We start from the raw sequence: 57,671 nt of genomic DNA on the forward strand, positions 1-57,671 counted from the left end.
CCCAGCGGCCCGGCGGCAGCCCAGCGGCCCGGCGGCAGCCCAGCGGCCCGGCGGCAGCCCAGCGGCCCGGCGGCAGCCCAGCGGCCCAGCGGCCCGGCGGCGGCCCGGCGGCGGGTGGGCTCGGTGGCGGCTAGAGGGTGCCGCGTACCTGGTTGACCGCCTCCACGGCCTCGGCCAGCTGCCGCTCGGACGGGCCGGCGGCCAGCAAGTCGTCGGCCAGGACGCGTAGTTGGTCGGGGAGGACCACGTCCAGTTCGCGCGGGAGTGTGCGGTGCGGGCGGCCCTCGGCGTCGGCGGTCAGGTTGGCCAAGTGCTGGGCTAACGCGTGGACGCGGTCGCCTCGGCCGTCTTGCCAGCGGGGGATTTCCCAGTGGCGCACCTGGGTCAGCAGGCGGTCGGCGGCGGTGGCGAAGTCGGTCACGGGGGCGAGCGTACGCGAAAAGGCAGCGGCGCCCGGCCAGTGGGAGGACAGGCCGGGCGCCGCTTGGATGAAACGACTAATCTCTGCTGCCGCCCTGTAGGTAGCTCAGCAGCTGGAGGATTTCCAGGTAGAGCCAGATCAGGCCGACCAGGATGCCGAACGCGCAGGTCCACGAGTACCGCTGGGGCAGGCCCATCCGCACGCCCTGCTCGATCTGGTCGAAGTCCAGGATGAAGCTCAGGGCCGCGACCGTGATGCAGACGATGCTGAAGATGTAACCCAGCGGGCCGTTGTCACGCAGGCCGGTGTTCACGCCGAACAGCGAGAGCACGAGGTTGATCAGCATGACGGCGAACAGGCCGCCCATGACGGCGATCAGGCCCTTGGTGAACCTGGGCGTGGCCCGGATGACCCGGGACTTGTAGAGGATCGCCATCAGGAAGAAGACGCCGAACGTCGCCACCACGGCCTGCAGGATGATCCCCTGGAAACCCATGATTTCCTGGAAGAACTTGCTGACCATGCCGACGAAGACGCCCTCGATCACGGCGTACGTGATAACCAGGGCCGGGTTTGCCATCCGCGAGAACGAGATGATCAGACCCATCACCAGACCGATCAGCGCGGCACCGATCCAGGCCGGACCGATGAGCGAGTCGGGGATGACGTTCCACGCCACGATGGCCGAGATGCCGGTGATGCCGAGCAGAGTGACGGTCTTGACGACGACATCGTCGATCGTCATGGGCCGCACGGCGGGCGGGGCGGCGTATTGTCCCGGGGCGGTGGGGTACGGCTGATCGTATCCGGAAACGGGCGCCCCGTACCCGGTTGTCCGCTCCCGCTCAGCCGCCTGACCGAGGCGCGAGAGTACCGGGTTCGAAGATTTCACTGTGTCCAGCCTCCCTTGAGGTTGAAGCACGTCATGTGCTGCCTTTCCAGGGTAAAGCAACGTCCACCTAATGTGGTTGCCAGAAGCTGTGAGCAGGCTGAAAGGTGCCCACAGGGGCACATTCATCGTTAGTCTTCGATCGAGGCAAGCGCTTTCCTCGATCGAAGGAGACCCGCCATCGTCACCCGCCGGCAATTCCACGCCCTCGCGGCCGGTTCGATCGCCGCCCTGACACCCACCGCCGCGCACGCCGCAGACGCCGCCCCGGCGGCGATCGGCGTCACCGAGACCGAAACCGACATCCTGGTCGACAACGGCCCGATACAGCTCACGATCAACAAAACCACGCCGGCCCGGCTCACCAAGCTGATCTTCGACGGCCAGGACATGCTGGCCGGCGGCCGCGGCAACTACGACATGAACAACGCGCGCGAGGGCGACCCGCTCCCCCTGCCACCCGCGCAGAACACGTACGAGATCCGCACCGGCGACGACTTCGTGGACGTCGCGTTCCGGTACAGCCCGTCCAACGGCGGCCCGTTCTGGCTGGAGCGGCACTACATCGTCCGGGCCGGCGAGGCGGGCCTGCACCTGGCCACCGTCTTCCAGCACCCGCCCGAGTTGCACGGTTTCCGCTCCGACCAGCACCGGTACGTCTTCTATCTGGACCCGGCCCGGTTCACCGACGCCTCGGTCGAGGACGACCCGATCGGGCTGGCCTGGCGGGCCGGCGCCGCGGTCATGCCGACCCCGGCCGAGCTCGCCGCCGGCCCGATGGTGATGGACGCGACGCACGACCTGGACGGGGTCGGTTCGGCCTACCCGCGCCGGTACTACACCAAGTACGACTGGGCGACCTGGGTGAAGGACCACGTGGTGCACGGCCTCTACGGCAACGGGTACGGCATCTGGGTGGTGCAGCCGAACCGGGAGGCGTTCAGCGGCGGCCCGGTGCGCCAGGACCTCAACCTGCACCAGACCACCAGTCGCCCGGTGCTGCTGGTGGAGCCGCACGGCACGCACTACGGTTCGCCGCCGGTGCGGGTCGCTGCCGGGCAGGACTGGTCCAAGACTTACGGGCCCTACTTCGTGCAGCTGACCAAGGGCGACGATCCGGCCGTCATGCGCGCCGAGGCGATGCGCAGCGCGAATCCGGCGGCACACCAGGCGTTCTACGACCGGGTGGCGCTTCCCGGGTGGGTTCCCAGGACCGACCGATCGGTGGTACGCGGCCGGATCGATCGACCACGCGGCGCGGTCGCCGTGCTGTCCGACAACCGGCTGGACCATCAGCGCACCGCGCTCGGCTACGCGTACTGGGCCGACGTCCGCCCGGACGGCCGGTTCGAGATCGGCGGCGTACGACCGGGCACCTACCGGCTCACCGTCTATCGCCCCGGCGTCTGGGACGACCTGGTCCGCGACGACGTGGTGGTGCCGGCCGGCGGCACGGTCCGGCTCGACGACCTGCCCGGCTGCGTGGCTCCGGCCGGCCGGCTGCTGTGGCAGATCGGCACGCCGAACCGCACCTCGGCCGAGTTCCGGCGCGGCACCGAGTTCCGGCAGTGGGGCACCTCGCGGTTCTTCGCCGCGGACTTCCCGGACGGCGTCGTCTACCGGGTCGGCAGCAGCGGCCCGCAGGACTGGAACTACCTGCAGTTCCAGCGGATCGACGGGGTGGAGCAGGCGCCCTGGCGGATTCTGTTCGACCTGGACCGGCCGGCCCGCGCCGGGGCCACCGCGACCCTCACCGTCGCGCTGGCCGCGTGGGGTATGGACACCGCCCGGGACATCCCGCCGACCCCGGGCAACCTCACCGTCACGATCAACGGAACGCCACACGTCTGGACGTTCGAGCCGGACGAGACCCGCGGCGCCACCTACCGCTCCGGCTGCGGCGGCCGCACGTTCCGCCGGGCCTTCCCGTTCGACGCCGCGCTGTTGCGTCCCACCGGCAACGAGATCGTGTTGCGCATCAACGAGGGTTCGCCGCCGGAGCTGGGCAACGAACTCGCGTACGACGCCATCAAGCTGGAGCTGAACCGGTGAGAGCAACGCCCGGTTGGTACCGGGACGCGAAGTTCGGCATCATCATCCACTGGGGACTGTATTCGATCCCCGCCTGGGCGCCGCTCGACGACGAGGTGGTGCGGATCCTCGAGGCCGAGTTGGAGGGCCCGGACGGCGACGCGGCGAGCGACCCCTTGGCCCGGCATTCGTATGCCGAGTGGTACCAGAACAGTGCCCTGCTCGACGGGCCGACAAGGCAACATCATGAGGCCACGTACGGCGGGCAGGACTACGGCGATTTTCGCGGTGCCTTCGCCGAGGCGGTCCGGGGCTGGTCGGCCGAACCGTGGGCCGACCTGTTCGCGGCGTCCGGCGCCCGGTACGTCATCCCGGTCACCAAGCACCACGACGGCTTCACGCTCTGGCCGTCCGCGACGCCTAACCCGAACCGCGCCGGCTGGTCGGTCGAGCGGGACGTGATCGGCGAACTGGCCACCGCGGTCCGCGGCCGCGGCCTGCACCTGGGTCTCTACTACTCCGGCGGCCCGGACTGGACCTTCGACCACCTGCCGATCCGGCGGCTGGCCGACATCCCGCACAGCATCCCGGACAGCCCCGAGTTCGCCCGCTACGTGGACGCGCACTGGCGCGAACTGATCGAACGCTACCGGCCGGCCATCCTGTGGAACGACATCAAGTACCCGCCGGCCGCCGAGCCGGACCGGCTGATCGAGGACTACTACGCCGCGGTGCCGGACGGCGTGGTCAACGACCGCTTCGGCACCGCACGCCCGGACGTCCGCACGCCCGAGTACGCCCGCCGCGCCGACATCGACACCGAGGTGTGGGAGACGGTCCGCGCCGTCGGCATCTCGTTCGGCTGGAATCGCCAGGAGACCGAGCTGATCTCCGTACCGGATCTGGTTCTTCTGCTTGCCGATGTGATCAGCAAGAACGGGAACCTGCTGCTCGGCGTCACCCCGGACGACCGCGGTCAGATCCCGCGGGCGCAACAGGAACTGCTGTACGGCATCGGCCGCTGGCTCGAGGTGCACGGCGAGGCGGTGTACGGCACCCGGCCGTGGACCAGGGCCGAGGGCACCACCGCGGACGGCCGCCCGGTGCGGTTCACCAGCCGCGGGAACGTCGTCTACGGCATCGTGGCGGGCGGCGCGGCGGCCGGCACCGCGCCCGGCCTGGACCTCCCGCCCGGCGCCAAGGTCCGGCCGATCGGCACCGACGCCTTCGCGGTGGAAGGCGCCGGCGCCAGCTAAGTCGGCCTGGCTAGGTCGGCCTGGCCAGGTCGGACCAGCTACGTCAGCGCGGTCCCGGCGGTAACGGCAACCCGGGGATGCCCGGGGTGCCCGGCGGCTGGGCGCCCCGGCCGTTGCTCACCTCGATGATCACCACGCCGCCCTTGATGGTGCGGCCGCTCGGGTTGGTGCCGGCCGCGGTGCCCGCCGGGCAGGTCGAGTCGACCTCGCCGTTGGCCAACGACACCGAGAATCCGGCGCCGGACAGGCGATTGCGGGCACTGTCGAGCGAATCGCAGGTGACGTCGGGGATCGAGCGCTGGTCGCCGTACGCGATCTTCCGGCTCTCCGGCCGCTCGAACTGCTCGCGCGGCTTGCCCTCCATGTAGTCAGCAAGCGTCTTGTAGACCGCCGGGTTGACCTGGGCGTGCCGGAGCCGGTCCGGGTGGTTCTGGTAGTCCGGGTTGACCAGGTAACCCGCCACCACCAGCTGGGTGGTGCCGGCGATCAGCGAAGCGGTCTTGTCGTGGTCGGTGGTGCCGGTCTTGCCGAACACCGGATGCTTGACCGTGGACCGGGTCTGCGGCGCCGTGGCACCGCCGCACCGGCCCAGCTGGGCCGAGTCGCCGACCGGGCAACGCGTCGCGTCGAGGGCCGCGCGGGCCACGTCCTTGCTGGTCGCGCGGATGCAGTGCGGCTTGCCGATGTCGAGTTTCGCGTTGTCCTGGGTGACGATCTGTTCGATCGGCGTCGGCGCGCAGTACATGCCGTCGCCGGCCAGGGTCGCGTACGCGTTCGCCATGTCCAGCGGGGTCGTGTTCGAGACGCCAAGCGTGAACGCGCCCCACTGGCGCGCGTTGCGTGGCTCGGCCAGCTCGGCGTCGTTCGGTGCCCGGAACTGGATGCCGAACCGTTTGGCGACCGCCACCACATTCTCGGCGCCGACGCGTTCCTCGAGCGGGACGAAGAACGTGTTGATCGACTTGCCGAAGCCGGTCCACATGTTGAAGACGCCCTCGCCGCCACCGCCGGAGTTGCTCGGGCACCAGAAATGCGTGCCCGGACATGCCGAGGGGGTGCTGCGTTCGACGATATAGCCCGATCTATACCGTTTCTCGGCCTTGATGGTGTACGCGAGCGGATAGCCCTTTTCCAGCGCGGCCACCATGGTGAACATCTTCATCACCGAGCCGGCCTGGTAACCGGTGATGTCGCCGCCGCCGGTCAGCAGCGGGTTGGTGGTGTTCGGGAAGGAACCCCGAATACCCTTCCGCGCCTTCTTCGGGTCGGGCGACATGTAGTTCTGCGGGTTCTGCGGGTTGTCCAGTTTGTACTTCCGGTTCGCGGCCAGCAGCCGCACCTTGCCGGTGCCCGGCTGGATCGCGGCCAGCAGCAGCGCGTTCTTGTTCTTCTCCTTGATGAGCTCGGCGATCCGCTCCCGAGCCGAGTTCTGCGCCTTGATGTCGAGCGTCGTGGTGATCCGGTAGCCACCGCTCTTCAGGCGGCGCTCCCGGTCGTACTCGGTTTCGCCGAACTGCTCCTGGCTCATCCACCAGCGGTAGAAGTAGTCGCAGAAGAAGCCCCAGTTGTTCTTGGCGACCGAGACGCAGCCGTTGGCGATCGGCCGGACCTTGTTGGGGATCGGCTCCTTCTTGGCGGCCGCGGCCTGCTCCGGCGTGATGGCGCCGATCTCGACCATGCCCGGGATGACGTAGTTGTCGCGGCGTTTCTGGATCTCCTCGCGCCCGTCCGGGGTGGTCGGGTTGTAGAACGACGGCGCCCGGATGATGCCGGCCAGCATCGCGGCCTCGCCGACGCTCAGGTCCTTGGGCTTCTTGTTGAAGTAGACCTGGCTGGCCGCGAAGATCCCGAACGCCCGGCTGCCGAACGGCGCGATGTTGAGGTAGCGCTCCAGGATCTGGTCCTTGGTGAGCTGCTTCTCCACCTCGAGCGCGTACTTCATCTCGGTGACCTTGCGCTTCGGGGTGTCCTTGGTCGCGTCCACCACCTCCTGCGCGTTCGTCGCCGAGTAGGCCAGCGACATGCGCACCCACTGCATGGTGATGGTCGAGGCGCCCTGCTTCTGCTTGCCGTTGTTGTTGCTCACGAACGCGCGGGCGACACCCTTGAGGTCGACGCCGTTGTGCTTGTAGAACTCCCGGTCCTCGGCCGCGACCATGGCGTCGCGCATCGGCTTGGAGATCTCCTTGAGCGGCACGTCGCTGCGGAACTCGTCGTAGAACTGCGAGATCTGTGTCTTGTTGTCGGACGCGTAGATCCGGCTGATCTGCGGCGAGCTGAAGTCCTTGATCTCGCTGGGCAGGCTCGCGAACGTCTTGTTGCCCGCCTTGGCCGCCAGCCCGGACATCGCCGCGGCTGGGAACACGGCCGCCGCCACCACGACGCCGGCCACTAAACCGCAGACCAGCAACGAGAAAGCATTGAAGAATATGTTGTGGTCGCGGCGGCGCATCCAGGAACTCACCGCATTACCATCCGCGACTCGGCGCCGATCCACCAGACCACAACGTCACTCGCTTCCACATCGTTGCCGATTTACCGGGGCAGATCCACGCAAATCGCACCGATGTGGGGAGCCGAGGCGCGCCCGTGGGTCGGGGCAATCACACCTCACGATGTCAAGAGGTGCCCGGGGCGGGTCACACAAAGCACCTCAAGCACCGACAGCGCCGAGATCAGCCGGACAACTCGTCATTCAAGAACGAATCGCAGTTCCATCACGGACATAGAGACGCCTCCAGGAGAGCTCTGCGTCCCCGCTGGCCGATTTGAACCTTTACGGATGGATCAATCTGCGCCATATCGACGTCAATGGTGTTTAACTAAGGATTGTGATAATACGTCGGGACTCGAACCCGGGTGGGCCGAGCGTTGCACCATGCGAACCGGACTTCGGTCGTTCCAGGTATCCCGATGCCAGGACGTTTTTCCAGGTCACAGACGCGTCGGGGTGCGCGCTGAGCGCCGCCGTAGCCGCATTGACGGTTCGCCGCAGCTCAAGCGGCCTCGAATCCCACTCTGAGTCGTACGTCCAGGGCCGTCGCCAGCCGTTCCAGCACTGCCAAGGTAGGAACTGTTCCGCCGGCCTCGAACCGGGCGACCGCGGACTGCGTCATCCCCGATGCTTTTGCCAGCTGCGTTTGGTTCCAACCTCGGCGCTCACGAAGTTCTCGAACAGAACGACCGAGCTCGAAGGCCAAGCGCGCAGCGTCGTACGCCTCCGTAGCGCCCGGGCCCGATTGGTCGAGCTTCCGGGCGAGTCAGACCTCTAGATGAGACGGGCCGGCCGTGAGGGCGTTGGGAGGGGCTGTCGGTCAGACGGGCACACCGTTGTGCAGATATCGCAAGCCGCCGCCATCGGCTGCGACCGAGGCTTCCCGGACCCGACTTTCGACGTACGGCCGCAGCAGCCCGGCAACATCGTCGAGCGGAACGAACCGGGCCCAACCCCACCTGGAAGATCTGTACGAGGCCACCCACGGCAGTCTCCACCTGGCCGTACTCCACGGCACGTACGCTCTCTACGTCACGAACATCTCGGGTCACCACCCGGTGGACCCGGGCGTGCGGGTCGGTACACGGATCCCGCTGACCTCCCTGGGCGCCGGCGAGGTCCTGCTCGCCTACGCCGACCCGGATCTCATCGAGTGCGTCCTCGTCGACTACCCGCGTACGAACGGCCATCCGATCGCGTCGACGCATCCGATCCGTCAGCGGCTGGCCGGCATCCGCCGCTCCGGCGTCGCGGTCACCCGCCGCGGACTCCGGTCGGTCGTGGTGGCCGCGCCCGTCTTCGGTCCCTCCGGTGGCGTGGTCGCCGCGCTGTCGGCGGCCGTCCGTGCCACCGACTCGCAGCACGTCCGGTCGGGCTGGTCCGGCTGGCTGCGAACCGGATCGCTCAGGAACTCGTCGGTGCCATCGGTGGCGGGGCGCCGGGCCACGAAACCGACACGAACAGATCTTCCGCCCAGTGAGGTCCGGGGTGGAGCTGGCCGGGATACAGCGACGACACTCTAGACGGGATCGCGGCCGAGCCCGGGGGCATCCCGCACCCGAAAAGGGGGATGCCAGGCATGCGACTCGGATACCACTCGATCACCTGGGGCGGCGTCGTCGGCGACGCGACGGGCGTGACCAGCATCAAGGACCTGTACTACCGCGCCAACGGCTCGATGGAGCAGGCGGTACGCGACATCGCCGCCGCGGGGTACGAGGGCACCGAGATGTTCGACGGGAACGTCGCCGCATACGCCGATCGGCCCGACGACCTGCGCGAGCTGCTCGACTCGGCCGCTGTCGAGCTGGTCAGCGTCTACACCGGAGCGAACTTCGTCTACGCCGATGCGTTGCCGGACGAGCTGTACCGGGTCGAGCGTGCGGCGGAGTTGGCGGCGACGTTCGGCGCGCGCAGCCTGGTGGTGGGCGGGGGCGCCCGGCGCGCGGCCGGCACGCCGTCGGAGGACTACGACCGGCTGGCGGCGGCGCTGGACCGGATCACCGACATCGCCGAACGCCAGGGGCTGAGCGCCAGCTACCACCCGCACCTGTCCACGATCGTGGAGAGCCCGGACGAGCTCGAGCGGTTGATGTCGCGTACCCGGATCGGGTTCTGCCCGGACACCGCGCATCTGGCCGCCGGCGGCGGCGATCCGGCGGCGCTGATCCGCCGGTACCCCGACCGGATCCGACACGTACACCTCAAAGACCTGCGCCCGGAACCGCTCGCCTTCCTGCCGTTGGGTGCCGGCGTCCTCGATTTCCCGGACATCCTGCGGGCGCTACGGGAGGCGGGGTACGACAGCTGGCTGATCGTCGAACTGGACGCCTACGAGGGCGATCCCCGCGAGGCCGCCGAGAGCAGCCGGGCGTACCTGGACAAGCTGCTCGACGCGTAGGAGGGAGGAAACATGACCGGGATGATGACCGCGGTCCGGTTGCACTCCACGGAGAACCTGCGGCTGGACGAGGTGCCAATCCCGGACGCGGGGCCCGGCGAGGTGCTCATTCGCGCTGTCCCGGCTCAGCGGGGCCAGCAAGGTAATCGTCTCCGAGCCGGACGAGCGCCGGCGGGAGCTCTCCGGGCGCCTCGGCGCCGACGAGCTGCTGAACCCGTTCGACACACCGGTGGTCGAGGCAGTCGCCGACCTCACCGACGGCATCGGGCCCGACGTCATGATCGAAGCTGTGGGCAGTATCCCCACCTACGAGGACTCCATGGCGGCCGTCCGCCGCGGCGGGAAGGTGCTCGCGTACGGGGCGGCGCCGATGGACCGGAGCATATCGCTGCGCCCGTTCGACGTGTACGCCAAGGAACTGACCATCGTCGCGTCGTACGCCGGTACCTACGACACCTGGGCCGCGGGCGATCGAACTGCTCTCGGGTGGCACGTTCGACCCGAGCCTCATCGTCGACTCGGTGCGGCCGCTCGACGAAGCGGTGGACGCGATCCGCGGCCTCGAGCGCGACAAGAGCACGGTCAAGGTCCACATTCAGGCATGAAGGAACGGCATCAAGGCTTGGTAGGTGAAAGACATGACGGCTGAGGGCGGATTCCGTTATTCCTACAACTCACTCGTCTACGCCGGTGAAGACCTCGCGGTCTCGGTGGATCGGGTGGCGCGTTTCGGCTACGACGCGATCGAGGTCGTGGGCGAGCCGGAGCAGATCGACGCCAAGCGCGTCGCGAAGCTGACCCAGGATGCCGGCATCGGCGTCAGTAGCATCTGCTCGATCTACACTCCGGAGCGCGACCTGATCCACCCGGATCCGGATGCTCGTAACACCGCGATCCAGTACGTCAAGGACCTGGTCGACTTCGCCGCGACGATGGAGTGCCCGACCGTGGTCGTCCATCCGACGGCCAACATGAAAATCAAGGCGCTCGCCGATCCCGCCCAGGAGTGGCAGTGGGCCGTCGAGTCCATCCGGAACGCCGGGGAGTACGCCGCGCCGCGCGGTGTCAGCTTCTCCCTCGAGTGCTGGAACCGGTTCGAGTCGTACTTCCTCAACCGGCTGGAGCAGGCGCGGCGCCTGTGGGCCGAGACCGGGCTGACCAACGGTGGCGTGCAGGGTGACACCTTCCACATGAACATCGAGGAGGCCTCGCTCGCTGACGCGTACCGCGACAGCGCGGGCGTCCTGCAGCATGTGCACTTCGCCGACTCGGACCGGACCGCGCCCGGCGGGGCGCACATCGACTTCGTCCCGATCGTCGATGCGCTCGTCGAGATCGGTTATGACAAGTACATCAGCTTCGAGCTGCTGCCGGCGCTGGCGGACCCGTTCTCCGGCGGGCGTCACGAGGAGTTCTTCGACCGCTACACCGAGCGCGCCATCCGGGTGATCCGCGCGATGGAGGACCTGGTACGCACCCGTCGCACCCTGGGCGGAAAGGGTTGACATGGTTACCACCCGGCCCATCCCGTTGGGCCTGAGCACCTTCGTGCTGGCCTCGCCGTTCTCCGACGCCGACCTGGGGCTGTTCGGCAAGGTCAAGTCGTTCGGGTACGAGCAGGTCGAGGTGTGCATCGAGGATCCGGGCAGGCTGACGGCGTCCGCCGTCGCGAAGGCGGCGGCCGAAGAGGGATTGTCGGTGCTGGTGTGCGGCGCCTTCGGCCCGGACCGCGACATTTCCCACGAGGACGAGCATCGCCGCCGCGGCGGTACCGGCTACCTGCGTCACTGCGTGGACTTTGCCGCGGCGGTGGGCGGCAGTCTGGTCAGCGGCCCGATGTACGCGCCGACAGGGCAGGCGCGGTTGCTGGACGGCGGTGCGCGCGCGGCGCAGTGGGCGCGGGCGACCGAAAGCCTGGCGCAGGTCGCCGAACACGCCCGCACGGCGAACGTCAGGCTCGCCGTCGAGCCGCTGAACCGGTTCGAGACGGATCTCGTCAACACCGTCGAGCAGGGCGTCCGGCTCTGCGCGGACGTGGGCGCCGACAACGTCGGCCTGCTGCTGGACACGTTCCACATGAACATCGAGGAGAAGAGTCTCCCCGCCGCGATCACCACCGCCGGACCCCGCGTCTTCCACTTCCAGGCATCCGAGAACGACCGTGGTACGCCGGGGAGTGGGCACATTGCCTGGGAGGAGGTCGTAGCGGCCCTCCGCGGGATCGACTACGCGGGCAGCGTCGTGGTCGAGTCGTTCCTGCCCACCGTCCAGGAGATCGCCCGTGCGGTATCCCTGTGGCGGCCGGTCGCCGAATCGATGGACGCCCTCGCGGCCGACTCCGTGCGGTTCCTGCGTCCGCTGCTACAGAGTGGGGGTAAGCCATGAGGAAGGTATTCCGTCCGCTCGTGGTCGTGACGGTCGTGCTCCTGGCGGCAAGCGGGTGCGCGTATCCGTCCGCCACGTCCGTGCAGCAGGATCCCGGCGTCTCCCAGCAGGCCGATCAGGCGCTGGCGGAGCTGAAGACCGCACCGGGGAATCCGGGTCCGAACGGCGAAGAGCCGGCGCCGGCGTCCGCGGTGGAGTTGACACCGCAGGACGTGGAGAAGATCAAAGCGTTGAAGGCCAAGGCCGGAATCGCTCTGCATTTCGGCGGTAACGACTGGTCGAACGCGCAGACCGCCGGGCTCAAGTCCGAGTTCGCCCGGCTGGGCATCGAGGTGGTCGCCGTCACCGACGCCGGTTTCAGCCCCGACAAGCAGACCAGCGACATCGAGACCATGCTGGCGAAAGAGCCGGACATCATCGTCTCCATCCCGACGGACACGACGGCCACGGCGCCGGCATACCAGAAGGCCGCGGCGGCGGGAGTCAAGATCGTCTTCATGGATTTGGCAGCCAAGGGGATGGTGCCCGGCAAGGACTACGTCGCGATCGTCTCCGCGGACAACTACCGCCTCGGCGAGGTGACCGCCAACCTGATGGCGAAGGCGATCGGCGGCAAGGGCAAGATCGGGATGATCTATCACGGTATCGACTTCCCGGTGAACAACGAGCGCCGCGCCGGAGCCGAGGCCACCTTCAAGAACTACCCGGACATCCAGATCGTCGAGAAGAAAGGCATCGTGGGCCCCGACTTCGCGGGGGACGCGCAGAACGTGGCGAGCGCCATGCTGAGCAAGTACGCGGATCTGAAAGGCATCTGGGCGATCTGGGACGTGCCCGCCGAGGGTGTGATGGCCGCTGCCCGTGCCACTGGCCGGCTCGACCTCGCGGTGACCGCCCAGGACCTCGGCAAGATCGTCGCTCTCGGCCTGGCGAGAAACCAGCTGATGGTGGGGGTCGGTGCACAGGTGCCGTTCGACCAGGGCGTCACGGAGGCGCGGGTGGCGGCGGGCGCGCTGATCGGCAAGAAGGAGCCGACCTTCGTGTCGCTGGGCGCGCTGGCGGTGACGCACGACAACGTGCTGGAGGCCTGGACGCAGGTCTACCACCAGCCGCCCCCGGACTTCCTCAAGAACGCGTACCTCCCGTAACTAACGCGACCCCGGCCACCAATCCGCCGGGAAGGGACGAACGTCATGGCCGAGACGATGAAAGACATCACGAGCCCCCGCCGCCCGGACGGGCCGGGGAGCGGGGCCGACAGGCCGGCCGTCGAAATGTCCGGGATCTACAAGTCATTCTCCGGGGTGCCGGTTCTGCAAGGCGTCGACTTCGAGGTCCGCGCCGGCGAGGTACACGCCCTGGCCGGCGGGAACGGAGCCGGCAAGTCGACCCTGATGAAGATTCTCCAGGGCGTGTACTCGATGGACGCCGGCGAGATCAGAATCGACGGCGAGCCGGCGCGACTGTCGAGCATCCACGACGCCCGCGCCGCGGGCGTGGGGATGGTGTTCCAGGAGTTCAGTCTCGTCCCCACGCTGACCGTAGCGCAGAACGTCTTCCTGGCGGCCGAGCCGATGGGGCGGCTCGGCATGATCAACGACCGGGAGGCGGTCCGGCGGACGCGGGAGGTGTTCGCCGGCATGCACGTCGAGGTCGACGTGACCGCTCGCGTGCAGGACCTCAGCACCGCGTACTGGCAGCTGACGGAGATCGCCAAGGCGCTAGCGCAGGATGCCCGGATCCTCATCATGGACGAGCCCACCGCGAGCCTCGCCAAGCACGAGACCGAGGCGCTGTTCGAACTGGTCGAGCGCCTCAAGGCGCGGGGCATAGCGATCATCTACATCTCGCACCGGATGGAGGAGGTGTACCGGATCGCCGACCGGATCACCATCCTGCGCGACGGCGGGCGGCTGTTCACCAAGTCGCTCAAGGAGGTCACCCGCGAGGAGATCGTGGAGGGCATCGTCGGGCAGAAGATCGAGGGCGAGCTCGAGTACAAGGAGCGTGCGCCGCGGGGCACCCGGGAAGTGCTGCTGGAGGCTCAAGGACTCAACGCCGGTCGGCGGGTCCGCGACGTCTCGTTCCAGCTTCACAAGGGCGAGATCCTCGGCCTGGCCGGTCTGATGGGCAGCGGTCGTACGGAGCTGGCGCGCATCCTGTTCGGGATCGACAAGCTCGACAGCGGGGAGGTACGGCTGCACGGCCGGCGCGTGGACCTCGGCAACCCACGCGACGCCGCCGCCGTCGGTATCGCACTGATCCCGGAGGACCGGCGGGAGCAGGGCCTCGTCCTGGACCACTCCGTACGCGACAACCTGCTGCTGCCGCTGCTGAGCCGGTTGAAGGCCGGGCCGCTGATCAGCGACCGCAGGGGCAACGAACTCGCCCGCTCCCTGATCCAGCGGTTCTCGGTGAAGGTGGCGAACATGGCCAAACCGGTGCGCGTGCTCTCCGGCGGTAACCAGCAGAAGGTCGTCATCGCCAAGTGGCTCGGCACGGAGCCGGAAGTGCTCGTCATGGACGAGCCGACGGCGGGGGTCGACATCGGTACCAAGTCCGAGATCCTCGACATGATCCGCAACCTTGCCGACGAAGGCAAAGGCGTGATCGTCATCTCGTCGGAGTATCCAGAACTGCTCGCGGTCAGCGACCGCGTCGTCGTAATCAAGGACGGCGCTGTGCTGACCGTGCTCGACCGCGGCGACATCCCGGACGAGGAAAGCCTCCAGCTCGCCGTTCAAGGAGTCTGATCATGGCAACCTCCACCGTCACCCCCTCCGAGACCACGGCCGGCCGTCGCGGCAGGCTCGCCGGGGTCGACTGGCACCGCTACGTCATCTACATCGGCTTCGTCGTGGTATTCCTGTTCTTCGCCGTGTTGCTGCGCGACCAGGGCTTCCTGTCGGCCAACAACCTCCTGAACATCCTCCGGCAGACAGCGACGATCACCGTGATCGCCGTCGCCATGACGTTCGTGATCGCATGCGCGGAGATCGACCTGAGCGTCGGCTCGGTCGCGGGCCTGTCCAGCGTCGTCGCGGCCATCGCGCTGTCCCACTGGGGCCTGGTGGCGGGCATCATCGGGGGGCTGGCGGTCGGCCTCGTGGTCGGCGCCATCAACGGCGGGCTGGTCGCCACCCTGGGTATCCCGTCGTTCCTGGTCACCCTGGGCATGCTCGGGATAGCCTCCGGCGTCGCCCAGTGGGTCACCGCCTCCGCCCCCCAGCCCATCCTCAACGACGCGTTCAACCTGGTCTTCGGATCGGGCAACATCGGGCCGATCCCGGGCCTGATTGTGTGGAGCGCGATATTCGTCGTGGTCGGCCATGTCGTGCTGACCAAGACCCGGTACGGCCGCGAGGTGCTGGCGACCGGCGGCAACCGGACAGCGGCCAACTTCACCGGCATCAACACCAAGCGCATCAAGTTCCAGGTGCTGCTGATCTCCGCCGTGGTGGCGAGCATCGTCGGCCTGCTGTACGCCGGCCGACTCCAGTCGGGCCGGTTCCAGTGGGGTACCGGTGATGAACTGTCCGCGATCGCCGCGGTCATCCTCGGCGGCACCAGCCTGTTCGGCGGCTCCGCCTCGGTCATCGGTACCCTGTTCGGCGCCCTGCTGATCGGACTGATCAACAACGGGCTGATCCTGGCCGGCCTGGAGTCCAGCCAGCAGCAGGTGGTCCGCGGTGCGATCATCATCCTCGCCGTCGCGCTGGCGCGGAAGAAGTGATGGACATGCGCTCCGGCATCATCGGCACCGGATTCATCGGCGGCGTGCACGCGTACGCCGTACGGGCGGCCGGCGGGGCGCTCGCCCACGTCGCGGCCGAGAGCCTGGAACACGCCGCGGAGGCGGCGCGTCGACTGGGGGCCGAGCACGCCTGCGCCTCCGCGGAGGAGCTGATCAACGCCGACGACGTCGACGTCGTGCACGTCTGCACCCCCAACGCTCTGCACGTGCCGCAGGCGGAGGCCGCGATCCGTGCCGGCAAGCACGTGATCTGCGAGAAGCCCCTCGCCACCGACCCGGCCGACGCCCGCCGGCTGGTGGAGGCGGCGGCCGACGCCGGGTTGGTCGCGGCGGTGCCGTTCGTGTACCGGTTCTATCCGTCCGTGCGGGAGGCCCGGGCCCGCATCGGCGCCGGGGACGCGGGTCCGTTGTGGCTGCTGCACGGCTCGTACCTGCAGGACTGGCTGGCCGGCAGCGACGCGACCAACTGGCGGGTCGACCCGAAACTGGGCGGCGCCTCCCGCGCGTTCGGTGACATCGGCGTGCACTGGTGTGACCTGATGGAGTTCACCACCGGGCACCGGATCACCCGGCTCATCGCCCGGATGGCAACGGCCCATCCGGATCGGATCACCGAGGACGGCGCCGCCGTGCTGTTCGGCACCGACCGCGGCGCTTCCGGATCGGTCGTGGTCAGCCAGGTTTCACCGGGCCGCAAGAACCGGCTGTGGTTCGAGTTCGACGGCCCGTCGGCTTCCTACGCATTCGACCAGGAACTGCCGGACTCCCTCTGGGTCGGCGGGAAACGCGGCAACCAGGTGGTACCCCGCGGCCCGGACACCTTCTCGGGGCCGGCGGCGGGCTACGCCCGGCTACCCGCCGGGCACCCCCAGGGCTACCAGGACAGCTTCACGGCATTCGTGGCCGACGTGTACGCCGCGATCGGCGGCCACAAACCCGACGGTCTGCCGATGTTCGCCGACGGGCTGCGAGCGGCCGTCCTCACCGCAGCGGTCGTCGAGTCCGCCGCCGACGAGACATGGGTGGAGGTACCCCAATGAAACTCGGTCTCCTGACCGCCTGCCTGCCCAACCGCAGTCTGGAGCAGATCGCGGCGTGGGCCTCGGAGAACGCGTTCGAGGCGCTCGAGGTGGCCACCCGCGTCGTCGACGCCCTCTACGAAGGCGGGTTCGACGGGGTCCTCTCGGTCGAACACGAGGATCCGCTGTGGGGCGGCACCGAGGACAAGATCGAAACTGGACTGCGCGTTGCGCATCGGACCCTGCGACCCCTCCTGGTGGCCTGAGATGTTCTTCGATCCACACCAGCGCGCCACCGTCGAGGCGGCGATGGCCCGAATCATCCCGACCGACGATGCCCCCGGCGCCCGCGAGGCGGGCACCATCGACTTCCTGGACCGGTACCTGTCCGGTCTGGACCACGTCTACGCCAAGCCGGACGGCAGCGGCTTCGAGAAGCTCGAGGGCAAGCGGGCCGACGCCTGGCGGCAGCGGCTGGACATCATCCGGGACAAGTACGCTCATGGCATCGCCGACCTGGACCGGCGCAGTCGGGACCGGTTCGGCAGCGACTTCGCCACGTTGGAGCCGGCACAACAGGACACCGTGCTGAGCGAACTCGACCGCCCGACGACATTACCCGAGGCCGAGACGGTCGCTGGATTCGCGCCGGTGGAGACGCCGCTGCAACAAGCCAGCGTGGAGATCGATCTCGACTTCTTTCCGCTGTTGGCCCTGCACACCCGGCAGGGTTTCTACGCCGATCCGATCTACGGCGGCAATCGCGACCGGGTCGGTTGGGACGTCATCGGGTTCCCGGGGCCCACGTCGCTCGCCGAGGTGCACTCCGGGCGCTACACCGCACTCCCGTACTTCGCAGAGCAGGAGGTTGGTCATGGCGCCCAAGCGGAAGCCTGACCGGGTCGACGCGTGCATCATCGGCGCGGGCGCGTCAGGGGCGGCGGCGGCCAAGGTGCTCACCGAGGCCGGCGTGCAGGTGGTGGTGCTGGAACGCGGTCCGTGGCGGACCAGGGAGACGTTCGGCGGGGACGAGTTGGCCAACGTCAACCGGTACAACTTGTGGCCGGATCCGCTGCTGAACCCGCGTACGGTGCGCAGCTCGGCGGACGAGGAACCGCGGGTGGAGCTGTTCTGCCCGGTGCCGCAGATGGTGGGCGGCGGCACGGTGCACTGGCAGGGCTGGCTGCCCCGGTTCACCGAGAACGACTTCCGGCCACGGACCGTCATCGGCGACCTGCCGGGCGCGACACTCGCCGACTGGCCGATCGGCTACACCGACCTGGAGCCCTACTACGACAAGGTCGAGTGGGCATTCGGGGTCTCCGGGGCGGCCGGCGCGAACGCGTTCGAGTCCCCGCGCAGCCGGGGGTACCCGTGCCCGCCGATGCCCATGTCACGGTACGCGCAGAAGTTCCACGCCGGCTGTGCCGCGCTCGGGTACAACTCGTTCCCCACGCCGCAGGCGGCGCTGTCGCAGCCGTACAACGGCCGGCCGCCGACAGTGATCAGCGCGTTTGCCCAACAGCACGGCGACCCGACCGGCACCCGCTCGAGCGCGCTCAACGTGTTCGTGCCGGACGCGGTGGCCACCGGCCGCTGCGACCTGCGGCCCGACTCGTACGTCCGGGAGATCACCGTCGACGAGCGCGGCCGGGCCCGCAGCGCGGTGTACGCCGACGGCGACGGAGACCTGATCGAGCAGGAGGCGGACGTCTTCATCCTCGCCTGCGGGGCGGTCGAGACCGCCCGGCTCATGCTGCTGTCCCGCTCGGCCCGCTTCCCGAACGGTCTGGCCAACGGCAACGACCTCGTGGGCCGCAACGTCACGTGGCACGAGTACAGCGCCGCCGTCGGGCTGTTCAACGACTCCATCTACGCCTGGGCGGGCGGCGGGTACGTCAGCGCCAGCAGCTTCCAGTTCTACGAGCACGACGACAACCGCGGTTTCGCCAGCGGCGGTCACGTCGCCTGTGCCGGGGTGGGTATCCCGTTGCCGATCAACTGGGGACTGCCGGACCGCCCGTTGTGGGGCGCCGAGGCCAAGCGCATGGACCGGGAGTACTTCAACCACAGCATGGCGGTGGCCATGGTCGTGCACGACATGCCGCAACACGACAACCGGGTCGACCTCGACGAGAAGGTGACCGACGCATGGGGCCTGCCCGCCGCCCGCATCACGGTGCAGCCGCACCCCAACGACATCGCGATGGGCCGGTGGCTGATTGACCGTAACGCCGAGATCCTGGAGGCGGCCGGGGCGCACAAGGTGTACCGCGTCTACATCGACCGGATCACCGGCAACTGCTCGCACCAGCACGGCACCACGCGGATGGGAAACGACCCCGAGACGTCGGTCGTGGACCGCAGCTGCCGGGCCCACGAGGTTGACAACCTGTTCGTCGTCGACGGCGCACCATTCCCCACCGCGACCGGCGCCAATCCCACCCTGACCATCATGGCCAACGCGTGGCGGGTCGCCGACCACATCGCGAAGGGCCGGCCGGGGTAGCGCCGGGGCGGCCGTGCCCGGCGGCGCGCGCTCCCGGCTGCGGTCGGCCCACCGCCGGCCGGCCCGTGCGGGAGACGCGTGACATCCCCGGCCGTACGTCCGCCCATCCTCCGTTCGGGTGGCCGGGCGCGGCTCAACGCCGACACGAAGGCGGAAATGCCGTTCTCGCGCAGCGGTGCGGCCCGGGCAGGCAGACGGGTGGCCGCCGGCCCATACCTCACTGAATGGAAGATCGACCCTCGATCGCGCGGCGGTCGCCGGCTAAGCCGGCGTTGTGACCTGCTTCGATGCGGGGGAATTCGCGTTTCGACGCGCCGAGTTCGCGCGAGATCTCCGCCGCCGTGCGGCGGAGCAGGTTGCCCAACAGGCGACCGTCGCTGGGTGCGCGTACCGCCACGGATACGGCCGCCACGATCGTCGCCTGCGCGCGGAAGACCGGGGCCACGGCGGAGAACGGCCCGATACCGTCGCGGGACTCGGCCAGGCCATGTCGCCGAATGTCGGCCAGGGACTGTCTGAGCCCATACGCCGAGCAGGCCGGGCGCCCGCCGGTGCGGTGGCCGTCGGCCAGCACTTCGTGGAGTACCTCGGTCGCGGCGTACGCCAGCAGCACCTGACCGATCCCGGGCGACGCCAACGACACCCGGGTGCCCGGGGGACGCAGCGGTCGCACGGGTTGGTGGCCGTTGATCGCCGAGACGTACATCGCGTCGGCGCCGAGCGGTACGGCCAGGTGCACCGATCCGTGGGTGGCCTCGTAGAGATCCTCCAGGTACGGCATGGCCACATCGTCCAGGCGGGAGATTGTCGGAGTCAGCCGGCCAATCTCCCACAAGCGCACGCCGACGGCATACCGCCCGGCAGCCGTACGCTGGACCGCGCCGTGCTCGATCAGTTCGCGCAGCAGCCGATAGGCGGTGGCCGGGGGCAGGCCGGTCGTCCGGCTGATGTCGGTCAGACCCAGCTCGGGACGCTCGATGCTGAACGCGTCCAACACACGCAGCAGCCGACGCGCCACCGACTCGCCTCGTGCGCTGCTGTTTCCAGCCACCGCGCCTCCCTGAGTGCCGGGTACCCACTTCGGAGGCGTTGCATGCGCCCGATCGGCCCCGGAATTCGAGCCGCTTCTCCGGTGCCGGCCGGTGGTGCCGGAGGACTGTAGGTCCCGGAACCGCCGGCCTAGCGACCCTTGGTCTCTAGTACGGCGGCCGCCGTTCAGGATATTCGGGCAGGGCCGGTGGACGTAGGGCAGCCATTGGATGATCGTCTGTATGAGGTGGTGAGCGCGAACGCGGCCGTGCCGAACGCGCCGACCAGTAGCCGGGGACCGGACAAGTGCATCGACGCGGTCGCATGGAAGCCACCCACGGCAGCGCCCACATCGCCGCGTACGACCGGGTCAAGCAGGCCGTACGGTCGGAGACCGAACCCCCGCACGCGCTGCGCCAGGCGATCCTGTCGTGCCGCAGCGGCGGCGTGGTCTCGGTGATCGGCGTGTACGGCGGCCTGCTGGACAAATTCTCCGCCGGTGCGTGGATGAACCGAGCGCTGACCCTGCGTACCGGGCAATGCCACGTGCAGCGCTACATGAAGCCGCTGCTGCAGCGCATCGAACGCGGAGAGATCGATCCCACCCGGATCATCACCCACACCCTGCCGCTCGACGAGGCAGAACACGGCTTCGAAGTCTTCAAGAACAAGCAGGACAACTGCGAGAAGGTCGTCCTCAAACCCTGACAGCCACCCACATCCGGCCACCGTGCTCGCCGCGGTGGCCGGATGCGGCGTCTATCCGGCTGGTCTGCGATGCCCGCCCGGCTGGGCCGATGACCCATGAGTGCGCCTGCCGGAGGAGGGCACCGCATCTGCCGTTAGCGAGGTAGACCGCCAAGGCGATGCTGGTAGATGCCGAATGTGACGTGCCTTGCAACAGCCAACGGCACCCTAAAGCGTCGTCGAACTGATCATCAGAGACCGTGATTAACTTACTCATTTAGCCGATGAGAGCACGCTGAGTCTTCGACCTTAGTCGCTACGAGAACCGGCTAGCCGATGCCAGCAAGCTCGGAGTAGCCCTGCAATCTCGTTGCGGAACCGCTGCGTGCCCCCAGTGGGACACGCAGCAGACCCCAACCAACGGCCGATGATCTCCGTGCGGAGGCTCAGGGTGCCCGGGGCGGGTCTCGAACCCGCACGCCTCGCGAGGCAGCCGCTTTTAAGGCGGCCGTGTCTGCCATTCCACCACCCGGGCGGGCTGCTGACACCGTATCGGTTGCCGCCCGGGCAGTGGAATCGGACTGGCGGTCCCGTCAGCGTGACCCTGCGGTCTCCCGAACCGGAGGGGTCACGTGGGTGAACTCGTCCCTGGGGGCGTGCAACTGGCCCAGCGCGATCGTCTCCCGGCGCAGCACGAAGGCCAGCGTCCAGTCGGCGACGACCCGGACCTTGCGGTTGAACGACGGGATACGGCTCATGTGGTAAGTGCGGTGCATGAACCAGGCGGGCATGCCCTTGACCTTCAGCCCGTAGACGTGTGCCACGCCCTTGTACAGGCCCAGACCGGCCACGCTGCCCACGTACCTGTGCCGGTAGTTCTCGGGTTCGAAGCCCAGAATCACCGACCGGATGTTGTCGGCCAGCACCTTGGCCTGCCGGACCGCGTGCTGCGCGCTCGGCGAACAGTAGGCACCCGGGTTGGTGAGGTCGGGCACCTGGGCGCAGTCGCCGGCCGCCCACGCGCCGTCCAGCACCCGGTCGCCGTCGACCACCTGGAGGGTGGGCGCGCAGGTGACGTGCCCACGCGGGCCACGCGGCAGGTCGGTGTGGTCGAGCATCGGCGACGGCTTCACACCCGCCGTCCAGACCAGGGTCTCGGCCCGGAACCGTTCGCCATCATCGGGGTTGTCCTGGGGTTTTCCGCTGCGGGAAGATTCAGCCAGCACGATGTCGCCGTCGACGCACGACTCGAGACGGGTGTCCAGGCGCAGGTCGATGCCGCGCTTGTCGAGCTCGCGGGCGGCGTACGCGCCCATCTCCGGACCCACCTCGGGCAGAATGCGCTTGGTCGCCTCCACCAGCACGAAGCGGACCTCGTCCTGGTCGAGCTCCGGGTAGTACTTGCCGATCGCCTCGCGGACCACGTCCTCCATCTCGGCGAGCGCCTCGATGCCGGCGAAACCGCCACCCACGAAGACGAACGTGAGCGACGCCCGGCGCACCGCCGGGTCGGGCGTCACGGCCGCCACGTCGAGCTGGTCGAGCACGTGGTTACGCAGGTAGATGGCCTCACCGATGGTCTTGAAGCCGATCCCGCGCTCGCGCAGGCCGGGGATCGGCAGGGTGCGCGAGACCGAGCCGGGCGCCACGATGATGTGGTCGTACGTCATCTCGGTGGACGGGCCCTCGATGGGCTGGATGGTGACCGTCTTGCGCGCGTGCTCGACGTTGGTGACCTCGCCGGACACGATGCGGCAGTTCTTCAGCTCGCGGCGGAGCGGCACGACGGAGTGCCGCGGGGAGATGTTGCCGGCGGCTGCCTCGGGCAGGAACGGCTGGTACGTCATGTGCGGCTGCGGGTCGATGACGACCACCTCGGCCCGGCGCCGGCTCAGCTTCTTCGACAGCCGCAGGGCCGCGTACAGCCCCACGTGCCCTGCCCCTACGACGACGATGCGCTGCGGTTTCACGCCCCCATTCTCCCGCGCGGGACCGCTCGGCGACCCCTGCTGTGACGTTCGACAACGCCGTTGGTCACGTGCCGTCGGGCACACGTTGCAAGAGTCGCGCTATCAGGACGGTGGCGCCCACCGCACCGGCCAGGCCCACGATCGTCGCGAGGAGGAAGGCGCCGCCGGCCAGGTCGGCGGACAGGCCCAGGACGACCACGGTGAGCACCGCCGAGATCAGCACCACGCCGGCGACCCGCAGCAGCCAGTTGCTCACCACGTCGACGTTCACCACGGCGTCGAACGGCAGCACGGCGGCCAGCGCGGTGAGGCTGTGTCCGATGTAGAGCAGGCTGGCCATGGTCAGCACCCGCCAGAGCGCGACCGGCGCGTCGTAACCGGTGGTGTCGACCAGCCAGCCGGCCACCACGAGCACCGCCGAGAAAGTGGCGCCACGGCCGCGCGGCGCCGCCGCCGGATAGATCGCGGCCAGCGCCAGCAGGACGAAGTATTCGCTGCCGACCAGGGCCGCGGGCCACGCCACGATCATCGCGAGCAGGCCGGCCAGCGCCACCCCGCAGCGCACCAGGAACGGCGCCGGGGTGGCCCGGGCCAGCACCGACTTGGTGACATCGAGCTTCTTGCCGAACGCGAAGAGGGCCATCAGCGGCCCCTCGGCACCGACGCGAGGCGGGCCACGTCCCGCAGCACCAGGTCGAGGCTGCCGGCCCCGGCCCAGGCCACCACCGGTACGCCGTGCTCGCGCAGCCGGCCCAGCACGTTCTCGCGCTCGATCCGCCACAGCCGGGTGGCCAGCGGGGTCCAGTGGCTCCGGTTTACCGGCGCGGCGCCGGGCGGCAGCGTGTCGACCGCCACCACGTACCGGCCGGAGCGGGTCAGCTGGGCCAGCATGTCGGCCGACCGCGGATCGACCAGCGGGGTCAGCACCATGACCAGCGCGTCCGACGAGACGTGGTGCACGCCGAAGACGTTCTCGTAGTCGTCCTCGTCCAGCTCGACCGGGTCGGGCCGCACGTCCAGCAGCCACTCGAGGATCAGCACGTATTGCCGCCGGCCGGTGGCCGGGCGCAACCGGCGGGCCGCGGCGCCGTACTCGAGCAGCGACACCCGGTCGCCGCGCTGGAGGTAGTGCTCGGCGATCGCGGCCGCGGCCCGGACCGTGGTGTCGAGCACCGAGGCCCCGCCGGAGACACCGCCCGAGACGCCCACCTCGCCCAGCACGTCGAGCAGCAGTAGCACCTCGGCGTCCCGGTCCGACAGGGTCGAGGCCACGTGCAGGTCGCGGGTGCGCAGCGAGACCCGCCAGTCGATGCGCCGCAGCCGGTCGCCCGGCGCGAACGGGCGGACCCCGGCCAGCTCGCCACCCTCGCCCGGCCGGCGGGACCGGTGGTTGCCGACCAGCCCGGCGGCGGCCGGCATGGCCTCGGTCGCGTTGAACGGCTCGGTCACCGGATAGACCCGCACGCCGCGCGCGCTGGTCACCACCGGGCGGCAGGCCAGCAGGCCGCCGCAGGCCGCGACCCGGGCCGCCGCCGGGCCGACGTCCTGCCGGCCCCACCGGGTCGCGTTGCCGGGCAGGTCGACCGCTTGCCAGCCGTCCGGCGGCACGGTCAGCGCGAACGGCCGGTCGGCGTGCTCCAGCTTCAGCCAGGGCGACGTCCGGGTCCGCACCACCACCAGGTCGTACGTGATGACGTCAGGGTTACTCACGGTCACCGCGGCCTCGACGTGCCCGCCCTCGACCACGTAGTCCTCGTCGGCCGCGATGGTCACCTCGGGCGCGGACCGCGGCATGCGGCGCAGGCCGATGGCGGCACCGATGGCGAACGGTGCGGCCAGCAGGACCAGGTCGACCCGGCCGAGCGCCACCCCGAGCAACAGCAGCAGGCCGGTCAGCAGCACCGAGCGGCCCAGTGCCCGGGTCGGCACCCACACCGGCGCCGACCACTGTTCCGCCTCGGCCGCCGGCGGCACCGCGGTGCGCAGCTGGTATCGGTCAGTCATGCCGGGCGTACGTCGGCAAGGCCCCGCTCGCCGGGGCCGGCACGTTGGTCAGCACCTCGTGCACCACGAAAGCCGGGTCGACCCGGCGCAGCCACATCTCGGGCCGCAGCGTGATCCGGTGTGCCAGGGCCGGCACCGCCACGTCCTTGACGTCCTCCGGCACCACGAAGTCGCGGCCGGCCATCACGGCCCGGGCCCGGGCCAGCAGCAGCAGCGCCAGCGAGCCCCGCGGCGACGAGCCGACCAGCACCGACGCGTGCTCACGGGTGGCCGAGGCCAGGGACACGATGTAACGCCCGATGGAGTCCTCGACCGTGATCAGCTCGAGCGACGCCTGCATGGCCTGCAGCATCCGGGCGTCCACCACCGGTTGGAGGTACGCGTCCTCCTGGCGCCGGGACATCCGGCGCTGGAGCACGTCCCACTCCTCCTCGGCGGTCGGGTAGCCGAACGAGACCCGCAGCATGAACCGGTCGAGCTGGGCCTCCGGCAACGGGTAGGTGCCCTCGTACTCGATCGGGTTGGCGGTGGCCAGCACGTGGAACGGCGGGTCCAGGCGGTAGGTGACGCCCTCGACCGAGACCTGCTTTTCCTGCATGGCCTCGAGCAGCGCGGCCTGGGTCTTGGGCGGCGTCCGGTTGATCTCGTCGGCCAGCAGCATGTTGGTGAAGACCGGGCCGGCCCGGAACGCGAAGTCGCCCTTGCGCTGGTCGTACAGGAACGAGCCGGTGACGTCGGCGGGCAGCAGGTCGGGGGTGAACTGCAGGCGGCGGAAGTCGAGCCCGAGCGACTGGGCGAAGGAGCGGGCGGTCAGCGTCTTGCCGAGGCCGGGCAGGTCCTCGAGCAGCACATGACCGCCGGCCAGGATGCCGGCCAGCACCAGTTCCAGGGACTCGCGCTTGCCGACCACCACGCTGCCGACCGAGTCCAGGACGGCACCGGCCAACCTGCCCACCTCGTACGGGGGAAGGGCGTTCTCGGTCACCGGCGTACCTTTCTCACAGTCGTTCCAACGTGTCCACGTACGCTTCGAGTTCACGCGATCTCGGATGTCTTCGGCCAGGATCGTGCAGCGCCGCCCAGAGCGGGTCGCCGAGCAACTCACGGGCCCGGCGTGGGTCGGACTGCCGGGTGATCCCGTGCCGCAACCTCAGCCGCTCGTCGGTGAGCTCCGCCAGCACCGGCAAGACGTTACGCGTATACACCTCGGCGTCCGCATGCGCCCGGTCGAGGTTGCGCTCCCAGCGGCGTACGGCCAACCGCAGTGAGTCGTTGCCCGCCTCGCGCGACGCCGCGGACCCAGCCGCTCGCCGCTTCGGCAGCGGCGGCGGTGCCACCTCGGAGACCGCGAACAGCACCAGCCGCAGCCCGATGAAGAACACCACCACCAGCGGCACCGAGATCCGCAGGCCACCGGCCCGCAGGCCGGCCACCGTCACCACGGTCGCGGCGATCACCAGCAGCGCGTTGCGCAGGATCATCAACGCCCGGGAGCGCTCCTTGGCAACCGGCTCGGGCGCCTCCTCGACCGGCTCGTCGCGGGCGCTGAACAGCTCGTCGAGACCGCCGTCGCTCATAGCGTCACCACCGCACCGAGGTCGGCGCGCAGCCGCTCCAGCGCACTGCGGGCCTGCTGCCGCATCTCGTCGTCGACGGTGTGCGTGGCGTAGCGCGCCTGCCGGTAGACGTCCAGCAGCGCGGCCAGCACCTGGGCGTCCACCCGCTGCTCGCGCAGCAGCCGCCCGACCAGGTCGGTGGGGCTGTCGCCCGGGTTGCGCGGCGTGCCGGCGGCCGCAGCGGCCTGTTCCAGCCGCACCCAGCAGGCGATCACCGCGCGGCGCGGATCACGATCGGCGTCGGACAACTCCTCGAGGCCGGCGTCCAGCGCGGCGACCAGTTCGTCGGCCGTGCGTCCCTGGTCGCGGCGGGTCGGATTCCGGCCCTTCTTGCGGGCCCGGCGCTTGGCCTGCTCGCGGAACAGCGCGTAGACGACCAGCCCCAGCACGATCAACGCCAGCCCACCGAGAACCAGCACGGCCACCGACCCCACCCAGTCCGGCAGCCCCTCGGCCGCCTCGGGCTCGGGACGCGCTGTCTCCAGCGCGACGCTGGGCGCGGCGGTCGGCAGCAGCGGCGGGTCGGTGGTGGGCGCCGCGTCGTCCACGATCTGGTCGAGCTGAGGCGCCGACCGGGTGGCCGCCAGCCCCGTGACGAAGAGCAACACCAGGACGGCGGCAAGGGGCCACCAGCGGCGCACTGCGGCAAGATCCATCGGGCTGGCTCAGACCTGTCGGTTCGGGGGATTCCGGCTGTGCCGAATCATGCCAGGCCCGCGACGGCCTTTGCACGGGCGAACACCTCATCGAGCATCGCCGGGGTAAGTCTCCCGGTGAAGGTGTTCTGCTGGCTGACGTGGAAACACCCAAGCAGGATCGGAACGCCGGGCATGTTGATCTGCGCACCATGCCCGAATTTCGGGCGCGGCACCGGAGCCCGCTCGCCGTAGACCGCGCTCATGGCCGGCCACCAGGCGGCCCAGGCGAACGCCCCCAGCGCCACGACCACCTTGAGCGTCGGCCGGATCAGCTCGATCTCGCGATGCAGCCAGGGGGCGCAGGTGTCCCGCTCGTCCGGGGTCGGCTTGTTGTCCGGCGGCGCGCATCGGACGGCCGGGAAAATGCGCGTATTCCGTAGTTTGAGGCCATCGCCGATGGCGACGCTCAACGCCTGGTTGGCGAGGCCGGCCCGATGCAGCGCGGCAAAGAGGACATCTCCCGAGCGATCGCCGGTGAAGAGCCGGCCGGTGCGGTTGCCGCCGTGCGCGGCCGGCGCCAACCCGAGAATGCCGATCTCCGCGTCCGCGTTGCCGAAGCCCGCGATCGGCCGCCCCCAATACTCCTGGTCGCGGAAGGCGGCCCGCTTGACCCGTGCGACCTCCTCCCGCCAGGCCACCAGCCGCGGGCAGGCAAAGCATTCCGCGATCTCAGCGTCCAGCACGCCGAGATCGGCGGCGGCAGCAGCGTGCGCCACCACGTCGTCCTTGGTACGAGACCGCATCGTCACCCCGGCAGCACAACACGCCGCCCCGAAAGCCGCTCGCCCGCCCCCGCCACTCCGAGCGCATCTGCTCAGCGCATTCGCCAAAGGTCCACATACGCCGGCACTCGGCGGTGCGGGACGTAATTCGCGGGCCGGCGCACCCGGGAGGCACACCGGCCGGCGACGGCGATCAACTGGAAGGCGACGGCGAAGGGCGGGCGGACGACGGCGAAGGGCCGGTGGGCGACGCCGAAGCGTCATCGGGCGCAGGAGAAGGACCGGCCGGGCCGGCGCCCTCGGCCGGGGTCACGCTCGGCGATGCACCCAGCGGAGCGTTCTGCGGGCAGAACGGGTAACCCAGGCTGCGGGACCGCATTGTTTCGCCGGTGTTCGGGTCGGTGCAGTAATTGTTGCCCAGCTGAATGGGGGCGCCGTCCTGGTCGTACAACCTCGCGCCCTCCACCAGACGGCCCTGATTGTCGTACACGTAGACGTCATTGACGTGGCCGAACTCGTTGGGATTGCCGCCGTGGTAACTCACGTCGAAATAGCCGGGCTGCCGGGTGCTGCTGTCCGCAGTTGCGAAACCGCCGAACGCCACCAGGATCAGCACCACAGTCCCGATCCGCAGGGCCAGGCGCGGGCCCCCGCCGAGGGTGTCGGTGCGTTTGCCCAGCCCGATCGAGACGATCACGCAGCCGGTCAGCAGGACCAGGGCGAGCAGGTCGTTGCCGCTGATCCGGGGCAGCAGACCGATTTCCCGGCTGTTTCCTTCGACCATGTACGCGATCAGCATGGCCACCAGGTAACCGCGCGCCACCCACCAGGCCGGACGGAGCAGCAGCAGGAAATCGCTGGTCTTCGCGTACCCGATCACCGGGCCGGTCCGGACGTCGGCGTCGTGCACCAGGCGCAGCACGTTGTCGCGGGTCTCGATCAGGCCGGCGAACCGGTTGGGCGCCGGCGGGTCCGGGAAGCCGCCGATCAGGCCCGCGCTGGCGAGCAGTTCCTTCGCGTACACCTCCGGTGGGCCCAGCCGCTCCACCAGCGTGCCGATCCCCTCGGCCTGCACCTCCGCCAGGTGTTCGGGCAGGTCCTCGAGCAGGTCGAGGCGGGTCGGCTCGGACACTCCCGCCAGGGCCCGCCGGACGCCCTCGACATACGCCGTGATCTCGTCGGAATCCGTGACGTTCACGCCGCCCCCCGATCGCGCAGCAGATCTTCCATGATGGATGCAAAGCCTTGCCAGATCTTGCCGGACCGCTGCAACTCCGCCCGGCCCGCGGCGTTCAGCGCGTAGTACTTGCGGTGCGGGCCCTCGTCGCTGGGCACCACGTAGGTGTTCAGGAAGCCGGCGTTGAACAGCCGGCGCAGCGTGCCGTAGACGGAGGCGTCACCGACATCGTCCAGCCCGGCGGCCCGGAGCCGCCGCAGGATGTCGTAGCCGTATCCGTCCTCGTCGCGCAGGACGGCCAGCACGGCCAGATCCAGGACGCCCTTGAGGAGTTGGGTCGTATCCACGCGCTGCACAGTACTTCGCAGTGCGAAATACCGTCAAGCCGCGAATTGACGGCTTTCAGTCTTCGAGGGCCTCGCGGATTTTCCGGAGCCGGGCCTGCTCCTCGGCCACGAACTTCTCGTAGGTGGGGTTGGGCAGGCCGAACTCGACGGCCAGGCGCTCGACCTCGCCGGCGTGACGCTTCCGCTCGGCGAGAGCGGCCCGCTCGCGCACCGCCCGGCGCTCGGCCCGGCTCATTCGCGGCACCACCGGCCGGACCAGGGGCCGGCCGCTCAGCCGAGCCCCGCCCGCGCGCACACGCCGCCCCACCCGACCACCCGATAAGTCGTATTTATCGGCCAGGTAAGGGCTGGAAGAAGGGCGCGACCGTTCCGCCAGCGAGCCGAGCATCACCAGCGCCGCCGGGACACCCAAAACCGTGAGGGCGAACGCGATCCAGCTGTTGGCGGCGCAGCCGACGACACCGGCGAGGACGAACAGCAAGAGAACGGGCACGGTCAGCACCTCCGGAAGCGCACCCTATGCGTCCGTCATACCCCCACTTGCCGGAAACGCCGAGCCTGTCCACCGGACGGTGGACCCCTACAGGCTCAGGCAGATGCCGTCCAGGATGTCGTGTTCGGAGGCGACCACCGAGGTCAGCCCGGACCGCTCCATGATGATCTGGAGGATCAGCGCGCCGCCGCCGATCACGTCCGCCCGGCCGGGGTGCATCACCGGCCGGGCCAGCCGCTCGGCGACCGTCATGCCCAGCAGGTCCGCGGTCACCTTGGCCACCTCGTCGCGGCTCACCCGGGCGTGGTGGATACGCGTCGCGTCGTACCCGGGCAGGTTTTGCGCGAGTGCCACGACGGTCGTGACCGAACCGGCCAGGCCGACCAAAGTCGCCGCCTCGCGGCCGGGCACCGCCGCGAGCGCCGTGTCCACCGCGGCCGTGATGTCGGCCGTGGCCGCCGCGATCTGGGCGGCCGTGGGCGGATCGTCGTGCAGGTGCCGCTCGGTCATCCGGACGCAGCCGATGTCCATCGAGATCGCGTGCTCGACGCCGCTGCTGCCGGTCACGAACTCGGTAGAGCCGCCGCCGATGTCGACCACCAGGTACGGCGGGTCGGCGGTCAGGCCGGCCACCGCGCCGGTGAACGAGAGTCGAGCCTCCTCGTCGCCGGTGATCACCTCGGGGTCGACGCCCAGCACGCTGCGCACCATGTCCCGGAAGTCGGCCGCGTTGGACGCATCCCGGGACGCCGAGGTGGCGCACATCCGGACCCGGCTGATGCCCAGTTCGGCGATCTCCGCCGCGTACCCCAGCAAGGCCTTTCGGGTGCGCGCCAGCGCCGCGTCGGAGATCCGGCCGGTGCGGTCGACGCCCTCGCCCAGCCGGACGATCTCCATGCGCCGGGCCACGTCGGTGAGCCCGCCGCCGGCCGCGTCCGCGATGAGCAGGCGGATCGAGTTCGTGCCGCAGTCGATCGCCGCGACTCTCATAGGTGCAGCAGCATTCTCGTGTTCCCCAGGGTGTTGGGCTTGACCCGTTCCAGGTCGAGGAATTCGGCCACACCTTCGTCGTACGACCGAAGTAATTGCTCGTAGACGCTGTGCGGAACGGGCGCGCCGTCGATCTCGGTGAAACCGAACGAGCCGAAGAACCGGGTCTCGAACGTGAGGCAGAAGACCCGGCGGACGCCCAGGTCACGGGCGGCGTCCAGGAGGCGCGCGACGATCTTGTGGCCGATCTTGCGACCGCGGTGGGCGGGGTCGACCGCCACCGTGCGGATCTCGGCGAGGTCCTCCCACATGACGTGCAGCGCGCCGCAACCGAGCACCTGGTCGTCGGCGTCGACCGCCACCCAGAACTCCTGCACCGACTCATACAGCGTGACCGTGGCCTTGCTGAGCAGCCGGCGGTCGGACGTGTACTCGTCCACCAGAGTCCGGATGGCCCTTATGTCACTGGTCCGTGCTCGCCGGATTTCCACCTATTCGTCCTTTTTAAGCCGTACGCACGGGCCGTCGATCCACCACGGCTCGACCGCGTCGCGCACCTCATCACCGAACGGGTTAACCCCGCGCCCCACGGCGAGGGCGTGGCCCAGATGGACGTGCAGGCACTTCACCCGCTCGGGCATGCCACCCGCGGCCACGTTCGCGATCTCCGGCACGTCCTCGATAGCGGTGCGCCGGGCCAGGTAGTCCTCGGTGGCCTTACGGTACGCAAGCGCCAGTTCCGGGTCGGTGGACAACCGGTCCTGCATGTCGCGCATCACGCCGGCCGACTCCAGCCGGCTGCACGCGGCTGTCGCATGCGGACAGGTCAGATAGAACAGGGTCGGGAAGGGGGTGCCGTCATCCAGCCGCGGCGACGTCTCCACCACGTCCGGGTTGCCGCAGGGGCAGCGGTGCGCGATCGCCCGGGTGCCCCGGGGCATGCGGCCGAGCTGGGCCGCCACGGTCTCGAGGTCGGCTTCGGAGGGTGTTCCCATTAGTTCGGCGACTCCGCGTCGGCGGCTCGGACGCTGCTCCACAGCGTTTCGTACCAGCGGTCGGGGGCGGCCGCCGGGGCGTTCTTACCGGCCTCGCGCGCGGCGCCGGCCGGGTCGTTCAACACCAGCAGGGGCGTCTCCCCCGGGCGTACGTAGAACAGTTTTTCGCGGGCCTGGGCGCGCAGGTATTCCGGGTCCTTCCATTTCTGGAGTTCCTCGGAGGTGTCGGCGATCGCCCGGCGCTGCTCGGCCTGTTCGGCCTCGAGCTGCGCGATCTGCGACTCCTGGGCGAGATAGACCCGCAAGGGATAGGTGTACGCGAGGGCGAGCGCGACGAACACGACGATCAGGACGGTCGCCCGGCCGGTCAGCCCGCGCGGCGGCCGGGGCGCGGCGGTGCGCTTGGCCGGTCCGCTGCCGGTGTTGATGCTGCCGGTGCGCCGCGACGACGCCGGACGCGCCCGCGTGCGGGTCGAGCTCGTGGTGCGCACCCGCGACGAGCCGGTGCGGCGGGCCGGGCCCTGTCCGCTCGGCGTGCGCCGCTGTGTGGTCACCCCTGCTCCCCCGCTCGACCGGTCATGAGTTGTGGCACCCGCTGAACCGAACCTATGTCGAGGACGGCGGGAGCCACAACTCCATGATCTTCGGTCCGGTGGTTATGCGACCCGGTAACGCGGGAATGCGCCCGCACCGGCGTAGCGGGCCGCGTTCTCCAGCTGCTCCTCGATACGCAGCAGCTGGTTGTACTTCGCGACGCGGTCGGACCGGGCCGGCGCGCCGGTCTTGATCTGGCCGCTGCCCACCGCGACGGCCAGGTCGGCGATCGTGGTGTCCTCGGTCTCACCGGAGCGGTGCGACATCATCGTCTTGAATCCGGCCCGGTGCGCCAGGTCGACGGCGTCCAGGGTCTCGGTCAGCGAGCCGATCTGGTTGACCTTGACGAGGACCGCGTTGGCGGCGTTCTCGGCGATGCCCCGGCCGATCCGGGTCGGGTTGGTCACGAACAGGTCGTCACCGACGATCTGGATCTTGTTACCGAGCTGGCCGGTCATCGCGCTCCAGCCGGCCCAGTCCTCCTCGGACAGCGGGTCCTCGATGGAGACGATCGGGTACTCGTCGGCCAGCTTCGCGTAGTAGGTGATCATCTCGTCGGTCGACTTCGGGGTGCCCTCGAAGACGTACGAGCCGTCCTTGTAGAACTCGGTGGCCGCCACGTCCATGGCCAGCACGATGTCGGTGCCCAGGGTGAAGCCGGCGGCCTGCACGGCCTCGCCGATCAGGTCGAGCGCGGACGCGTTGGACGGCAGGCTCGGCGCGAAGCCGCCCTCGTCGCCCAGGCCGGTGGACAGACCCTTCTTCTTCAGCACCGACTTGAGCGCGTGGTAGACCTCGGCGCCGGTGCGCAGCGCCTCGCGGAACGTCGGCGCGCCGATCGGGGCGATCATGAACTCCTGGACGTCGACGTTCGAGTCGGCGTGCGCGCCACCGTTCAGGATGTTCATCATCGGGACCGGCAGGACGGCCGCGTTCGGCCCGCCCACGTAGCGGAACAGCGGCAGCTCGGCCGACTGCGCGGCGGCCTTGGCCACCGCCAGCGACACGCCGAGGATCGCGTTCGCGCCCAGCTCGGACTTGTCGGCGGTGCCGTCCAGGTCGAGCATCTTCTGGTCGATGAGACGCTGCTCACTCGCCTCGTAGCCGAGCAGCTCGTCGGCAATCTTGTCCTCGATGTTGGCGACCGCCTTCTCGACACCCTTGCCGAGGTAGCGGCCCTTGTCGCCGTCGCGCAGCTCGAGAGCCTCGAACGCGCCGGTCGAGGCGCCCGACGGCACCGCGGCCCGGCCGACCGTGCCGTCGTCCAGCCCGACCTCGACCTCGACGGTCGGGTTGCCCCGGGAGTCGAGAATCTCGCGGGCGACGATCGCTTCGATGGTGGCCATGTGTGGTGTCGCTCCTTTTGCGTAAGGCTGTCGTATACCGACCGCGACCCTGCGGCCGACCGCGTTCCTGAGCGTATCGACCCGCTGTTGCGGCCGTACGCGCGGCCGGTGAACTTCCGCCGCTCGTTGCCTCAAGGTTGCCGCGCACCGGCCGATGACCCAGGCACTATGAGCGCTCCGACTCTTCCCCCCGACGGGTCATTCATCGAGATGACCTCATACGGCGAGACGTTGCCTGAGGTCCGGGTCGTGCACGCGGACGGCTCGGCGATCACGCTGTCACTCGCCCTGGCCCAAGTACCGCCCGCCAACTCGTCCGTCGAGTTGCGCTGGGCCGCCGCGCCTCGCGGCCGAGTTGCCCAAGAGGGCTATGTGGTGTCGGTGGACGGCAATCGGGTGGACGTCCGGTTCACCGGCCATCCCTCGGTGCTGCAGAGCAGACTTTTCGTCCGCGGCGGGGGCGGTGAGCCGATTGTCCTGTGCCGGCCCGACGCGGAGGATGTCGTCGGCGAGGTGCACGACATGAGCGAACGCGCCGTTCGCGCCCACTTCACCGATATCGACCTGAATCCCGGCGACGAGATGATGCTGCGCATCCAGGTCGCCGACGAGTTGGTGGAGTTCCCCGCCACGGCGCTGAAGGTCAGCTCGATGCGACAGCAGGTGCCGGTCCGGGGACCACTTTCGGTGGAGATGGTGGCAATCTTCGACAACCAGGACGAGGCCCAGGCGAAGGTCATCCGCCGATACATCATGCGTAACCAGCTGATGGCCCGCCAACGGGGTCACTGAGCGAGCCCTGATACTGGTTTGCGCGGCCTTGCGCGGGTAGGCCAAGGTGTCAGGCGTGCCTTTCCGAGCGCGCCTGATCTCCGTGGGCCTACCCGCCGTGGCCGCAGCCGTGCTCCTGAGCGGTTGCACCGGCCTGGACGAGGCCAGCGCTGCCGGCATCGCGCGCAACGACCTGATCTCCGAGACCGCAGCTCAGCTCTCCCGCGTGACCGACCTCACCTACACCGCGAAATACCAGCTCACCGACGGTGAGTCGGCCACCGTGACGCAGGCCCAGCGCCCCACCCGCACCGCCTACGACTTCCCCGGCGGCCGCCTGATCCGCACGGCCAAAGGCACGATCAACTGCGACAAAGCCTGGACGTGTACGCAGACCGACCCCACCCCGGTCCTGCCGGAGCCCCTGCCCGGCACCGCGCTGGTCACTCCCGAGGCGGCCCTGGCGATGCTCAACACCGCGGCTCTCGACCAGGACGTGACCGCCACCCGCCGCGACACCACCATCGTGGGCCGGCCCGCAAGCTGCCTCCAACTCGCCAAGGTCGACGGCACCCCCACGTCGGAGTTCTCCCTGTGCGTCACCAATGAGGGCGCGATGGCCAGTTTCGCCGCCACGATCGACGGCAAGCGGATAGACCAGGCCCTGACCGCCTACGCCGAAAAGGTCGACACCAGCACCTTCACCCTGCCCGCAACGGCGAAGCTGACCGACAAGCGCACCCGCTGACCCGTTCAGCGCAGCAGCGCCGCTCCCCCAAGCACCGCCCGAAATGCCGCATCAAAGCAGTTCATAGAAGAGGTTCGCCCGCAGATCCCCAACAACCACGTGGGTAACGGCGACCCCATCGGTGGGCCGGCGCGCAGCGCCGGGCGAAGGCTCGGCGGCGGTGAGGCCGGTGGAAAGCGGCTGGCCAGCGGGGACGCCACCTCGGCGTCGGTCAGGGGGGAGGACGCGGACGGCGCCGGGTGCGGTCAGCAGCGCCTCGGCGGCGGTCAGGGCGGTGAACAGCTCGGTCTGTGCGGCCTCGACGCGACGCCCCCTTGCCGGGAGGGCGGCCAGCAGGGCGGGGTGGGCTGGGAGTCGGTGTTGGTCAGGAAGCGCACGGGTGTGGCCGGCCGCTCGCAGGGAGCGGACGGCCTCGGCGGCGCCGGAGAGCGGGCCGCCGCGAGTGCGGAGCGGGCCGTCCAGGTCGAGTGGGACAGGTCGAGCGGGACAGGTCGAGCAGGAACAGGTCGAGCGGGACAGGTCGAGCAGGAACAGGTCGAGCAGGAACAGCACGCGGTCAGACGCCCAGCAGCGTGCGCAGGTGGCGCGGGGGTGGGGAGCCGTGCGCCAGCATGGCGTCGTGCCAGGCCTTGGGGGTGGCGCCGAACGGGCGGGCCGCGGCGATGGCGGCCATCTCGGTGTAGCCGACGAAGTAGGTCGACAGCTGGGTGGAGGTGAGCAGCGCCCGGCGCCACTTGCCGGCCGCCTCGCCCTCCTCCTGGAAGCCGCGATCCTTCATCAGGGCCATGGCCTCGGCCTCGGGCAGGTCGTCGCAGTGCACCAGCTGGTCGATGATGGCGTTGAGGCTCATCCGGAGCTGCATCTTGAGCTGTTGGAGACGCACCGGCAGGCCGCCGAAGCCCAGACCCGACATCAGCTCCTCGGCGTAGACCGCCCAGCCCTCGACGAACGGGCCGGACCAGCCGAGCGCGCGCACCCGGGTCGCGGCCCGGAACCGCCGCGAATGCGCGATCTGCAGGAAGTGGCCGGGCATCGCCTCGTGCACGGTCAGGTCGCGGATCATGTGGTCGTTGTATTCGCGGTAGAACGACTCGACCCGCTCGGGCGACCAGCCGGCCGGGGTCGGCGAGATGCAGTAGAAGGTGGGCACGTCGGCCGTCTCGAGCGGACCGGGCGGATCGCAGTAGGCCACCGCGACGCCGCGGGCGAACTCGGGCATCTCCTCGATCACGCACGGATCGTCGACCAGCGAGAGCAGGTCGTGCCGGCGGACGAACTCGGTGGCCTCGTCCATGGTGACCTTGGCCAGGTCGACGATGGACGAGTCGTCGGGGTGGTCGGCCGCCAGCGTGTCGAGCGCGCGGCGGACCGTCTCGTCGGTCTCCGGACCGCCGACCAGCTCGGCGGACGCCGCCCGCAGCCGCTCGCCCACCCGGTCGAGGTTGGCCTGGGCGCGGGCCAGCACCTCGGCCGCCGGCAACTCGGTGTCAAGCGTGTGCCACAGCCGGGCCTCCCACAGCGGCCGGCCCAGTCGCGGGTCGCGGCCGGGGTCGCCGCCCTCGAGACGGGACCGCAGCCAGCCGTCGAACTCGGACAGCGCCGCCAGCGCCGCCGCCTGGGACGGCTCGATGGCCGGGCGCAGGCTCGGCTCCTGAGCGATCAGTTTGGGCAGCTCGTCGCGGACCAGCGCCGCGGTGCCGGCGAACTGGCCGACCGCCGTCTCGATGTGGATGCGCGGCACGTCACGCAGCACCGCCCGGGCCGTGGCCAGCGCGTCCGGTATCGCCGCCAGCCGGCCGCCCAGACTGGTCAGCCGCTCCTCGGCCGGCGCGAACTGGCGCGCGAGCAGCGCGTGCAGCAGCGGCCCGGGGTTGTGCCGCAACGGGTTCCACTCGTGTTCGCGGACGTCGGTCAGCTCGAAAAGCCCGCGCTCGACGACGGCCGAGAGAATCGCATGGTCGACCTGATCCTCGGGGCCGAAGGCCTCGGGATCGATGCCGGACAGCGCGTCGGTGGCATCACGCAGCATGCTGACCTGCTCGGCCAGCGCCCCCGGCGACAGATCGGGCAGGCGGTCGTCATAGCGGTGGTCGCCGGCCGTGGTGGCCAGCCCGGGGTCGGACGCGAGGAGGGCGTCGACGATGTGCTCGGCGAGCGGTACGAACTCCGGCATGCCGTGAAACCTACTCGGAGGGTCCGACAGTTTGCCGTTCGGCGTCCCGTACCGCGTCCGCGAATTCCAGCGTGGCCCGGCGCAACTCCGCCTCCGGATCGGCGCCCGCCGCCCGTGCCTCGGCCACCACCCGCAGCAGCGCCGCGCCCAGGTCGTCGCCGGCCGGCAACTCGACCCGCAGACCGGCCCGCTCGGCGCGGTGCAGCACCTTGGCGGCCAGCGCCAGCGCGGGCTGGCTCAGCGCGATGCCGTCCAGCGCCGAGTCGCGTTCCTTTTCGGCCCGCTTGATCCGCTCCCAATTTTCGGTGATCTCGTCGAGGCCGGTCACGTCGGCGTCCGCGAACACGTGCGGGTTGCGGCGGATCATCTTGTCGACCAGGCCGCCGGCCACGTCGTCGATGCCCCACGCCGTGCCGTCCGGCAGTTCCTCGGCGAGCCGGGCGTGCAGCACGATCTGGAGCAGCACGTCGCCCAGTTCCTCGCGCAGCGCGGCCAGGTCGTCCGACTCGATCGCGTCGTACGCCTCGTACGCCTCCTCGAGCAGGTACGGCGCCAGCGTCCGGTGGCTCTGCGCCCGCTTCCACGGATCACCGCCGGGCGAGACCAGCCGGTCCATCACCGCCACCGCGTCCAGCAGCCGGGCGCCGGGCGGATCCCACGAGCCGTACATCAGCTCGAGTTCGGCCAGGTCCGGTTCGCGGGTCAGGCGCAGCCCGAGCCGCCGGGCGAAGTCCTGATCGCCGGCCGGTCCGGCCAGCCACACCACCGCGGGCCCCACCACCTCGGACTGGGCACCGATCGCGGCCAGCAGCCGTTCCGGGTCGTTCTCGAGCACGGTGACCGGCACCCCGCTGTGCCGCAGCGCCGCCGCCTGCTCCGACTCGGCACCCGCGTACACCGGATGCTGGCGGACCAGGTCCCAGGCGGCCGCGGTCAGCAGTCCCGCGGGCAGCCGCGGGGACGTGACAAGAAGGACGATGCGGATCAACGGATGTCGACGACCGGAGCCGCTTCGTCCGAGCCGAGCTTCGCGGTGAGCAGCGGCCTGACCTCGCCGTTCTGCGTCTGGAACTGCAGCACCGGGATGCCCAGCGGCTGGTAGCGCGGGTTGATCCGGATGTCCATCGCGTCGGCGGCCTTGACGATCTCGTTGCGCACCGCGGCCGCGGTCTGCACCAGCTGCTTGTTCTGCGGGGGCAGCGAGGACTTGAACTCCTCGAAGGTGCCGGCCGCGTTGACCTGCTCGGTGGCCACCAGCACGTCGAAGACCTCGCGCAGGTCCTCGTCGGAGGGCTCGGGCGCGTTCTGCAGCTTTTCCCGCAGGACCCGCACGTAGCCGTCGGTCTCGGCGAACAGGCGTACGTACTCGGTGTTCTCCGGCAGGCTCAGTGAGCCGGCGTATTCCGCAAGCTGGAGGTCGGCCGGCAGCGAAACACTGCGCTCCTTGGCCACCTGGGCCAGCACCTGGCTGCTCACCAGGGCGGCGGCCACGTCGGTGCGGCTGATCGGCACCCGCACCGGCTGGCCCGCGGGGGCTCCGGGCGGCGCGACGAACTTCTCCTGCACCTCGTCGTAGACCTCCTGCACACGGGCGTCGGTCACCTTGGTGTCGCCCAGGTAGGCGACCACGGACGGCTCCGATCGGCAGGCGGACAGGCCGGCCACGGCGAGGGAGGCGACGACGGCGACGGAGGCGAGTCGGCGAGCACGCAGCATGTAGATGACTCTCTCACGACCGATGTGATGCACGCCGCCGACCCCCGGAAAACCCGATCTACCCGGCCCGATCACCCGGCCTGGGCTGCCTTGGCCACGATCGCGACGACCAGCACCGCGATCACCCCGGCCAGCACGGCCGCCTGCACCAGCGCCTGGTGTTTGCGCGGCGCGTACGCGAAACCCATCGCCACCGCGGCCCCGGTCAGCAGGCCGCCGAGGTGTCCGGTCCAGGACGTGAAGCCGGCCGTCAGCACCAGCCACAGCACGAAACCGATCAGCAGCTGCTTGGGGTCGAGCGGGTACGTGTGCAGCTTGCGCGTGATCACGAAGTATGCCGCGGCCAGCCCGAACCCGGCACCGGATGCACCGATTGCGCCCTGGTCCGGATCGACCAGCACCACCAGCACCGAGCCGCCCAGCGCCGCCACGAAATACAGTGCCACAAACCGCAACCGGCCCAGCTGTCCCTCCAGGAACCGGCCGAGCGTCCACAGCCACATCATGTTGAACGCGATGTGCAGCAGCCCGAACCCGTTGCCCGGCGGCTGGTGCAGGAACGCGCCGGTGAACAACCGCCACCATTCGCCGTTCAGGATGCCGATCGGCCGGTAGTCCGGGTCGGGGAAGCCGTCGTCGATGTAGTACTCGCCGTCCGGGCCGAGCAGCCCGCGCCCGAGCACGTCGAACTGGTCGACCAGCGCCGGGTTGACCAGCTGCGCGACATAGACCAGCACGGTCACCACGATCAGGGTGTACGTGACGTACGGCGTCGACTCCGGGGTGGCGCCGAAGATGGTCCGGGCCCGCCGGACCGACCTGTTCTCCTCCTTGACGCACTCCGGGCAGCGCTGGCCGACCGGCGCCTCCCGCATGCAGTCCGAGCAGATGTATTTGTCGCAGCGGCTGCACCGGACGAAGGTCTCCCGCTTCGGATGGCGGTAGCAGGTCGTCTCGGCGCCCACGGTGTCCACGGAACGGCTCCCCCGATTGCTGTGCAAGTTCGGGGATTGTGCACGGTCGATCAGTCGCCGGGCTACCTCGGCACGCCTCGATTCGGCAACACCTGCGGCAGTTCGCCGACGATGCCGCCGATCCGCTCGCGCTGCCGGGTCATGTCGACCGCGATCGTGTGCGCCCGGCCGCAGTCCTCGGCGTCGCCCCGGCTCACGATGCCGTACGCCAGCCGGCCGGCCACGTCGCTGACCGGCCCGCCCGAGTCGCCGTAGCAGGCGGCACTGTTGACGCACATCTCGGTGGCGGCGTCGAGGAATCCCGCGGCGCACTGGTCTGCCGTAGTGACCGTCTGGTCGCGCTCGCGGGCACCGGCCGGAATCGCCCCGCAGCCCGGGAGCGGACAGGTCTGGCCCCAGCCGATCAGTCGCACCACCTCACCGGCTCCCGGCGACGCGGCCGGAATGATCGCCGGCAGGTGGCCGACCGGCGCGAGCAGCCGCAGCAGCTTCAGGTCCACCCCATGCAGATCCACGTACGCGTCGACCTGCGCGACCGTGCCGCCGGCGGTCCGGTCGAGGCTGCCCACCCGTACGGTCATCGGGGTTGGGCAGTGCTGTGCCGTGACCACCCACCGCGGCGAGATCAGCACGCCGCCGCACCCACCCGGCAGATGCACCAGGAACGGGTAGTTCCGACTGATCTCCTGCCCGTCGATGATGTCCGGCGCCGGAGCCACCGCCCGGGCCGGCGCCCCGCCCAGCACGGCGGCGAGGGCGAGCGCTGCCCCCAGCAGCAACTGTTTCCCGGTCACGTCGCCCCACCTCCAGCGTCACCGACCGCTCCTCCTCGTCGTTCGGCCTACCGCCCAGAATCCTGAGGATCAGGCGCGTCCGGTGGGGGCGGCTTCGTCGGCCCGAACACCAGACCGGCGTTCCCATTCCCAGCCGGTGGTTCCCCGCAACCGAATGTCGAGACATACTCCCGCGCCGGTGGCCGTCGTCCTGACAAGTGGATGATCGAGTCCCGGCCCCGCCCCGGCCCAGCACGTGGCCTCACCGTCCCGCAATGCGGCAACCTGCCGCCGCATCGGGCGTGCGACAGTCGGACCGTTACGTGCGCGCCGGGACTGGCGCCTCCCCCAGGACGTCCTTGAGCAGCTGGGCGCACCACTGCAGCAGGTCGGTGTCGCGCAGTGGCTCGCCGCCGAGCCGGCGGGTGGCCGGGCGGGGCACGCTGACCTGGTCGATCGCCTGCTTGTAGACGGAATCCGGGTGGTAGCGCTTGAGCCGCAGCTGCTTGGAGTCGGGCAGCGACAGCGGCGAGAACCGGATGTGCTTGCCCTGCATCGACACGTCGGTGAGGCCGTAGCGGCGGGCCAGCTGGCGGAACCGGGCCACCGCGATCAGGTTGGCCACCTGGGTGGGCGGCTCGCCGTAGCGGTCGGTCATCTCGGCCACCACCTCGTCGAGTTTCGCGTCGTCGCGGGCCTCGGCCAGCTTGCGGTACATCTCCAGGCGCAGCCGCTCGACCGCGATGTATTCGACCGGCAGGTGGGCGTCGACCGGCAGGTCGATCTTTACCTCGGGCTCCTCCTCGGGCCGCTCGCCCTTGAACGCCTGCACCGCCTCGCCGACCATCCGGACGTACAGGTCGAAGCCGACGCCCTCGATGTGGCCGGACTGCTCGCCGCCGAGCAGGTTGCCGGCGCCGCGGATCTCCAGGTCCTTCATCGCCACGTACATGCCGGCGCCGAGCTCGGTGTGCTGGGCGATGGTGGCCAGCCGCTCGTGCGCCTGCTCGGTGAGCGGCCGCTCGCGCGGGTAGAGGAAGTACGCGTACGCCCGCTCCCGGCCGCGGCCCACCCGGCCGCGGATCTGGTGCAGCTGGGCCAGGCCGAGCAGATCGGCCCGCTCGACGATCAGCGTGTTCGCGTTCGGGATGTCGATGCCGGACTCGACGATGGTGGTGCAGACCAGGACGTCGAACTCCTTTTCCCAGAACCCGACCATCACCTTTTCCAGCTGATCCTCGCCCATCTTGCCGTGCGCCACCGCGACCCGCGCCTCGGGCACCAGCTCGCGCAGCTTGCGCGCGGCCCGGTCGATCGACTCGACCCGGTTGTGCAGGTAGAAGATCTGGCCGTCGCGCAGCAGCTCGCGGTGGATGGCGGCGGCCACCTGCTTCTCGTCGTGCGAGCCGACGAAGGTCAGCACCGGGTGCCGTTCCTCGGGCGGGGTGGCGATGGTCGACATCTCGCGGATCCCGGTGATCGCCATTTCGAGGGTGCGAGGGATGGGCGTCGCCGACATGGTCAGCACGTCGACCGAGGCCCGCAGCGCCTTGAGCTGCTCCTTGTGCTCGACGCCGAAGCGCTGCTCCTCGTCCACGATGATCAGACCGAGGTTTTTGAACCTCGTCGAGTTGGCCAGCAGCCGGTGGGTGCCGATCACGATGTCGGCGGTGCCGTCGGCCGCCTGTTCCAGGGTCAGCTTGGCCTCGGTCGGCGTCTGGAACCGGGACAGCTGCTTGACCTGCACCGGGAACTGGCCCATCCGATCGGTGAACGTGTTGAAGTGCTGCTGGGCCAGCAGCGTGGTGGGCACCAGCACGGCCACCTGCTTGCCGTCCTGCACCGCCTTGAACGCGGCCCGCACCGCGATCTCGGTCTTGCCGTAGCCGACGTCGCCGCAGATCAGCCTGTCCATCGGAACTTCGAGTTCCATGTCGTGCTTGACCTCGGAGATCGCGGCCAGCTGGTCGGGCGTCTCGGTGTATGGGAAGGCGTCCTCCAGCTCGCGCTGCCACGGGGTGTCCGCGCCGAACGCGTGCCCTTTGGACGCCTGCCGGGCCGCGTACAGCTGGATCAGCTGGGCCGCGATCTCGCGAACCGCCTTGCGCGCCCGGGCCTTGCTCTTCTGCCAGTCCGAGCCGCCCATCTTGTGTAGCGACGGCTGTTCGCCGCCGACGTAGCGGGACAGCTGGTCGAGCTGGTCGGTCGGCACGTACAGCCGGTCGCCGGGCTGGCCGCGCTTGGACGGCGCGTACTCGATCACCAGGTATTCCCGGTCGGCGCCGTTGACCGTGCGCTGCACCAGCTCGACGTACTTGCCGATGCCGTGCTGCTCGTGCACCACGAAGTCGCCGGGCTTGAGCTCCAGCGGGTCGATCGTGTTGCGCCGCCGCGACGGCATCCGCCGCATGTCCTTGGTGGACGCACCGCGCCCGCCGCTGATGTCGTTCCCGGTGATCACCGCGAGCCGGGCCGTCTCGTCCACGAAGCCGTGGTTGAGCCCGCCGCAGGTGATCAGCAGCTGTCCCGGCTCGATCGGCTTTTCGATGGAGTCGACCGGGGTGATGCCGAGGCCGGCGTCACGCAGCACCTCGGTGGCCCGCTGCGCGGTGCCGTGCCCCTCGAAAACCAGTGCGACGGCCCATCCACGGCCGAACCATTCCGACAAATCCGACGTTAGCCGGGCAGTGTCGCCGTGGTAGAGCGGCACCGGCTGCGCATCGACGGCAACGGCGTCGCCCTGATCCGGTGCGACCTCGACCTCGCGCTGCTCCAGCCAAGGTTGATCATCCTGCGGAGAAGGGACCGCGGCCAGACCGAACGGCGACACCGTCCACCAGGCCAGCGACCGCGTCGCGGCGTGCGCGCGGACGTCTGCCAGCGTGCGGAACGCCGCCGCGCCCACGTCGATCGGCACCTTGCCACCGCCCGCGGCGGCCGCCCAGGACGCCTCCAGGAACTCGGCGGACGTACGGGTCAGGTCGTGCGCCCGGGTGCGGATCCGCTCCGGGTCGCAGAGCAGCACGTGGGTGCCGGCCGGCATGCAGTCGATCAGCAGTTCCATGCTGTCGGTGCCGTGCAGCAGGGCCGGCGCGAGCGACTCCATGCCCTCGACCGGGATGCCCTCGGCCAGCTTGTCCAGGATCTCGGCGATCTCGGGGTGCTGGGCCGCGAGTTCGGCCGCCCGCTGCCGGACCGGCGGGGTCAGCAGCAGCTCGCGGCAGGGCGGCGCCCAGAGCCGCGGTACCGGGTCGATGGTGCGCTGGTCGGCCACCGCGAAGGTGCGGATCTCCTCGATCTCGTCGCCCCAGAACTCGACCCGGGACGGGTGCTCGTCGGTGGGCGGGAAGATGTCGAGGATGCCGCCGCGCACCGCGAACTCGCCGCGCTTGGTGACCAGGTCGACCCGCGCGTAGGCCATGTCGGACAGGCGGCGGGCCACCCCCTCCAGCTCCGCCTCGCCGCCGGTGGCCAGCTCCACCGGTTCGAGGTCACCCAGGCCCTTGAGCTGCGGTTGCAGCACGCTGCGCACCGGCGCCACGACCACCTGGACCGGCTGGTCGCCGGGGTGCGCGAGGCGGCGCAGCACGGCCAGCCGGCGGCCCACCGTGTCGGACCGCGGCGAGAGGCGCTCGTGCGGCAGCGTCTCCCAGGACGGGAACACCGCCACCCGGCCCGGCTCGATCAGGCAGCCCAGCGCGTCGGCCAGATCGTCGGCCTCGCGGCTGGTGGCGGTGACCGCGAGCACCGGCCGTCCGGCACCGCCCAGCTCGGCGGCGCCGGCCACGGCGGCCACCACGAACGGCCGCAGCGAGGCGGGCGCGGTCAGGTCGAGCGCGTCCGAGTCGACGAAGCTCTTGCGAGCCAGGTCACGGGCGCGGGCGAGACCACGGTCGCGCAGGGCGGCGGGGATCAGACCGGAGAGTTGCATCGGAGTCTGCTCCAGACACGTCGAAAAGCCCCAACGACCAGGAGGGCGGGGGTACGAGGACCAGTTTAGTCCGCGCCGGCGGCTTCCATGGTGCCCCTGTCGAACGGACAACATGTCCGACATGCCGGTCGATATCAGGTGAATAGTCCCGTTCCGTTGTCGGGACAACTCCTAGGAGGGCAACGTGCGAGTCCTGCTGCTCGTTACGGCATTCAACGGGTTGACCCAGCGCGCCTGGTGCGCGCTGCGCGAAGCCGGGCACGACGTCTCCGTCCAACTGGCCACGAGCGCGGCCGACATGATCGAGGGAGTCCGGGCCGCCGAACCCGAACTGATCATCTGCCCGTTCCTCAAGGACCGGGTGCCGGCGGAGGTCTGGCAGCACTGGCGCACCGTGATCATCCACCCCGGCCCGGTCGGCGACCGTGGACCGTCCTCACTGGACTGGGCCATCGCCGAGGGCGCCCGGAACTGGGGCGTCACCGCGCTCCAGGCCGTCGAGGAGATGGACGCCGGGCCGATCTGGGCCACCCGCACCATCTCGTTGCCGGCCGCGCCGCCGCGTAAGTCGTCGCTCTACAACGGCCCGGTCGCGGACGCCGCCATGGAGTGCATCCTGGAGGCGGTGACCAAGGCGCAGGACGCGTCGTTCACCCCGGTGCCGGCCGACGGCGCGCCCACCGAGACACCCGGCGCCCGGCCCCGGCCGCTGATGCGCCAGCAGGACCGGTCGTTCGACTGGTCGGAACCGGCCGACCAGATCATCCGGCGGATCCGGGCCGCGGACGGCGCCCCCGGCGTGTGCACCGAGATCGGCGGCCTGCCGGTGTTCGCCTACGACGCGCTGCCCGGCATCGCCCGGCACGGCCGCCCGGGTCAGATCCTCAGCCGCCGCCAGGGCGCGGTGCTGATCGGCACCGGCGAGGGCAGCATCTGGCTGGGCCACCTGCGCGCCGCCGAACCGCACCACGCCCGGGCCGGCATCAAGCTTCCGGCCACCATGCTGCTCGGCGCGCGGCTGCGCGGCGTACCGCACTCGCCGGTGCCGCCCGGCACCGAGCCGGAATCCCCGGCCACCTACCGCCAGGTCCGCTACCGGCGGGCCGGCGCGGTCGGCTGGCTCGCGTTCGACTTCTACAACGGCGCCATGGCACCCGGGCACTGCCGCCGGCTGCTCGCCGCGCTGCGGCACGCGGTCAGCCAGGACACCGAGGTGCTGGTGCTGCGCGGCGGCACCGACGCGTTCAGCAACGGCATCCACCTCAACGTGATCGAGGCGTCGTCCGACCCGGCCAGCGCGGCCTGGGCCAACATCCGGGCGATCAACGAGGTCTGCCGCGATATCATCACGTGCACCCGCCAGGTGGTGATCGCCGGCTACGCGGGCAACGCCGGCGCCGGCGGCGTGATGCTCGGCCTGGGTGCCGACATCGTGGCCGCCCGCGACGGGATCGTGCTCAACCCGTACTACGACATGGGGCTGTTCGGCTCCGAACTGCACACCTTCACGCTGCCCCGGCGGGTCGGCGCCGACCAGGCCCAGCGCCTGATCGACGAGAAGTTCCCGGTCAGCGCCGCCGCCGCGAAGTCGATCGGCCTGGTCGACGAGGTCGGTCCACGCCATCCCGAGGCGTACGCCGAATGGCTCGCCGCCCTCGCCGAACGCGAGAGTGACGTGCGCACCGCCCGTCAGCGCCGGCAGGCGAAGGCCCGGCGGCTCGCCGCCGAACGCGTCCCGCTGGAGGTGTACGAGGCCCGCGAACTGGCCGAGATGAGCCGGGACATGTACGGCGACCGGTCCGGTTTCGCGGAGGCACGGCGGCAGTTCGTCCGCAAGGTCAAGCCCACCGAGACCCCGGCCCGGCTGCGCGCCACGACCGCGGATCCCGCCCCGGTGCGCAAGAAGGTGCACCAGCGGCCCCTGGTCCGCCGCGCGGTGCCCGCCTGATGGCGAAGCTGCACACCCAGGACCGCATTCCTCTCCAGCGCCCCGCCGAGGCGGCCCTGCACGGCCCCACCATGCAGCTGCCGGTGCGCTACAACTACAGCGCCTACAGCGTGCTGGCCGGCCCGGCCGAGCCCGATCCTGCCCCGGACTACCGGGTGCGGATGCGCCGGCTGGCCCGGCGCCGGCCGATCCGCACCCTGCTGATCACGCTGTTCGCGTTCGCCTTCGAGAGCACGTTCTTCGGCTGGCTGGTCTCCTCGATCGAGGTGCCCGACCCGGACCTGCACGTGGTGCTGCACGCCGCCACCGTCGCGATGATCGTGGCGACCGCGGCGATCGAGCTGTTCCGGCTGGTCAACGTCGTCACGCTGTGCTTCGCCACGCTCTGGGCCCGCGATCCCGTGCCGGTGGTGCCGGACGTGACGCTGCGGGTCGCGTTCCTCACCACGATCGTGCCCGGCAAGGAGCCGATCGAGATGGTGGAGCGCACCCTGCGGGCGGCCGGGCAGGTGCGGTACCGCGGCCACTACGAGGTCTGGCTGCTCGACGAGGGCGACGACCCGGAGGTGCGCGCGCTCTGCGACGACCTCGGCGTCCGCCATTTCAGCCGCAAAGGTCAAGAGCACTTCAACACCGGCTCCGGTACGTACAAAGCCCGCACCAAGCACGGCAACTACAACTCCTGGATCGCCTCGCACGGCGACGAGTACGACGTGCTGGTCTCGGTCGACCCGGACCACGTGCCGCTGCCCAACTTCTGCGAGCGCCTGCTCGGCTACTTCCGCGACCCCGACGTGGCGTTCGTGGTCGGCCCGCAGATCTACGGCAACTACGACAACCTGGTCACCCGCTGGGCCGAGTCCCAGCAGTACCTGTTCCACTCGCTGCTCCAACGCGCCGGCAACAAGCGCGGCATCGCCATGCTGGTGGGCACGAACAACGCCGTACGCATCAAGGCTCTGCAGTCGATCGGTGGTCTGCAGGACTCGATCACCGAGGACATGGCGACCAGCCTGGCCCTGCATGCGGCCCGCAACCCGGAGACCGGCCGCCGGTGGCGCTCGGTCTACACCCCCGACGTGCTCGCGGTCGGCGAGGGACCGTCCTCCTGGACCGACTACTTCACCCAGCAGCACCGCTGGTCACGCGGCACCGACGAGGTGGTGGTCCGCCGGTTCGGCCGGCTGGCCTGGCGGCTCGGACCGGGCCGGGCGCTGCACTACGCGCTGCTGATGTCGTACTACCCGCTGACCGCGCTGGCCTGGCTGCTCGGCGCCGCGAACGCGTTCTTCTTCCTGGTGCTCGGCGCCAAGGGCGTCCAGGTGCCGGAGCACGTCTGGCTGATGCTGTACGTGGACGCCGCGCTCTTCCAGGTCGGCCTGTACGTGGTCAACCGCCGGCACAACATCTCGCCGCACGAGGAGGCCGGCTCGTCCGGGCTGGCCGGCATGCTCGCGTCCACGCTGTGCGCGCCGATCTACTTCTCCTCGCTGCTCGGCGCGGTGCTGCGCCGCCGGGCCGGCTTCGTGGTCACACCCAAGGGCGACTCGGCCAGCCCGGACCGGCTCGCCACCTTCGCGCCCGGCCTGCGCTGGGCCGCGTTCTACGTCGTTCTGCTGCTGATCGCGGCCGGCACCGGGCACGTCGACGGCCCGATGTTCCTCTGGCCCGCACTCAACCTCGCCATCTGCCTAGCCCCGCCGGCGCTGTGGTTCGCCCGCCGGCGCCGCACCCTGGAGCCGCCCGCATGAAGCCGCACCCCCGTCCCAGTCTCGCCCGCCGGTTCGCGAGCGGACTCGTCACGCTGGCGGTGCTCGCCGCGGTCGCGGTCGCGAACCGCCCGGTCTTCGCGGCCGGTCAGGAGGCGCTGCACACCTACCAGGTCAGCCGGCAGTCCTACAAGGAGCAGTACGGGTTCTGGTCGCGGCTGCCGGTGCCGGACGACTTCCGGGTCAACGCCATCCACGCCGCCCTGCTGCACACCGGCAAGGTGCTGATCATCGCGGGCAGCGGCAACAACCGGGAGGCCTTCGAGGCGGGCACGTTCCGGACCATCCTGTACGACCCGGCCGCCGACCGGTTCTCCGGCGTGTCCACCCCCACCGACGTCTTCTGCGCCGGCCACACGTTCCTGTCCAGCGGCAACCTGCTGGTGGCCGGCGGCACCAAGTCGTACGAGGTGCTCGAGGAGGACGTCGAGCACGCCGCCGGGGTGATGAAGTTCAAAAACGAGTGGCGCGACGGCCGCCCTCGCAGGTTCGCCAAGGGCACCCGTCTGGTGTCCGCGACCGGCGCCGTCTACCGCACCCGCAGCGCGGTCACCGTGCCCGCGCCGGCCGGGCGGGCCGGCGAGGCCGAGGTCTGGGTGGATGCGGTACGCCCCGGCAACGCGTCCGTGGTGACGCAGGGCGCGCAGTACCGGATCCACGGCCTGACCGGCGACGACCAGCGCAACCTCTACGGCGTCGCGGACAAAATCACCAGAGAGAAGCAGGAGTACGGCGGGGACAACACGTCCTACGAGTTCGACCCGCGCACCGAGCGGTACGTGCGCACCGGCAACCTGAACGACCACCGCTGGTATCCGACCCTGGTCCAGCTCACCGACGGCGACGTGCTCGCGGTCTCCGGCCTCGACCGGTTCGGCCGGATCCTGCCGGGCCGCAACGAGGTCTACCGCACCGGTCAGCGCCGCTGGCGGGCCGCGCCGGAACTGACCCGGGTCTTTCCCACCTATCCGGCGCTGCACCTGCTGGCCGACGGGCGGCTGTTCTACTCGGGCGCGAGTTCCGGCTACGGCTCGGACACCGAGGGCCGCACGCCCGGCGTCTGGGACCTGGACGACAACTCCTTCGAGCCGGTGCCCGGCCTGCGCGACGCCACCATGACCGAGACCAGCACGTCACTGCTGCTGCCGCCGGCCCAGGACCAGCGCGTCATGATCCTCGGCGGCGGCGAGATCGGCGAGTCCCCGGTGTCCACCGCGCGCACCGCCATCGCCGATCTCCGGCAGCAGCACCCGGTCTACCGGCCCGGGCCCGACCTGCCCGAACCGGCCCGCTACCTGTCCACGGTTGTGCTGCCCGACGACACCGTGTTCACCACCGGCGGCTCGTCCGGGTACCGCGGTGGCCCGTACCGCGGCGAACCGCGCAGCGACCTGTTCAACGCGCAGTTCTACCAACCCGGCACCAACACGTTCCGGACCGCGGCCGAGTCGACCGTCGGCCGCAACTACCACTCGGAGGCGATCCTGCTGCCGGACGGCCGGGTCATCACGCTCGGCAGCGACCCGCTGTACGACCGCAAGGGCGAGAACCCGGGGACCTTCGAGCAGCGGATCGAGGTGTACGAGCCGCCGTACCTGTTCCGCGGCGAACGGCCCACGATCGCGACCAGCCCGCCGGAGGCCGACCGCGGCACGGCGTTCCATGTGAACACCCCCGACGCGGACCGGATCGCCACGGCCCGGCTGATCCGGCCCAGCGCGGTCACCCACACCACCGACGTGGACCAGCGCTCGGTCGCGCTCGGCGTGACCCGCTCCGGCGGCGGTCTCGACCTGGCCGTGCCGCAGGGCGCCGGGCTGGTGCCGTCCGGCTGGTACATGCTGTTCCTGGTCGACGACCGCGGGGTCCCGTCGGTAGCGCGCTGGATAAGGGTGCGCTGACCCCGTGCCTCGTAAGTTCGCGATCCTCCTGTTCGTGCTGGTCGCGGTGGCGGTGGCCGGTGTCGCCGCGGCCACCACCCGCGGGCCGGCCCGAACCACACCGGCGCCACCGGTCGGTCTCTACGTCGACCCGTACGGCGCCGCGCCGGTCCACCTGCGGGCGCTGGAGCGGGCCGGACGCACCGCCGAGGCGGCCCTGGTGCGCCGGATCGCCGTGCAGCCGGCCGCCACCTGGTTCGCCGACGACGCCACCGGCTACGTGGACCGGGCCCGGCGGCTGGTGACGAGCGCCGCGGCGGCCCGCCGCATCCCGGTGCTGACCTTCTATTTCATCCCGCACCGGGACTGCGGCCGGTACTCCGCGGGCGGCGCGGCCGACGGTCTCGCATACCGCCGCTGGGTCGGCAACCTGGCCGGCGCGCTGCGCGGCCACCGGGCGATCGTGATCCTGGAACCGGACGCGGTGGCGCACGCGGTCCGCGGCTGCCTCAACCGGGTCCGGGCCGCCGAGCGGTTCGCCCTGCTCGCGTCGGCGGTCGAGACCCTGCGCTCGGTGCCCGGCGTGACCGTCTATCTGGACGCCGGCAACCCCACCTGGCTCACCCCCGCCGAGGTGGTGCCGGCCCTGCGCCGGGCCGGGATCACCCGCAGCCACGGGTTCGCGCTCAACGTGGCCAACTTCGAGACCACGGCGGCCAATCTGGCGTACGGCATCCAGTTGTCCCGCCCGCTCGGCGGTGCCCGCTTCGTGGTGGACACCAGCCGCAACGGCACCGGACCGGCCCGGCCCGGCGCGGGCAGCCGGCACTGGTGCAACCCGCCCGGCCGCAAGCTCGGCACCGCGCCCACGCTGCACACCGGGCACCCGCTGGTGGCCGGGTACCTCTGGGTGAAGAGACCGGGCGAATCCGACGGCGCCTGCTCGCCCGGAGCGCCGCCGGCCGGCCGGTGGTTCCACCGGTATGCCCTGGACCTAGCCCGTCAGTGAGACCTGCCTCAAATTGCCCCCCATTTCGGTACCGCCGATACGATCGGCGGAGTCGGGACAGCGCAGTCCTGGAGCACCGGACAGTCGAAGGAGTGCGCCCCGATGACCGACCTAGAGCAAGACAGCCCTTCCAACCACCCCGCCGCCGCCCTTGGCCTGACTGAAGACAGCCCGTCCAACCACCCCGCCGCCGCCCTAAGCCTGACTGAAGACAGCCCGTCCAACCACCCCGATGCGGCCCTACGCGCTGACATCCGGCGGATCGGCACGCTGCTCGGCCAGACCCTGGCCCGGCAGGAGGGCCGTCCCCTGCTCGACCTGGTCGAGGAGGTGCGCGCGCTGGTCCGGCACGACCCGCCGGCCGCCGCCGACCGCCTCGCCGCCATGGACGTCACCACCGGCACCAAGCTGGCCCGGGCCTTCTCCACCTACTTCCACCTGGCCAACATCACCGAGCAGGTGCACCGGGCCCGCGACCTGCAGCGCCGCCGGGCCCGCGACGGCGGCTGGCTGGACCAGGCGGCCAAGCGGATCGCCGAGCGCGGGGTGCCGGCCGACGAGATCGCCGCGGCCGCCCGCCGCCTCGCGGTCCGGCCGGTCTTCACCGCGCACCCCACCGAGGCGGCCCGCCGCTCCATCCTGTCCAAGCTGCGGCAACTCGCCGACGCGCTGGACGCCGAGGCCGCCGCGGCGGTCCTCTACGGCGCCTCGGACACCACCGCGTCGACCCGCCGCTTCGCCGAACTGATCGACCTGCTGTGGCAGACCGACGAGCTGCGGCTGGACCGGCCGGACCCGACCGACGAGGCCCGCAACGCCGTCTACTACCTGCGCGACCTGCACGCCGACGCGGCTCCGCAGGTGCTCAGCGACCTCGCCGAGACGCTGCGCCACCTGGGCGTTGAGACCTCCCCCACGGCCCGGCCGCTCACCTTCGGCTCGTGGATCGGCGGCGACCGCGACGGCAACCCGTTCGTCACGCCGGCCGTCACCCGCGACGTCCTGATGATCCAGCACGAGCAGGGCATCCAGGCCACCGAGCGGGCCATGGACAAGCTGATCGATGAGCTGTCGGTGTCCCGGCGCCTGCGCGGCGTCTCGCTCGACCTGTCCGCGTCGCTGGCCAAAGACCTGGACAACCTGCCCGAGGTCGCGCCCCGGTTCCGCAAGACCAACGCCGAGGAGCCGTACCGGCTCAAGGTCCGCGCCGTGAAGGCCAAGCTGGCCAATACCCGCGACCGGCTGCGCCGCGGCACCCCGCACGTGCCCGGCCGCGACTACCTGGGCAACGACGAGCTGATCAGCGACCTCGAGCTGATGCGCGCCTCGCTGGCCCGCAACTCCGGCCAGCTCACCGCGGTCGGCGTGGTGGCCGCCGCGATCCGCACCGTGTCGGCGTTCGGCCTCCAGCTGGCCACGCTGGACGTCCGCGAGCACGCCGAGAAGCACCACGAGGTGCTCCAGCAGATGTACGCCCGGGTCGGCGAGGTCGACGACTACGCCACGCTCGACCGCAACGAACGCACCAAGCTGCTGGCCACCGAGCTGACCGGCCGCCGCCCGCTGTCCAGCGCCGACACCCCGCTGACCGACTCGGCCCGCAAGACCTTCGACGTGTTCAACACGATCCGCGAGGCCCAGGACCGCTTCGGCCCCGACGTCATCGAGAGTTACATCATCTCGATGACCCTGGGCGTCGACGACGTCCTGGCCGCGGCCGTCCTGGCCCGCGAGGCCGGCCTGGTCGACATCCACACCGGCCGCGCCCGGGTCGGCATCGTCCCGCTCCTGGAGACCCCCGCCGAGCTGGACGCCGGCGGCGAACTGCTGGACGAGATGCTGAGCCTGCCCGCCTACCGCGAGATCGTCCGCGCCCGCGGCGACCTCCAGGAGGTCATGCTGGGCTACTCCGACTCCAACAAGGAAGCCGGCATCACCACCAGCCAGTGGCGCATCCACAAGGCCCAGCGCTCGCTGCGCGACGTGGCGGCCAGGCACGGCGTACGGCTGCGGCTTTTCCACGGCCGAGGCGGCACCGTCGGGCGCGGCGGCGGCCCCACCCACGAGGCCATCCTCGCCCAGCCCTACGGCACCCTGGACGGCGCCATCAAGGTGACCGAACAGGGCGAGGTCATCTCCGACAAGTACACGCTCCCGGCACTGGCCCGGGAAAACCTGGAGCTGACGGTCGCCGCGGTCCTGCAGGCCACCCTGCTGCACACCAGCCCGTCGGTAGACCTGGAGCGCCTGGCCCGCTGGGACGCCACCATGGACACCGCGTCGGACGCCGCGTTCCGGGCGTACCGGTCGCTGGTGGAGGACCCCGACCTGCCCGCGTACTTCTGGGCGGCCACCCCCACCGAGTTGCTGGGCCAGCTGAACATCGGCTCCCGCCCCGCGAAGCGCCCCAACGCCGACGCGGGCCTGGGCGGTCTGCGGGCCATTCCGTGGGTCTTCGGCTGGACCCAGACCAGGCAGATCGTGCCCGGCTGGTTCGGCGTCGGTTCCGGCCTGGCGGCGGCGCGCGAGGCCGGCCACACCGAGGTCCTCCACGAGATGTTCGCCAACTGGCAGTTCTTCCGCACGTTCCTCTCGAACGTGGAGATGATGCTGAACAAGACCGACCTCAAAATCGCCAGGCGCTACGTGGAGACCCTGGTCCCCGCCAACCTCCACCCCATCTTCGGCAAAATCGAGGACGAGTACGCCCGAACCGTCAGCGAGGTCCTGGCCATCACCGGCGGCGAGGACCTGCTGGCCCAGCAGCCCGAGCTGAAGCGAACCCTGGGCGTCCGCGACACCTACCTGGAGCCGTTGCACCACTTGCAGGTGGCCCTGCTGAGGCAATACCGCGAGCTGGGCGACAACGACCGCCAGCTGGCCACCGCTCCCGGCGCCCGCCGGGCCCCCTCCGACTCGACCGCACTCGAACGGGCCCTGCTGACCTCGGTGAACGGCATCGCCGCCGGCATGCGCAACACCGGCTGACCCCGTTTTTCTTAAAAGAAACCTTTAGCGGCTCGCGCTGGGGCGGCCTGCCATCTATGGTTTGGGAGCGCTCCCACGGGAGCGCGATCCCCATGGAAACGGAGCCGAACGCCCGTGCGCACCCCGATCCCCCTCGACGCATCGGCGCTTCCCGGCTTCATCGCGAACGGCCCGGGCATCCCCACGGCGCGCTCCGCGCCGGCCCGGCCGCTTCGTGACCTGTCCCCAGCATCTCCCCAGACCCCCTTTCGCATTCCGCACCCCATTCGGCTTCTGACCGCCGGGCACTAGTCAGAAGCCGTCATTTCGGGCGGCCGGGTTCCCACGACCCGGCCGCCCGAGCTTTTCCACGCATCGCTGCGGCAGTCGGTCCAGGGGTATATCCGACAAGTAGCCCTTTAACCGGACATCGAGAAGCCGCCGGTTCCCGATTTGGCGATCTACGATCATCCCGGCGAGCAGCAGATCAACGACATCGCGTCGCGGGCAAGCGCCAGCGGGAACGTCCGCGGCTGGCGTCAGCTGAGAGCAGGCTGAGAGACCCTGAGGGGCCCTCAGGGGTTCACCGGATCCCCTGAGGTGCGCCCGCTTCCTAGGCTGAGCCCGTGACCATCATCGCGACCCAGGCGCTCACCAAGACGTACGGCGGCGGGGTGACCGCGCTTTCCGACCTCACTGTCGGGGTCGACGCGGGCATCATCGGGCTCGTCGGCGCCAACGGCGCCGGTAAGAGCACATTAATCAAGATCATGCTGGGGCTGCTGGCGCCGACCGCGGGCGAGGTGCGGGTGTTCGGGCTCGACCCGGTGACGCAGACCGACAAGGTGCGGGCCCGGGTGGGCTACATGCCGGAAAACGACTGCCTGCCGCCGGACGTCTCAGCCTCCGAGTTCGTGACCCACATGGGCCGGCTCAGCGGGCTGCCGAAAACCACGGCCCGGGAGCGCGCGTCCGAGGCGCTCCGGCACGTCGGGCTCTACGAGGAGCGGTACCGCCAGATCGGCGGCTACTCGACCGGCATGAAGCAGCGGGTCAAGCTTGCACAGTCCCTGGTGCACGACCCCGACCTGCTGCTGCTCGACGAGCCGACCAACGGCCTCGACCCGGCCGGCCGCGACGCCATGCTGACCCTGGTGCACCGCATCGGCAACGAGTTCGGCATCTCGGTGGTGGTCTGCTCGCACCTGCTCGGCGAGGTGGAGCGGATCTGCGACTCGCTGATCGCCATCGACGGCGGCCGGCTGCTGCGCGCCGACCGGATCTCCAGCATGACCGCGGCGTCCGACGTGCTCGCCGTCGAGGTCAGCGAGGGCACCGAGGAGCTTGCCGCGGCGCTGCGCGACCGCGGCTTCGCGGTGACTCCGGAGGGCCGGTTGCTGCTGGTGCCGCTCGAGTCGGAGAGCTCGTACGACCGCATTTTGCAGGCCGTGGCCGAGCTGGACCTCCCGCTGCACCGCCTGGACCAGCGGCGCCACCGCGTCGCCGAACTTTTCACGAAGGAGACGGCCGATGTCTGAGGCCGGCGTCATCCATGACATCGGATACCAGCGATACTCCGGGCCCCGGCTGGGCCGGGCCGCGGTGTTCGGCGCGCTCTACCAGCACGGCCTGCGGGCCACGTTCGGTCTGGGCCGGTCCGCCAAATCCAAGATCTTCCCGTGGGGCGTGGCCTCGGTGGTCCTGCTCGTCGCGGTGATCAATGCGGCCGTACGCTCGCAGACCGGGACGCTGCTGTTCGACTACTACCAGTTCAACGACACGATGAGCTGGCTGGTCATCTTCTTCGTCGCGATCGTGGCGCCCGAGTTGGTCTCCCGTGACCTGCGGGCCGGCGTACTCCCGCTGTATTTCAGCCGTCCGCTGCGCGCTGCCGACTACGTGTGGGCCAAGGTCGCGGCCCTCATCACGGGCGTGTGGCTGCTGCTCGGCGTGCCGCAGTTGATCATGTTCCTCGGCGCCGCGTTCACCACCAAGACCGGCATGAGCGGCGTGTGGGACGAGCTCGGCCTGCTGATGCCGGGCTGGGCGTACAGCTTGCTCTGGGCTTTTGTCTTTGCCAGCATCAGCCTGCTGGTGGCCTCGCTGACCGGCAAGCGCGCATTCGCGGCCGGTGGCATCGTGGCAGTGTTCCTGATGACCGCCCCGGTGGTCGGCGTGTTGAGCATCATGCCGTCGGACACCGCGCAGCACCTGGCCGGCCTGGCCAGCCCGATCTCCCTGATCAACGGCGTGGAGATCTGGCTGCGCGACCGCACCGACCTCGGCCTGGACATCGGCGAGTTCGGCCCGATCTACGCGATCGAGGCGTTCTGCCTGATCACCGCGTGCCTGCTGCTGTTGCTGGCCCGCTACCGGAAGGTGGCCTCGCTATGACCGCTCCGACCCAGGTGACGAGCCCCGCCCCGAACCGGTCGGGCAGCGTCGTCGAACTGCAGAACGTGTCCCGCTGGTACGGCAACGTGGTGGCGGTCAACGACGTCAGCATGACCCTCCAGCCCGGGGTGACCGGCCTGCTCGGCCCGAACGGCGCCGGCAAGACCACGGTGCTGCACATGATGGCCGGCTTCCTGTCACCATCACGCGGCACGGTGACCATCGACGGCCGGCCGACGTGGCGCAACCCCGCCATCTACCGCACGCTGGGGCTGGTCGCCGAGCGGGAGGCGGTCCACGGCTTCCTGAGCGCCCGCGAGTTCGTGCTGGCCTGCGCCAAGATGCAAAAACTGCCCAACCCTGAGGCGGCGGCCGACCGGGCGCTGGCCATGGTCGAGATGACCGACGCGCAGGACCGCCGGATCGAGACGTTCTCGAAGGGCATGCGGCAGCGCACCCGGGTGGCGGCCTCGCTGGTGCACGAGCCCCAGGTGCTGCTGCTGGACGAACCGTTCAACGGCATGGACCCGCGGCAGCGCATGCACATGATGGAGTTGCTGCACGCACTCGGCGACCAGGGCCACACGATCCTGTTCAGCTCGCACATCCTGGAAGAGGTCGAGCAGCTCTCCGGCCTGGTCCAGGTGATCGTGGCGGGCCGGCTGGCGGCCTCCGGCGACTACCGCCGCATCCGCCGCCTGATGACCAACCGCCCGCACGTGTTCGCGGTGCGGAGCTCCGATGACCGTCGCCTGGCGGTGGCGCTCATCGCGGAAAAATCGGTGAGCGGC

At 70.2% G+C, this 57,671-nt stretch carries 52 protein-coding genes and 1 tRNA gene (1 of these 53 running past the window's edge); 25 read left to right on the forward strand and 28 right to left on the reverse strand.

Annotated elements, in window-relative coordinates:
* Window positions 1-130 precede the first annotated feature (130 nt).
* Both Ari01nite_RS16900 and Ari01nite_RS16905 read right to left on the reverse strand, forming a co-directional pair.
* Window positions 131-421 (reverse strand): hypothetical protein, encoded by a 291-nt coding sequence (locus Ari01nite_RS16900; RefSeq protein WP_203782217.1) that lies wholly within the window; start codon window positions 419-421, stop codon window positions 131-133.
* A 76-nt stretch (window positions 422-497) separates the two neighbouring features.
* Window positions 498-1,313: a Bax inhibitor-1/YccA family protein gene (locus tag Ari01nite_RS16905; protein ID WP_203782218.1), complete on the reverse strand. Its 816-nt coding sequence runs from the start codon at window positions 1,311-1,313 to the stop codon at window positions 498-500.
* Window positions 1,314-1,700: 387 nt separating this feature from the next.
* Between Ari01nite_RS16905 and Ari01nite_RS16910 the strand changes: the two genes are divergently transcribed.
* Window positions 1,701-3,362: a polysaccharide lyase family protein gene (locus Ari01nite_RS16910; RefSeq protein ID WP_203782219.1), complete on the forward strand. Its 1,662-nt coding sequence runs from the start codon at window positions 1,701-1,703 to the stop codon at window positions 3,360-3,362.
* Entirely contained in the window at window positions 3,359-4,597 is a 1,239-nt protein-coding gene (locus Ari01nite_RS16915; RefSeq protein ID WP_203782220.1) for an alpha-L-fucosidase, read from the forward strand. The genes Ari01nite_RS16910 and Ari01nite_RS16915 overlap by 4 nt, the downstream gene beginning before the upstream one ends.
* A gap of 43 nt (window positions 4,598-4,640) precedes the next feature.
* Here Ari01nite_RS16915 and Ari01nite_RS16920 read toward each other — a convergent pair whose 3' ends face one another.
* Both Ari01nite_RS16920 and Ari01nite_RS16925 read right to left on the reverse strand, forming a co-directional pair.
* Window positions 4,641-7,049 (reverse strand): penicillin-binding protein, encoded by a 2,409-nt coding sequence (locus Ari01nite_RS16920; RefSeq protein ID WP_203782430.1) that lies wholly within the window; start codon window positions 7,047-7,049, stop codon window positions 4,641-4,643.
* A gap of 544 nt (window positions 7,050-7,593) precedes the next feature.
* Entirely contained in the window at window positions 7,594-7,797 is a 204-nt protein-coding gene (locus Ari01nite_RS16925; RefSeq protein WP_239162803.1) for a helix-turn-helix domain-containing protein, read from the reverse strand.
* An 88-nt stretch (window positions 7,798-7,885) separates the two neighbouring features.
* On the opposite strand from Ari01nite_RS16925, the gene Ari01nite_RS51685 reads away from it, so the two are divergent.
* The 12 genes from Ari01nite_RS51685 to Ari01nite_RS16985 all read left to right on the forward strand — a co-directional run bounded on the left by Ari01nite_RS51685 (window position 7,886) and on the right by Ari01nite_RS16985 (window position 19,159).
* Entirely contained in the window at window positions 7,886-8,614 is a 729-nt protein-coding gene (locus tag Ari01nite_RS51685) for an IclR family transcriptional regulator domain-containing protein (protein WP_438872181.1), read from the forward strand.
* A gap of 56 nt (window positions 8,615-8,670) precedes the next feature.
* The gene (locus Ari01nite_RS16935; protein WP_203782222.1) at window positions 8,671-9,492 is read left to right on the forward strand and encodes a sugar phosphate isomerase/epimerase family protein; all 822 of its coding nucleotides are present in this window, start codon (window positions 8,671-8,673) and stop codon (window positions 9,490-9,492) included.
* Window positions 9,493-9,607: 115 nt separating this feature from the next.
* Window positions 9,608-10,141, forward strand: coding sequence for a zinc-binding dehydrogenase (locus tag Ari01nite_RS16940; protein WP_203782431.1), 534 nt, complete (start codon window positions 9,608-9,610; stop codon window positions 10,139-10,141).
* Window positions 10,131-10,997, forward strand: a complete 867-nt coding sequence (locus Ari01nite_RS16945; RefSeq protein WP_203782223.1) for a sugar phosphate isomerase/epimerase family protein — start codon at window positions 10,131-10,133, stop codon at window positions 10,995-10,997. The genes Ari01nite_RS16940 and Ari01nite_RS16945 overlap by 11 nt, the downstream gene beginning before the upstream one ends.
* Before the next feature lies 1 nt (window position 10,998).
* A complete protein-coding gene (locus Ari01nite_RS16950) occupies window positions 10,999-11,877 on the forward strand; it encodes a sugar phosphate isomerase/epimerase family protein (protein ID WP_203782224.1) in 879 nt (292 codons plus the stop codon).
* A 26-nt stretch (window positions 11,878-11,903) separates the two neighbouring features.
* Window positions 11,904-13,025 (forward strand): substrate-binding domain-containing protein, encoded by a 1,122-nt coding sequence (locus Ari01nite_RS16955; RefSeq protein ID WP_203782225.1) that lies wholly within the window; start codon window positions 11,904-11,906, stop codon window positions 13,023-13,025.
* A gap of 45 nt (window positions 13,026-13,070) precedes the next feature.
* Window positions 13,071-14,630, forward strand: coding sequence for a sugar ABC transporter ATP-binding protein (locus Ari01nite_RS16960; protein WP_203782226.1), 1,560 nt, complete (start codon window positions 13,071-13,073; stop codon window positions 14,628-14,630).
* Between the two features lie 2 nt (window positions 14,631-14,632).
* Window positions 14,633-15,610: an ABC transporter permease gene (locus Ari01nite_RS16965; RefSeq protein ID WP_203782227.1), complete on the forward strand. Its 978-nt coding sequence runs from the start codon at window positions 14,633-14,635 to the stop codon at window positions 15,608-15,610.
* 5 nt (window positions 15,611-15,615) lie between these two features.
* Window positions 15,616-16,671, forward strand: coding sequence for a Gfo/Idh/MocA family protein (locus Ari01nite_RS16970; protein ID WP_203782228.1), 1,056 nt, complete (start codon window positions 15,616-15,618; stop codon window positions 16,669-16,671).
* The gene (locus Ari01nite_RS16975; RefSeq protein WP_203782229.1) at window positions 16,668-16,916 is read left to right on the forward strand and encodes a hypothetical protein; all 249 of its coding nucleotides are present in this window, start codon (window positions 16,668-16,670) and stop codon (window positions 16,914-16,916) included. Before Ari01nite_RS16970 ends, Ari01nite_RS16975 begins: the two co-directional genes overlap by 4 nt.
* 1 nt (window position 16,917) lies before the next feature.
* Complete coding sequence (locus Ari01nite_RS16980; RefSeq protein ID WP_203782230.1) at window positions 16,918-17,547, forward strand: gluconate 2-dehydrogenase subunit 3 family protein; 630 nt, start codon at window positions 16,918-16,920, stop codon at window positions 17,545-17,547.
* On the forward strand, window positions 17,525-19,159 hold the full coding sequence (locus Ari01nite_RS16985) for a GMC family oxidoreductase (RefSeq protein ID WP_203782231.1): 1,635 nt from the start codon (window positions 17,525-17,527) through the stop codon (window positions 19,157-19,159). The genes Ari01nite_RS16980 and Ari01nite_RS16985 overlap by 23 nt, the downstream gene beginning before the upstream one ends.
* Window positions 19,160-19,376: 217 nt before the next feature.
* Here Ari01nite_RS16985 and Ari01nite_RS16990 read toward each other — a convergent pair whose 3' ends face one another.
* The gene (locus tag Ari01nite_RS16990) at window positions 19,377-20,210 is read right to left on the reverse strand and encodes an IclR family transcriptional regulator (RefSeq protein WP_203782232.1); all 834 of its coding nucleotides are present in this window, start codon (window positions 20,208-20,210) and stop codon (window positions 19,377-19,379) included.
* A gap of 302 nt (window positions 20,211-20,512) precedes the next feature.
* Between Ari01nite_RS16990 and Ari01nite_RS16995 the strand changes: the two genes are divergently transcribed.
* Complete coding sequence (locus tag Ari01nite_RS16995) at window positions 20,513-20,896, forward strand: MDR/zinc-dependent alcohol dehydrogenase-like family protein (protein ID WP_239162804.1); 384 nt, start codon at window positions 20,513-20,515, stop codon at window positions 20,894-20,896.
* A 431-nt stretch (window positions 20,897-21,327) separates the two neighbouring features.
* Here the strand turns inward: Ari01nite_RS16995 and Ari01nite_RS17000 are convergent.
* The 16 genes from Ari01nite_RS17000 to eno all read right to left on the reverse strand — a co-directional run bounded on the left by Ari01nite_RS17000 (window position 21,328) and on the right by eno (window position 33,827).
* Window positions 21,328-21,410, reverse strand: a tRNA-Leu gene (locus Ari01nite_RS17000).
* Window positions 21,411-21,468: 58 nt separating this feature from the next.
* Window positions 21,469-22,845, reverse strand: coding sequence for an NAD(P)/FAD-dependent oxidoreductase (locus Ari01nite_RS17005; protein WP_203782233.1), 1,377 nt, complete (start codon window positions 22,843-22,845; stop codon window positions 21,469-21,471).
* A 64-nt stretch (window positions 22,846-22,909) separates the two neighbouring features.
* Window positions 22,910-23,488 (reverse strand): hypothetical protein, encoded by a 579-nt coding sequence (locus Ari01nite_RS17010; protein WP_203782234.1) that lies wholly within the window; start codon window positions 23,486-23,488, stop codon window positions 22,910-22,912.
* Window positions 23,488-24,831, reverse strand: a complete 1,344-nt coding sequence (locus Ari01nite_RS17015; protein ID WP_438872191.1) for a DUF58 domain-containing protein — start codon at window positions 24,829-24,831, stop codon at window positions 23,488-23,490. Before Ari01nite_RS17015 ends, Ari01nite_RS17010 begins: the two co-directional genes overlap by 1 nt.
* Window positions 24,832-24,841: 10 nt before the next feature.
* Window positions 24,842-25,834, reverse strand: coding sequence for an AAA family ATPase (locus tag Ari01nite_RS17020; RefSeq protein ID WP_203782236.1), 993 nt, complete (start codon window positions 25,832-25,834; stop codon window positions 24,842-24,844).
* 13 nt (window positions 25,835-25,847) lie between these two features.
* Window positions 25,848-26,426, reverse strand: a complete 579-nt coding sequence (locus tag Ari01nite_RS17025; protein WP_203782237.1) for a hypothetical protein — start codon at window positions 26,424-26,426, stop codon at window positions 25,848-25,850.
* A complete protein-coding gene (locus Ari01nite_RS17030) occupies window positions 26,423-27,121 on the reverse strand; it encodes a DUF4129 domain-containing protein (RefSeq protein WP_203782238.1) in 699 nt (232 codons plus the stop codon). Before Ari01nite_RS17030 ends, Ari01nite_RS17025 begins: the two co-directional genes overlap by 4 nt.
* A 47-nt stretch (window positions 27,122-27,168) precedes the next feature.
* Window positions 27,169-27,906: a uracil-DNA glycosylase gene (locus Ari01nite_RS17035; protein ID WP_203782432.1), complete on the reverse strand. Its 738-nt coding sequence runs from the start codon at window positions 27,904-27,906 to the stop codon at window positions 27,169-27,171.
* A 172-nt stretch (window positions 27,907-28,078) separates the two neighbouring features.
* Window positions 28,079-29,083 (reverse strand): HAAS signaling domain-containing protein, encoded by a 1,005-nt coding sequence (locus Ari01nite_RS17040; protein WP_203782239.1) that lies wholly within the window; start codon window positions 29,081-29,083, stop codon window positions 28,079-28,081.
* Window positions 29,080-29,409, reverse strand: a complete 330-nt coding sequence (locus Ari01nite_RS17045) for a PadR family transcriptional regulator (RefSeq protein ID WP_203782240.1) — start codon at window positions 29,407-29,409, stop codon at window positions 29,080-29,082. Before Ari01nite_RS17045 ends, Ari01nite_RS17040 begins: the two co-directional genes overlap by 4 nt.
* 55 nt (window positions 29,410-29,464) lie before the next feature.
* Complete coding sequence (locus Ari01nite_RS17050; protein WP_203782241.1) at window positions 29,465-29,902, reverse strand: hypothetical protein; 438 nt, start codon at window positions 29,900-29,902, stop codon at window positions 29,465-29,467.
* 87 nt (window positions 29,903-29,989) lie between these two features.
* Window positions 29,990-30,892: a Ppx/GppA phosphatase family protein gene (locus tag Ari01nite_RS17055; RefSeq protein ID WP_203782242.1), complete on the reverse strand. Its 903-nt coding sequence runs from the start codon at window positions 30,890-30,892 to the stop codon at window positions 29,990-29,992.
* The gene (locus Ari01nite_RS17060; RefSeq protein ID WP_203782243.1) at window positions 30,889-31,383 is read right to left on the reverse strand and encodes an amino-acid N-acetyltransferase; all 495 of its coding nucleotides are present in this window, start codon (window positions 31,381-31,383) and stop codon (window positions 30,889-30,891) included. Before Ari01nite_RS17060 ends, Ari01nite_RS17055 begins: the two co-directional genes overlap by 4 nt.
* The gene (locus Ari01nite_RS17065; RefSeq protein WP_203782244.1) at window positions 31,384-31,887 is read right to left on the reverse strand and encodes a DUF501 domain-containing protein; all 504 of its coding nucleotides are present in this window, start codon (window positions 31,885-31,887) and stop codon (window positions 31,384-31,386) included.
* A complete protein-coding gene (locus Ari01nite_RS17070) occupies window positions 31,887-32,441 on the reverse strand; it encodes an FtsB family cell division protein (protein WP_203782245.1) in 555 nt (184 codons plus the stop codon). Before Ari01nite_RS17070 ends, Ari01nite_RS17065 begins: the two co-directional genes overlap by 1 nt.
* A gap of 102 nt (window positions 32,442-32,543) precedes the next feature.
* Window positions 32,544-33,827 carry a phosphopyruvate hydratase gene (gene eno, locus Ari01nite_RS17075; protein ID WP_203782246.1) on the reverse strand — a complete coding sequence of 428 codons (1,284 nt, stop codon included), beginning with the start codon at window positions 33,825-33,827 and terminating at the stop codon, window positions 32,544-32,546.
* A 210-nt stretch (window positions 33,828-34,037) separates the two neighbouring features.
* Between eno and Ari01nite_RS17080 the strand changes: the two genes are divergently transcribed.
* Both Ari01nite_RS17080 and Ari01nite_RS17085 read left to right on the forward strand, forming a co-directional pair.
* Window positions 34,038-34,619, forward strand: a complete 582-nt coding sequence (locus Ari01nite_RS17080) for a hypothetical protein (RefSeq protein ID WP_239162805.1) — start codon at window positions 34,038-34,040, stop codon at window positions 34,617-34,619.
* 55 nt (window positions 34,620-34,674) lie between these two features.
* Entirely contained in the window at window positions 34,675-35,346 is a 672-nt protein-coding gene (locus tag Ari01nite_RS17085; RefSeq protein ID WP_203782248.1) for a hypothetical protein, read from the forward strand.
* Between the two features lie 51 nt (window positions 35,347-35,397).
* On the opposite strand, the gene Ari01nite_RS17090 is transcribed toward Ari01nite_RS17085, so the two are convergent.
* The 7 genes from Ari01nite_RS17090 to mfd all read right to left on the reverse strand — a co-directional run bounded on the left by Ari01nite_RS17090 (window position 35,398) and on the right by mfd (window position 44,913).
* Entirely contained in the window at window positions 35,398-35,898 is a 501-nt protein-coding gene (locus Ari01nite_RS17090; protein WP_203782249.1) for an HAD family hydrolase, read from the reverse strand.
* A gap of 4 nt (window positions 35,899-35,902) precedes the next feature.
* On the reverse strand, window positions 35,903-37,519 hold the full coding sequence (locus Ari01nite_RS17095) for a DUF885 domain-containing protein (RefSeq protein WP_203782250.1): 1,617 nt from the start codon (window positions 37,517-37,519) through the stop codon (window positions 35,903-35,905).
* A gap of 10 nt (window positions 37,520-37,529) precedes the next feature.
* On the reverse strand, window positions 37,530-38,507 hold the full coding sequence (locus Ari01nite_RS17100) for a nucleoside triphosphate pyrophosphohydrolase (RefSeq protein WP_203782251.1): 978 nt from the start codon (window positions 38,505-38,507) through the stop codon (window positions 37,530-37,532).
* Window positions 38,504-39,235: a hypothetical protein gene (locus Ari01nite_RS17105; RefSeq protein ID WP_203782252.1), complete on the reverse strand. Its 732-nt coding sequence runs from the start codon at window positions 39,233-39,235 to the stop codon at window positions 38,504-38,506. Before Ari01nite_RS17105 ends, Ari01nite_RS17100 begins: the two co-directional genes overlap by 4 nt.
* 71 nt (window positions 39,236-39,306) lie before the next feature.
* A complete protein-coding gene (locus Ari01nite_RS17110) occupies window positions 39,307-40,209 on the reverse strand; it encodes a rhomboid family intramembrane serine protease (RefSeq protein ID WP_239162806.1) in 903 nt (300 codons plus the stop codon).
* Between the two features lie 62 nt (window positions 40,210-40,271).
* Complete coding sequence (locus Ari01nite_RS17115; protein WP_203782253.1) at window positions 40,272-41,003, reverse strand: S1 family peptidase; 732 nt, start codon at window positions 41,001-41,003, stop codon at window positions 40,272-40,274.
* A 298-nt stretch (window positions 41,004-41,301) separates the two neighbouring features.
* A complete protein-coding gene (mfd, locus tag Ari01nite_RS17120; RefSeq protein ID WP_203782254.1) occupies window positions 41,302-44,913 on the reverse strand; it encodes a transcription-repair coupling factor in 3,612 nt (1,203 codons plus the stop codon).
* Between the two features lie 184 nt (window positions 44,914-45,097).
* On the opposite strand from mfd, the gene Ari01nite_RS17125 reads away from it, so the two are divergent.
* The 8 genes from Ari01nite_RS17125 to Ari01nite_RS17160 form a co-directional block, all read left to right on the forward strand.
* On the forward strand, window positions 45,098-46,861 hold the full coding sequence (locus tag Ari01nite_RS17125; protein ID WP_203782255.1) for an enoyl-CoA hydratase-related protein: 1,764 nt from the start codon (window positions 45,098-45,100) through the stop codon (window positions 46,859-46,861).
* Complete coding sequence (locus tag Ari01nite_RS17130) at window positions 46,861-48,612, forward strand: glycosyltransferase family 2 protein (RefSeq protein ID WP_239162807.1); 1,752 nt, start codon at window positions 46,861-46,863, stop codon at window positions 48,610-48,612. The genes Ari01nite_RS17125 and Ari01nite_RS17130 overlap by 1 nt, the downstream gene beginning before the upstream one ends.
* Complete coding sequence (gene glxA, locus Ari01nite_RS17135; protein ID WP_203782256.1) at window positions 48,609-50,531, forward strand: radical copper oxidase GlxA; 1,923 nt, start codon at window positions 48,609-48,611, stop codon at window positions 50,529-50,531. Before Ari01nite_RS17130 ends, glxA begins: the two co-directional genes overlap by 4 nt.
* Before the next feature lie 4 nt (window positions 50,532-50,535).
* Window positions 50,536-51,519, forward strand: a complete 984-nt coding sequence (locus Ari01nite_RS17140; protein ID WP_203782257.1) for a glycoside hydrolase family 6 protein — start codon at window positions 50,536-50,538, stop codon at window positions 51,517-51,519.
* 102 nt (window positions 51,520-51,621) lie between these two features.
* The gene (gene ppc / locus Ari01nite_RS17145) at window positions 51,622-54,507 is read left to right on the forward strand and encodes a phosphoenolpyruvate carboxylase (protein ID WP_203782258.1); all 2,886 of its coding nucleotides are present in this window, start codon (window positions 51,622-51,624) and stop codon (window positions 54,505-54,507) included.
* A gap of 605 nt (window positions 54,508-55,112) precedes the next feature.
* A complete protein-coding gene (locus tag Ari01nite_RS17150) occupies window positions 55,113-56,024 on the forward strand; it encodes an ABC transporter ATP-binding protein (RefSeq protein ID WP_203782259.1) in 912 nt (303 codons plus the stop codon).
* On the forward strand, window positions 56,017-56,880 hold the full coding sequence (locus tag Ari01nite_RS17155; RefSeq protein ID WP_203782260.1) for an ABC transporter permease: 864 nt from the start codon (window positions 56,017-56,019) through the stop codon (window positions 56,878-56,880). The genes Ari01nite_RS17150 and Ari01nite_RS17155 overlap by 8 nt, the downstream gene beginning before the upstream one ends.
* Window positions 56,877-57,671: the 5' portion of an ABC transporter ATP-binding protein gene (locus tag Ari01nite_RS17160; protein WP_203782261.1), read on the forward strand. It continues 162 nt past the right edge of the window; 795 of the gene's 957 nt are visible here — the first part of the coding sequence; its start codon is at window positions 56,877-56,879; its stop codon lies beyond the right edge, outside the window. Before Ari01nite_RS17155 ends, Ari01nite_RS17160 begins: the two co-directional genes overlap by 4 nt.

The organism is Paractinoplanes rishiriensis (genome assembly GCF_016862375.1).
In the GTDB taxonomy this organism is placed as follows: domain Bacteria; phylum Actinomycetota; class Actinomycetes; order Mycobacteriales; family Micromonosporaceae; genus Actinoplanes; species Actinoplanes rishiriensis.

Coding starts and splice junctions, on each gene's coding strand:
- Ari01nite_RS16950 (WP_203782224.1), top strand. CDS start 10,999: ATGGTTACCACCCGGCCCATCCCGTTGGGCCTGAGCACCTTCGTGCTG.
- Ari01nite_RS17080 (WP_239162805.1), top strand. CDS start 34,038: ATGACCTCATACGGCGAGACGTTGCCTGAGGTCCGGGTCGTGCACGCG.
- Ari01nite_RS16910 (WP_203782219.1), top strand. CDS start 1,701: ATGCTGGCCGGCGGCCGCGGCAACTACGACATGAACAACGCGCGCGAG.
- ppc (WP_203782258.1), top strand. CDS start 51,622: ATGACCGACCTAGAGCAAGACAGCCCTTCCAACCACCCCGCCGCCGCC.
- Ari01nite_RS17105 (WP_203782252.1), bottom strand. CDS start 39,235: ATGCTGCGTGCTCGCCGACTCGCCTCCGTCGCCGTCGTCGCCTCCCTC.
- Ari01nite_RS17010 (WP_203782234.1), bottom strand. CDS start 23,488: ATGGCCCTCTTCGCGTTCGGCAAGAAGCTCGATGTCACCAAGTCGGTG.
- Ari01nite_RS16965 (WP_203782227.1), top strand. CDS start 14,633: ATGGCAACCTCCACCGTCACCCCCTCCGAGACCACGGCCGGCCGTCGC.
- Ari01nite_RS17025 (WP_203782237.1), bottom strand. CDS start 26,426: ATGAGCGACGGCGGTCTCGACGAGCTGTTCAGCGCCCGCGACGAGCCG.
- Ari01nite_RS16985 (WP_203782231.1), top strand. CDS start 17,525: ATGGCGCCCAAGCGGAAGCCTGACCGGGTCGACGCGTGCATCATCGGC.
- Ari01nite_RS17030 (WP_203782238.1), bottom strand. CDS start 27,121: ATGGATCTTGCCGCAGTGCGCCGCTGGTGGCCCCTTGCCGCCGTCCTG.
- Ari01nite_RS17035 (WP_203782432.1), bottom strand. CDS start 27,906: ATGCGGTCTCGTACCAAGGACGACGTGGTGGCGCACGCTGCTGCCGCC.
- eno (WP_203782246.1), bottom strand. CDS start 33,827: ATGGCCACCATCGAAGCGATCGTCGCCCGCGAGATTCTCGACTCCCGG.
- Ari01nite_RS16935 (WP_203782222.1), top strand. CDS start 8,671: ATGCGACTCGGATACCACTCGATCACCTGGGGCGGCGTCGTCGGCGAC.
- Ari01nite_RS16995 (WP_239162804.1), top strand. CDS start 20,513: ATGGAAGCCACCCACGGCAGCGCCCACATCGCCGCGTACGACCGGGTC.
- Ari01nite_RS17055 (WP_203782242.1), bottom strand. CDS start 30,892: ATGAGAGTCGCGGCGATCGACTGCGGCACGAACTCGATCCGCCTGCTC.
- Ari01nite_RS16920 (WP_203782430.1), bottom strand. CDS start 7,049: ATGCGCCGCCGCGACCACAACATATTCTTCAATGCTTTCTCGTTGCTG.
- Ari01nite_RS17065 (WP_203782244.1), bottom strand. CDS start 31,887: ATGGGAACACCCTCCGAAGCCGACCTCGAGACCGTGGCGGCCCAGCTC.
- Ari01nite_RS17155 (WP_203782260.1), top strand. CDS start 56,017: ATGTCTGAGGCCGGCGTCATCCATGACATCGGATACCAGCGATACTCC.
- Ari01nite_RS16945 (WP_203782223.1), top strand. CDS start 10,131: ATGACGGCTGAGGGCGGATTCCGTTATTCCTACAACTCACTCGTCTAC.
- Ari01nite_RS16960 (WP_203782226.1), top strand. CDS start 13,071: ATGGCCGAGACGATGAAAGACATCACGAGCCCCCGCCGCCCGGACGGG.
- Ari01nite_RS16980 (WP_203782230.1), top strand. CDS start 16,918: ATGTTCTTCGATCCACACCAGCGCGCCACCGTCGAGGCGGCGATGGCC.
- Ari01nite_RS16970 (WP_203782228.1), top strand. CDS start 15,616: ATGCGCTCCGGCATCATCGGCACCGGATTCATCGGCGGCGTGCACGCG.
- Ari01nite_RS16975 (WP_203782229.1), top strand. CDS start 16,668: ATGAAACTCGGTCTCCTGACCGCCTGCCTGCCCAACCGCAGTCTGGAG.
- Ari01nite_RS17130 (WP_239162807.1), top strand. CDS start 46,861: ATGGCGAAGCTGCACACCCAGGACCGCATTCCTCTCCAGCGCCCCGCC.
- Ari01nite_RS17095 (WP_203782250.1), bottom strand. CDS start 37,519: ATGCCGGAGTTCGTACCGCTCGCCGAGCACATCGTCGACGCCCTCCTC.
- mfd (WP_203782254.1), bottom strand. CDS start 44,913: ATGCAACTCTCCGGTCTGATCCCCGCCGCCCTGCGCGACCGTGGTCTC.
- glxA (WP_203782256.1), top strand. CDS start 48,609: ATGAAGCCGCACCCCCGTCCCAGTCTCGCCCGCCGGTTCGCGAGCGGA.